The organism is Pectobacterium versatile (assembly GCF_020166435.1).
Classification (GTDB): Bacteria; Pseudomonadota; Gammaproteobacteria; order Enterobacterales; family Enterobacteriaceae; genus Pectobacterium; species Pectobacterium versatile.
On the sequence record NZ_JAINZP010000019.1, the window covers coordinates 1 to 57,671 of the forward strand.

35 protein-coding genes, 1 tRNA gene and 1 pseudogene are annotated in these 57,671 nt (G+C 50.5%); 21 read left to right on the forward strand and 16 right to left on the reverse strand.

Translation table 11 applies throughout. From position 1 onward, the window contains the following. The 5 genes and pseudogenes from K7X24_RS17270 to K7X24_RS17290 all read left to right on the forward strand — a co-directional run. Positions 1–167: pseudogene (locus K7X24_RS17270) on the forward strand (IS5/IS1182 family transposase); the annotation flags it as partial. A gap of 298 nt (positions 168–465) precedes the next feature. After that, positions 466–541, forward strand: a tRNA-Thr gene (locus tag K7X24_RS17275). Between the two features lie 516 nt (positions 542–1,057). Next, positions 1,058–2,020 carry a retron St85 family RNA-directed DNA polymerase gene (locus K7X24_RS17280; RefSeq protein WP_005975757.1) on the forward strand — a complete coding sequence of 321 codons (963 nt, stop codon included), beginning with the start codon at positions 1,058–1,060 and terminating at the stop codon, positions 2,018–2,020. Then, on the forward strand, positions 1,998–3,623 hold the full coding sequence (ptuA, locus tag K7X24_RS17285; RefSeq protein ID WP_224556152.1) for a retron Ec78 anti-phage system effector ATPase PtuA: 1,626 nt from the start codon (positions 1,998–2,000) through the stop codon (positions 3,621–3,623). Before K7X24_RS17280 ends, ptuA begins: the two co-directional genes overlap by 23 nt. After that, positions 3,604–4,386 carry a retron system putative HNH endonuclease gene (locus K7X24_RS17290; RefSeq protein ID WP_224556220.1) on the forward strand — a complete coding sequence of 261 codons (783 nt, stop codon included), beginning with the start codon at positions 3,604–3,606 and terminating at the stop codon, positions 4,384–4,386. The genes ptuA and K7X24_RS17290 overlap by 20 nt, the downstream gene beginning before the upstream one ends. Before the next feature lie 74 nt (positions 4,387–4,460). On the opposite strand, the gene K7X24_RS17295 is transcribed toward K7X24_RS17290, so the two are convergent. Continuing rightward, a complete protein-coding gene (locus K7X24_RS17295; RefSeq protein ID WP_005975763.1) occupies positions 4,461–4,742 on the reverse strand; it encodes a HigA family addiction module antitoxin in 282 nt (93 codons plus the stop codon). Between the two features lie 986 nt (positions 4,743–5,728). On the opposite strand from K7X24_RS17295, the gene K7X24_RS17300 reads away from it, so the two are divergent. The 5 genes from K7X24_RS17300 to K7X24_RS17320 all read left to right on the forward strand — a co-directional run bounded on the left by K7X24_RS17300 (position 5,729) and on the right by K7X24_RS17320 (position 9,316). Next, the gene (locus K7X24_RS17300) at positions 5,729–6,007 is read left to right on the forward strand and encodes a helix-turn-helix transcriptional regulator (RefSeq protein WP_081503828.1); all 279 of its coding nucleotides are present in this window, start codon (positions 5,729–5,731) and stop codon (positions 6,005–6,007) included. 289 nt (positions 6,008–6,296) lie between these two features. Continuing rightward, the gene (gene traJ / locus K7X24_RS17305; RefSeq protein ID WP_224556155.1) at positions 6,297–6,650 is read left to right on the forward strand and encodes a conjugal transfer transcriptional regulator TraJ; all 354 of its coding nucleotides are present in this window, start codon (positions 6,297–6,299) and stop codon (positions 6,648–6,650) included. Positions 6,651–6,708: 58 nt separating this feature from the next. Continuing rightward, positions 6,709–7,503 carry a P-type conjugative transfer protein TrbJ gene (gene trbJ / locus K7X24_RS17310; protein ID WP_224556156.1) on the forward strand — a complete coding sequence of 265 codons (795 nt, stop codon included), beginning with the start codon at positions 6,709–6,711 and terminating at the stop codon, positions 7,501–7,503. Positions 7,504–7,687: 184 nt separating this feature from the next. After that, on the forward strand, positions 7,688–9,034 hold the full coding sequence (trbL, locus tag K7X24_RS17315; protein WP_224556159.1) for a P-type conjugative transfer protein TrbL: 1,347 nt from the start codon (positions 7,688–7,690) through the stop codon (positions 9,032–9,034). Between the two features lie 69 nt (positions 9,035–9,103). Next, positions 9,104–9,316: a hypothetical protein gene (locus K7X24_RS17320; RefSeq protein ID WP_005975773.1), complete on the forward strand. Its 213-nt coding sequence runs from the start codon at positions 9,104–9,106 to the stop codon at positions 9,314–9,316. Between the two features lie 14 nt (positions 9,317–9,330). On the opposite strand, the gene K7X24_RS17325 is transcribed toward K7X24_RS17320, so the two are convergent. From K7X24_RS17325 to K7X24_RS17335, 3 genes are read right to left on the reverse strand one after another with little or no spacing between them, the layout of a single operon-like run. Further along, on the reverse strand, positions 9,331–9,564 hold the full coding sequence (locus K7X24_RS17325) for an antitoxin VbhA family protein (protein WP_224556161.1): 234 nt from the start codon (positions 9,562–9,564) through the stop codon (positions 9,331–9,333). Continuing rightward, positions 9,551–10,441: a hypothetical protein gene (locus tag K7X24_RS17330; RefSeq protein ID WP_224556164.1), complete on the reverse strand. Its 891-nt coding sequence runs from the start codon at positions 10,439–10,441 to the stop codon at positions 9,551–9,553. The genes K7X24_RS17325 and K7X24_RS17330 overlap by 14 nt, the downstream gene beginning before the upstream one ends. A gap of 9 nt (positions 10,442–10,450) precedes the next feature. Then, the gene (locus tag K7X24_RS17335; RefSeq protein WP_005975779.1) at positions 10,451–11,524 is read right to left on the reverse strand and encodes a site-specific integrase; all 1,074 of its coding nucleotides are present in this window, start codon (positions 11,522–11,524) and stop codon (positions 10,451–10,453) included. Positions 11,525–11,898: 374 nt separating this feature from the next. Here K7X24_RS17335 and K7X24_RS17340 point away from each other — a divergent pair, with 374 nt between their 5' ends. The 4 genes from K7X24_RS17340 (at position 11,899) to K7X24_RS17355 (ending at position 16,284) form a co-directional block, all read left to right on the forward strand. Further along, positions 11,899–13,521: an EAL domain-containing protein gene (locus K7X24_RS17340; protein ID WP_224556166.1), complete on the forward strand. Its 1,623-nt coding sequence runs from the start codon at positions 11,899–11,901 to the stop codon at positions 13,519–13,521. A 120-nt stretch (positions 13,522–13,641) separates the two neighbouring features. Beyond that, a complete protein-coding gene (locus K7X24_RS17345) occupies positions 13,642–13,983 on the forward strand; it encodes a zinc ribbon domain-containing protein YjdM (protein WP_010296489.1) in 342 nt (113 codons plus the stop codon). Positions 13,984–14,121: 138 nt separating this feature from the next. After that, positions 14,122–15,192 (forward strand): lytic murein transglycosylase B, encoded by a 1,071-nt coding sequence (gene mltB, locus K7X24_RS17350; RefSeq protein WP_211027149.1) that lies wholly within the window; start codon positions 14,122–14,124, stop codon positions 15,190–15,192. A gap of 366 nt (positions 15,193–15,558) precedes the next feature. Next, the gene (locus tag K7X24_RS17355) at positions 15,559–16,284 is read left to right on the forward strand and encodes a sulfite exporter TauE/SafE family protein (RefSeq protein ID WP_224556169.1); all 726 of its coding nucleotides are present in this window, start codon (positions 15,559–15,561) and stop codon (positions 16,282–16,284) included. Here K7X24_RS17355 and K7X24_RS17360 read toward each other — a convergent pair. From K7X24_RS17360 to K7X24_RS17385, 6 genes are all read right to left on the reverse strand, one after another. Then, entirely contained in the window at positions 16,281–17,174 is an 894-nt protein-coding gene (locus K7X24_RS17360; protein ID WP_224556171.1) for a LysR family transcriptional regulator, read from the reverse strand. The two genes, K7X24_RS17355 and K7X24_RS17360, sit on opposite strands and share 4 nt — an antisense overlap. A gap of 79 nt (positions 17,175–17,253) precedes the next feature. Continuing rightward, positions 17,254–17,961, reverse strand: coding sequence for a GGDEF domain-containing protein (locus tag K7X24_RS17365; protein ID WP_103861138.1), 708 nt, complete (start codon positions 17,959–17,961; stop codon positions 17,254–17,256). Next, positions 17,948–18,400 (reverse strand): DUF1987 domain-containing protein, encoded by a 453-nt coding sequence (locus K7X24_RS17370; protein WP_103861137.1) that lies wholly within the window; start codon positions 18,398–18,400, stop codon positions 17,948–17,950. Before K7X24_RS17370 ends, K7X24_RS17365 begins: the two co-directional genes overlap by 14 nt. 1 nt (position 18,401) lies before the next feature. After that, on the reverse strand, positions 18,402–18,956 hold the full coding sequence (locus K7X24_RS17375; protein WP_080726780.1) for a SiaB family protein kinase: 555 nt from the start codon (positions 18,954–18,956) through the stop codon (positions 18,402–18,404). Between the two features lie 13 nt (positions 18,957–18,969). Continuing rightward, complete coding sequence (locus K7X24_RS17380; RefSeq protein WP_224556176.1) at positions 18,970–20,214, reverse strand: SpoIIE family protein phosphatase; 1,245 nt, start codon at positions 20,212–20,214, stop codon at positions 18,970–18,972. A 195-nt stretch (positions 20,215–20,409) separates the two neighbouring features. Next, on the reverse strand, positions 20,410–21,603 hold the full coding sequence (locus tag K7X24_RS17385) for an alpha/beta hydrolase (protein WP_224556178.1): 1,194 nt from the start codon (positions 21,601–21,603) through the stop codon (positions 20,410–20,412). 210 nt (positions 21,604–21,813) lie between these two features. Here K7X24_RS17385 and K7X24_RS17390 point away from each other — a divergent pair, with 210 nt between their 5' ends. Together K7X24_RS17390 and uxuA are read left to right on the forward strand one after the other, a co-directional pair. Beyond that, a complete protein-coding gene (locus K7X24_RS17390; protein ID WP_039472311.1) occupies positions 21,814–22,548 on the forward strand; it encodes an FCD domain-containing protein in 735 nt (244 codons plus the stop codon). Between the two features lie 411 nt (positions 22,549–22,959). Then, a complete protein-coding gene (gene uxuA, locus K7X24_RS17395) occupies positions 22,960–24,156 on the forward strand; it encodes a mannonate dehydratase (protein WP_107332464.1) in 1,197 nt (398 codons plus the stop codon). 226 nt (positions 24,157–24,382) lie between these two features. Here the strand turns inward: uxuA and pelI are convergent, their stop codons facing one another. Further along, complete coding sequence (gene pelI / locus K7X24_RS17400; RefSeq protein ID WP_224556179.1) at positions 24,383–25,426, reverse strand: pectate lyase PelI; 1,044 nt, start codon at positions 25,424–25,426, stop codon at positions 24,383–24,385. Between the two features lie 582 nt (positions 25,427–26,008). Here pelI and K7X24_RS17405 point away from each other — a divergent pair. Next, complete coding sequence (locus K7X24_RS17405; protein ID WP_224556188.1) at positions 26,009–27,217, forward strand: glycoside hydrolase family 28 protein; 1,209 nt, start codon at positions 26,009–26,011, stop codon at positions 27,215–27,217. A gap of 90 nt (positions 27,218–27,307) precedes the next feature. Here K7X24_RS17405 and K7X24_RS17410 read toward each other — a convergent pair whose 3' ends face one another. The 5 genes from K7X24_RS17410 to K7X24_RS17430 form a co-directional block, all read right to left on the reverse strand. Beyond that, positions 27,308–28,477 (reverse strand): HlyD family type I secretion periplasmic adaptor subunit, encoded by a 1,170-nt coding sequence (locus tag K7X24_RS17410; RefSeq protein WP_224556190.1) that lies wholly within the window; start codon positions 28,475–28,477, stop codon positions 27,308–27,310. 10 nt (positions 28,478–28,487) lie between these two features. Then, the gene (locus K7X24_RS17415; protein WP_039490447.1) at positions 28,488–30,626 is read right to left on the reverse strand and encodes a type I secretion system permease/ATPase; all 2,139 of its coding nucleotides are present in this window, start codon (positions 30,624–30,626) and stop codon (positions 28,488–28,490) included. A gap of 39 nt (positions 30,627–30,665) precedes the next feature. Continuing rightward, the gene (locus K7X24_RS17420; protein ID WP_224556192.1) at positions 30,666–32,087 is read right to left on the reverse strand and encodes a TolC family outer membrane protein; all 1,422 of its coding nucleotides are present in this window, start codon (positions 32,085–32,087) and stop codon (positions 30,666–30,668) included. Positions 32,088–32,348: 261 nt separating this feature from the next. Next, positions 32,349–37,226 carry an Ig-like domain-containing protein gene (locus K7X24_RS17425; protein ID WP_224556195.1) on the reverse strand — a complete coding sequence of 1,626 codons (4,878 nt, stop codon included), beginning with the start codon at positions 37,224–37,226 and terminating at the stop codon, positions 32,349–32,351. Positions 37,227–37,774: 548 nt separating this feature from the next. Then, positions 37,775–52,369 (reverse strand): Ig-like domain-containing protein, encoded by a 14,595-nt coding sequence (locus K7X24_RS17430; RefSeq protein WP_224556196.1) that lies wholly within the window; start codon positions 52,367–52,369, stop codon positions 37,775–37,777. A gap of 719 nt (positions 52,370–53,088) precedes the next feature. On the opposite strand from K7X24_RS17430, the gene K7X24_RS17435 reads away from it, so the two are divergent. From K7X24_RS17435 to ppnP, 4 genes are all read left to right on the forward strand, one after another. Further along, positions 53,089–54,735 carry a multidrug ABC transporter permease/ATP-binding protein gene (locus tag K7X24_RS17435; protein WP_224556197.1) on the forward strand — a complete coding sequence of 549 codons (1,647 nt, stop codon included), beginning with the start codon at positions 53,089–53,091 and terminating at the stop codon, positions 54,733–54,735. A gap of 206 nt (positions 54,736–54,941) precedes the next feature. After that, positions 54,942–55,991, forward strand: coding sequence for a type II asparaginase (locus tag K7X24_RS17440; RefSeq protein WP_010298495.1), 1,050 nt, complete (start codon positions 54,942–54,944; stop codon positions 55,989–55,991). Positions 55,992–56,272: 281 nt separating this feature from the next. Next, positions 56,273–56,794, forward strand: a complete 522-nt coding sequence (gene aroL / locus K7X24_RS17445) for a shikimate kinase AroL (protein WP_010298497.1) — start codon at positions 56,273–56,275, stop codon at positions 56,792–56,794. A 140-nt stretch (positions 56,795–56,934) separates the two neighbouring features. Continuing rightward, positions 56,935–57,219 carry a pyrimidine/purine nucleoside phosphorylase gene (gene ppnP / locus K7X24_RS17450; RefSeq protein WP_224556199.1) on the forward strand — a complete coding sequence of 95 codons (285 nt, stop codon included), beginning with the start codon at positions 56,935–56,937 and terminating at the stop codon, positions 57,217–57,219. Positions 57,220–57,671: the final 452 nt, after the last annotated feature.

Genomic DNA, 57,671 nt, shown 5'->3' on the forward strand with positions numbered 1-57,671 from the left:
GCCGTCGCTCAGTGGCAGAAACGGCTATGTTTCGTATCAAAACCCTGCAGGGGGGTCATCTGAGCCTGCGGGACTATGACGCGCAGGTGGGTGAAGCGGTGGCGATGGTTAACGCGCTGAACCGAATGACGTTATTGGGTATGCCGCATCGCGTCCAGATCGCGTAACAAGGGTTCCAGTTGGAGCCATCCTGTCGGCTGACTCTGATTTATTCAACAAAGCCTCTTTCTGATACTTCATGCGAAGAAGATGGTGGGTTAGGATACGTGGCGTGCTGCGCGTCCGTTAAGCCGAAAAATTATAGTGTATGGTGTTATTAGTACGGAAAATTATCAGAACTGCCTTATCAATATAAGGGTGATGATAAAACCAGCATACGATCGCCAAACGCTTGACTTGGCGTACCATTATCACTAATTTGTCACCCCGTAGTTCACGTCTGGCTCTCGCCACGACGATCCCAAAGCCGATATAGCTCAGTTGGTAGAGCAGCGCATTCGTAATGCGAAGGTCGGAGGTTCGACTCCTCTTATCGGCACCATCTTTCTTCATAAAATCATTAAATTACAGTTTCATTGTTTTGCTTTGTTCAACACTAATGTGCGTTTATGAGCGTTGTAAGTGTGGCAAAATTGTGGCAACAAGAAATGTTTAACTTAGCACTACAAAGTGAAACTAGTATCAGTTTGACTTCGTGTTATTATGAAATGACAACATCAAATAATTGTTTTTTATGGATTTTCTCATCATTACCACTTAATTATATGAATTGAAATTTCGCGAAATAAAGCGTATGATGTAAACGCTCTTTAGCGTATTGTGGATTTACCATGTTTTTGGTCAAATCTAGTTGGGCGTTGCGCCGAACTCTAATTTATTGATTACATTTACAGTTGCGGAACAAACTTTTTGAGCCGCAATCCAGTAGGTTGCGGATCAAAAAGTTTGTTCCGCGGCTACAAGTAAAGAGCCTAGACCAAGGGATGGACAGGGAGGTAAGAACTCCTCGTTCATTCTTTGGTACTAGTTAATGACTGGTAAACGGAACAAGCTGGTAATGAGCATCGATATCGAAACGACACTTAAAAAAGCTTACCCTGATTTTGAAATACTTTTAAAATCAAGACCAGCTACGCATTACAAAGTATACAAAATCCCCAAGCGCACGATCGGTTATCGTATCATAGCTCAGCCTACGCCACGAGTAAAAGCAATACAAAGTGATATAATAAAAATACTGAAAGAATATGTATATATTCACGATGCAGCTACAGCCTATGTTGATGGGAGGAATATATTAGATAACGCCAAAATACATCAGAATTCAGTTTTTTTATTGAAATTAGATTTAGTTAATTTCTTCAATAGAATTACACCTGAAATTTTATTCAAGGCATTATCTAGACAGGGTTTACATATTTCAGATGACAATAAAAACATATTAAGACAATTTTGTTTTTGGAATCGGTCAAAGAGAAAAAATGGTGCCTTGGTTTTAAGTGTAGGAGCACCTAGCTCACCTTTTATTTCGAATGTTGTTATGAAAAGCTTCGATGAAGAGTTAACTTCTTTTTGTGAATCAAATAAAATTAACTACTCAAGATATGCAGATGACTTAACTTTCTCGACAAATGAGAGGGATGTGTTAGGGTTGGCTCATCAAAAGGTAAAAACAACACTGAGTCATTTTTTTGGCACCAGAATTATTATTAATAACAACAAAATTGTATATTCATCCAAAGCACATAATCGTCATGTTACAGGAGTGACTTTAACCAATGATAATAAGCTATCAATAGGAAGGGAAAGGAAAAGATATATATCTTCTTTAGTGTTTAAATTTAAAGAAGGCAAGCTTTCGGGTGATGATATCAACCATCTTAAAGGCTTGATTGGTTTTTCTTTTAATATTGAGCCATTGTTCATTGGAAGACTTGAAAAAAAATATGGAAAATCAACCATTAAGTCTATCAAAAAATATTCAGAAGGAGGGGTAAATGGAACAGATCTTACCGAGTAGGATAATCAAATTAATAAAAAAATCGGAAAGCGGCGATTTTGCTTCCTCTTACCAACTTTTTAAAATATTTGGCTCAGATGAGTACGGAGTTGATCCAGATGAAAAAATGTCTAGCCATTATAAAGAATTATCAGCCAAGCAACTCGAAGGTGGTCAACTAAGGGTTGCGGATATCCATTTGGAAAACTATAAAGGATTTGAGTCCCTGATTATGGATTTTTCCATGAAAAAAGGCTCTACAATTTTAGTAGGAAATAATGGTTGTGGAAAGTCGACGATTCTCGATGCAATCCAAAAGGGACTGACACATCTCTCCTCAAGGCTATCTACTCGCTCACATAATGGCGATGGTATCGAAAAGCATGAGCTAAAAACAGGTAAAAATTATGCATCGATAGCTATCAATTACGACTTTATGGGAGTTCGTTTTCCTATGATCATAGCTATGACTGAACCTGGTTATGAGGATAGTGCTAAAAGCAACTATAGCGGAATTAATGAGTTAGGGAATATTTTCAAAACAGCCCATTCAATCAATCCAAATGCATCTTTTCCTTTAATTGCAATGTATACAGTTGAAAGAGCGAATGACGTTTCTACTAAAGATATTGAGAATTCTGACGAAATCAAAGAAGCTCAAATCTGGGACAAATTCAAAGCATATAATAAAAGTCTTACAGGAAAAGCTGATTTTAAACTATTTTTTAGATGGTTTAAAGAATTAATAGAAATTGAAAACTCTGATAATGCTGAAATTAAAGCATTAAGAGCAGAGATTCGAGCTAAAGAAAAAGACTTAGATAATCCATTACTAAAGGCTCTCCTGGCAGAGAATAAGAATTCTGATACTACTAAAAAATTGTTAGAAGATCATGAAAATTCCCTGAAATTTTTAAGAAGTAAATTAAATAACTATTATTCAATTAATAGTAAAACATTACACACTGTTGAAGATGCAATTTATTCTTTTCTGCCCGGATTCAATAATCTTAAACTTCAAAGGGCACCTCTTGATCTCATAGTGGATAAAGATAATGTATCTTTAAGCGTTCTGCAATTATCACAGGGTGAGAAAACCATTTTAGCATTAATTGCCGATATTGCTCGTAGATTGACATTATTAAACCCTAACAATGAAAAGCCTTTGGAAGGCACCGGAATTATCTTGATTGATGAAATAGACCTGCATCTGCATCCGTCATGGCAGCAAAATATTATTCCACGGCTTGAAAAAACTTTTAAGAATATTCAGTTTATAGTTACAACTCATAGCCCACAAGTTTGTCATACTATTGATAGTCAAAATATATGGTTATTAAAGAATGGCCAAAAGTTTAAGGCTCCTAAAGGAGTTAGGGGGGCAATATCTTCTTGGGTATTAGAAAATTTGTTTGAAGTTGCTCAACGACCGCCAGAAGATAAGTATACAAAGCTTTTGCAGGAATATAAGAGTTTAGTGTTTTCAGAAAAATATTCTAGTGAAGAAGCAAAAAAGCTAGGCACTACTTTATCCCGACATTTCGGTCCGGATGATGAAACCTTAGTAGAGTTAAAGCTTGAAATTGAAAAAAGAGATTGGGAGGATGATTTTGAAAAGGATTAATAAAACAGGAGAAGACCAATTCTTTATTGATTTTAAAACGCAGAATCCAAATGGAACTTGGGACGAATTTAGAAATCATGAAAAAAGCGTTTTGTATAAGAGGCTCAAACAACACATTTGCAATGACCAGATGTACCTTTGTGCATATTGTGAGATAGATTTAGATCGTAAAAATGAACATCAAATAAAAATAGAGCATTTCAAATCTAAATCTGGCTCGTTCCCCGGTGGAAGTAACTGGCATTTAGAATGGTCTAATCTCTTAGGTGTATGTCTTGGTGGTACAAATACAGGTGATAATTATGAATTACCAGCTAACTTAAGTTGCGATTCATATAAGTCACACTATGAAGATAAAAATAAAATTACTGACAAAGACTGGACAGGTAAAATTCTCCTTCCTCTCACGCTTCCGAATGCGCACAATTTATTTAACTTTGACAAGGTCACAGGTAAGTTGCTACCTAATGAATCGTACTGTAATAGCATAAGTATAGATGGTAAACCTGCGGTAGAAACACTAGGTATTGTTACAAAAACAATAGAAGTTTTAAATTTAAATTGTAGCAGGCTAAATAACGCCAGAATGAAGTTGCTGTTTCACTTCAACAGTTGCGCACGAGAAAGAGATTTGAGGAAAATTCATAATTTATTGATGCAATGGAGTCAAGGTGAACCAAAATTTTTTCAGACGACACGAGATATAATAATTCGAGAAAGTAGAATTTGCCGAGGATTGCTGGATGGAACAATAAAGTATTAGAATGTGTTAAATATGCGCAGCAGAGCAGAAAGTATTTTTCTATCACACTAAGTAATAGGTTGATAATATTCTGCTCATGGATTTTTTTTTCGTAAATGCATAGTTTGAAAATCACTCCAATTCTTATGATGCTCTTGTAGATTCAGCCAAAAATAAGCATCGGTGTTTAATATATTCGAAAGAGCTAAACTTTCGGATTCTTTTATTATAGATTTATTTTTTAATATATCCATTGTTCTATTATAAGAAATGCCCATTCTGTTGGCTAACTCATATACCGACATTTTCAATGGTTTCAAAAACTCCTCCGACAGCATCTCTCCCACTGTAGTCGGCTCAGCACCTTCTGTCCTCATATCTAATTCCTTTGTCATCTATCCAGAAACAACTTTATCATCAGTAAAGGCTTTATTCAAATAACTGTCTGAATAGTATTTACTGGATGATTCGATTTAGAGTTTTCTTTTGGTATGGAAACTCTACGCCATCTAGAGTATTAACTCTTTAAGCCAGACCTGGCTAGCTGGACTCGAGTGCCCTTACCTAAAGCAAATCGTCAGTTGTTGCTATATCCATGCGATCTGCGTAACTAAGAGTATTCATTCTTCAATCACATTTTCAGTTGTGGTTATTATTCGCTTTTCATCTAAAAATTATCGTATTTTGCTGCTTATATAGGGTGGGGATATATCAGAAAATAATTTGTTTAGCTAAACAAATTTTTTATTTAGGGCCTAAAAGTAGTAAAATTTCGATATATCCATTGCTAATAGCGGCACATGTATTGCTATTTGAATTTAGCTGGGTTTATAAAATACTCACTCTTATTTTAGTTGCTTACATTTTGTTTCATTTTATTTATTGCTATTTTGTTTAGCTAAACAACTTCTATTTCAAGTGTATATCTTGTGGATTTATCCACAAATTCTGTTAATAAGAATGTGAGTAACTTGTGATCTATTTACTGCGTTTATGACATATGAGGTGCGCTTTCATGACATATGAGGGGCACTTTCATGACATATGAGGTACGCTGTTTTTTTTAAACTCATTATATAACAATGAATTAACTATTATTTTTTTGTTTTCTAACCAGATCTTTAACCATATATAACCATAAAAACAAAAAGAATTATTAAAATCTTATTGGCGCTCAAAAAACGACCAAAAAACAAATAAATTTCAGTGAGATTTATTTCTAAGGATTTGATGTATGTTGACAGATGTATTTCAGGTGTTAATTTTGCGGTATTCTCAATTCATAACGTTTGTTTGCAAATTTTAGCATCTAAGATTTTAGCCGCTAAAATATCATAATATCTGCTGAGAGAAGAGTTCTTCGATGAAATCAGTTATGCCCGAACTTATAACCGTTGAAGAGTTGGCTTTTGCGTTAAAGAAAACTGTAAAAAGTATCCGCAGTGATGCAACGCGAAATCCTAAATGTCTTCCACCCAGATGTCGTCTTCCTGGGAATAAACGCCTTTTATGGCGTAGAGAAGATGTTAAAGACTGGATAGATAACTCCGTTGAGTTAAGGGGAGAAAATTGCGATATAGCGAAAGACGTAAATAGTCTTCAAAAAAAACGAGGCAGGCCACCAAAGAAGAAACCTAAGTAATAATAATTTTCTCGTGGTGATATTTAAACAAGTTTCCTTTCAGAAAACACATGCTCTGCACATAAATACTCGAGTAAGCCTGTATAAATACATTAAGAAAACACATCGTGTACACAGGAATACACATTTCGTGCACAGATATACAACGGCAACTGTAGGGCAGGACATGTGAAGTAGGCCCACCGCTTACGCGATGGACCTCTTCACTTCCCTTATTCGCAGCCGGGGGCTGCTCAACGGGATTCCTGCTCTGCGAGGTTGATCGGCTGCCGCCTTCTGGAGAGTTCGGATGACTGATATCCCAAACAGAAAAAACTCAACACCAATCAAAGTGTATTGCCTTCCCGAAGAGAAGGCGCAAATCCAGGCTAATGCAGAAGCATCAGGGTTAAGTACTGCTAGTTTTATTCGAAAGATTGCAATGGGTTATCAGGTTGAATCCATAGTGGATATAAAGCAGGTTTTGGAGCTTAGTCGAGTAAATGGAGATCTTGGCCGACTTGGCGGATTGCTAAAATTGTGGCTGGCAAATGATCCGAGGACCGCAAATTTTTCACCATCATTGATAAAAACATTGTTGAGAAAAATAGAATCAACTCAGCAAGAGCTGAGGAATATTATGGAGAAAATACTGGATAGATAAATTATGAGATCAACATTACTCAGAGCGCTAACTAAAAAGTTAATTTTGAGGTGACGAAATGAAGAAATCACTGCGGGCTGTCAAACTACTAAGAACAATTTTAGCCGCTAAAAAGGCGTTGCTGGCTTCCCTCGTAGCATCAATCATGACTTTACCGGCGCTAGCCGGTATTCCCGTCATTGATGGTACTAACGTGGTCCAAACCACCATCAGCGCGGTCAACAACGTTCAGGCCGTTGCCAAACAAATTCAGCAGTACCAGACGCAGCTGCAGCAATATGAAAATATGCTGCAGAACACCGTAGCGCCTGCGGCCTATATCTGGGACCAGGCGAACTCCACAATTAATAGGCTCCTGCAGGCGCAGGACACGCTGAACTACTACAAGAATCAGGCTGGTAGTCTGGATTCTTATCTTAAGCGCTATCAGGACATCAGTTATTACCGTTCTTCTCCCTGCTTTAACAGTAATATTGAATGCACTGCTGACGAGATCAATGCAATACGCAGTGCTCAACAGGACAGCTCAGAAGCACGTAAGAAGGCGAATGATGCTGTCTTTAAAGTCATTGACCAGCAGCAAGATACTTTACAAGCTGATGCAGATAACCTCGCAGATCTCCAGACTCAGGCAAGCGGCGCAACGGGCCAAATGAAGGCTATTCAGGCAGCAAATCAACTTGCCAGTGCTCAGGCTAACCAGCTTCTGCAGATTCGTTCAATTTTGGTGGCTCAGCAAAATGCAGCGGCTACAGTAGCTCAGGTACAAGCAGACAGAGAAGCGCAGCAAACAGTAGCTGATGAAAAAACTTTATCTGGTGTAAATACGCCTAGCCCTAAAAGAATCTGGTGAAGGAAGGTTTTATGCTAAATACAATTGCGATCTATTTTATTGTGGTCAGTACATTAATTTTATGTTCTTGTGAGCAAAATGATAATAATTGTTCATCACTAGACAATAAGGGTGGTAGTTATAAATATGATAATTGTGCTTTATATAATAACAATACTCCAAGCCCAAAAAAAGAGTGGTAAATATGAAATCAATCAATAAATTATCGTTTTTATTCGTGATGCTTATTTTTTCTATGAATGCTAATGCAAATCAGTTAAATAGCAGCGGATTACTTGATAACTTGTTGGATAAATATCAGCAGGTTGCTAGTACTTGGACTACGGTATTTAGTGATTATGCCAATTGGTTATTTTGGGGACTAGTCCTAATAAGCATGGCATGGACTTTTGGCATGATCGCTATGAAAGGGGGAGGGGTTCAGGATTTACTCGCAGAAGTCGTAAGGTTCTTCGCTATCAATGGTTTCTTTTATTTTATTTTAAAAAATGGTCCGGCCATATCAAAATCCATAATTGATTCATTGAGGGAACTTGCTGGTAATGCTTTAGGTACAGGGAATGGAATCTCTCCATCAAGTATAGTAGACATGGCTTTCGTTATATTAACAAAGGTTAGTTCGGCTGCTTCTATCTGGTCTCCTATGATTTCCACTATTATGATCACTGTTGCAATAATAGTTTTAGTGGTAATGTCCCTTATAGCAGTCAATATGCTGATAATGTTAGTGTCTGCATGGGTGATGTGTTACGCAGGAATAATATTGCTGGGGTTCGGCGGTTCAAAATGGACTTCTGATATAACTATAAATTATCTGCGAACGGTACTGTCCGTTGGAATTCAATTATTTACAATGACATTAATTATTGGAATTGGGCAATCATTTATAGATCAGTACTTTTATGTTATTAAAGACGATGTGCCGGATCTTAATAGCCTTATAGTTCTGCTCTTGGCATCAATTATTCTCTTAGTGTTAACTAACAAATTGCCACAGTTACTATCAGGTATAGTCGGTGGCGCATCCTTACAAGGAATGGGCGGTTTCGGAGCTGGGATGATTGCTGGAGCTGCCACCACTGCAATCAGCAGCGCTGGAGCAATGGCAATGAGCGCTACAACTCAAGTCAGTGGTGGGGCTTCTGCATTAAAAGCAGCATTTGAATCTGCACAAGCTGCCATGGCCGATGAATCTAATTCTGGCGGTAGTTCTGGTGGTGGTGAAGATACCGGTTCTGTAGATGCCTCAGGAGGACAGCCATTAGGATCAGATGGTTCCGGCGGGGGAAGCAAGGGTTTTGCGGCCTCGTTCTCTCATGCTGGCCGTATGGCTAGTTACATGGGAAGCAGTCTGGCTAAAGGGGCTATGGATTATCAGACTATGAAGCGAAGTGCTAATTCTACCCGGGTACAACAGACCGTTGGCGGGGAGCTGGCGAACCAGATCCGTAAACAAACAGCTGCTCGTCGCGAAAGCAGCGAACATGATGAATTTGACGGTGATAGTTTAACTGGCAGTAAAAAATCTTGAATTAGGTGCGTCAGTTAGCGCGGTAACGTTAACTGACGCTTCCACTGAACACCTGTAAGGAGGTGAATAATGGTCGATTATAGTAGCTTTGTTTTAGAAGGAATAAAAATTATTTTTGCCGATAATAAAAAGGGGTTTTTTAATGACATTTATGATCCGTTGATAAATATCCTATGTATAGAAAACTATTACTATGCTACTGGTATTTATAAATCTGACGACGCCAATGAACAAATGGAATTGCTAAAAAAAGCAATAATTGACTATAGAATGGCTCACTAAAGCGGAAAGGCTAACTAAATGTTAGCCTTTTTATTTTGTTTTTCCGATTGTTCAATGTGATGCTTTAATACTTCTCTCTTTGCCTCTTCATAGGTTAGCTCTCCATTGATTACTTTATTTTTTATTTCATTATAAAATGGTGAGCCTTTGGGGTCCTTACCGGATAAAAAAAGACTGGCTTCAGCTTTCCGAAAAGCTTCTTTCCTTGCCTCTGTAGAATATGAATTAGAAGAGTTATTTTTGCTCATAAATGGAAGTCCCCTTGTTGTTTATATTCGAGCTGTTTTTATCTACAAGAGTTAGTCTTAACTCCGAGAATTTTTTGCCTGAAACTTTATAACACTGACTTTCATTTTTTTCAATATAAAGAACTTGGTTTTCTGAGTTACCACATGTCGTAGATATTCTTGTATCGAGAAATAAGAACTTTTCTTGGAATCTTTCAATATATTTCATTGCTGTTATGCTAATAATAAAAAGAGCAACTGACACAGCAAAAAGGGATAAGCCTGAGATTAATCGATTAAAATTAAATTTCTTTCTAAAAAATAACGAACTGGCTAGATTGACAATGTTATAGGGGACCATAATGATGAGTCCTATTACTATTGTTTTTTCAGCTAGATTATTCATCTGTATATAAAGTTGAGCCAAGGTTCCAATATATACTGAAAGTATAGATGATATTACTATCTTTGCTGGGGATACATCTCGCAAGAATATGTATATATAGACTACAATTGCACAAATCATTGCTCCTATTGGAAATGAGAGCATAAAAGCATAAGCTAATGTCGAGTAATTAAGGTTTTCTGGGTCTATTCCATAAGCAATGTTAAGCTTAAAATTCGCGATCCATAAGCATACTGAATATGTAAATCCAGTCACCCCCCATTTAACCACTGTATTATTGAAGACTTTATTTAATAAATCACGATATCCTATGTATACACTGGTTAATAAAGCTATTGATGATAGAAAAACAGGGGCTGCAATGTATATGTTTTCTAGCCATAATGGGTTTTCTACAATCAAGTATCCAAAAGGTATTAAGTATATTATAGCCAAAGTTTGAGGATTATTTAATTTAAGCAAGACATCGGCTAACTTATCTTTATAATTCATACAACATCCTTATTTCAATTTTAACGCCAAATTTTCAGCTTTGGGGTGATAGTATCGCATTAGCATTCTTGGATCTTTATGTCCTGTAATTTTGGTTAGCTCATGCATAGGGAAAATTTCAGCAAGTCGAGAAGTTGCTTCATGTCGAAGGTCATGAAACCTTAAATTTTTAAGGAAAGATTCATTGCATAATGAGTTTGCTTTCTCGTACCTTTCTCTGGCACGTTTTACAGCTCGGTCAAAAGCTCTGGTAATCGCGTCTGCACGCATATTGAAAACCTTATCAGCAGTTTGCTCAGAATGTTCCTTAAGACTGGACAGTATCGTAATAGCTTTGGTTGATAAAGGGACATCGCGGGCATTGCCATTCTTAGTATCTGGCAGATGTGCAACTCGCCTATCAAGATCGATAAAGCGCCATCGGAGTTCTGCAATTTCGCTACGGCGCATGGCTGTTTCTAACGCCAGAAGAACGATTGCTGGCAATACTGATGAATGTGTTGCCGCAATGATATGGTCTATCTCCGTGGTTATTTCTTTCTTTGGCGTCACAACGGTTTTATCTGGTGACACCGGCAGCGTTTCCAGGCGTCTGGTTCTTGCATTCTTCGGCTGGGGTTTACGGATGACTTCTACAGGGTTCAGCAGGCTCTCCATGCCCCATTCTTTACGCGAAACATTGAAAACATGAGACAGTAACGCCAACCGCCTTAAAACGGTTGCAGGAGCATAGATTTTCAACCATTCATCCCTCAGCTTGGCGACATCAGCACTCCTGATGCTGGCCATATAGTTTTTCGCCAACTGAGTGCCTTTTAGTATCCGCACCAAAGATCGGTCTTGCACTGCCCCTTTTTTGTCGGGAACAATCTCTTTTTCATAGCGCGTTAGGGCTTCATACAATGTTGTAGATTCCGCTTCGCTGCGGCTAAGCCAAACACCTCTCGCCATTTCTGACTCGATCATTTTGGCCCAAGCTTCTGCTTCCACTTTGGTATTAAAGGTTTTGGTTTGAGAGGGAAAACCACGTTTGCGGATTTGAGCTTCCCATTGGTAATTACCACGTTTGCGTATAGTCGCCATTTCTGTCTGATTCCTAACGAACTGTGGCAATATTGTGGCAAAAAATTCATTTAAATTCGATAAGTATTGATTTTACTATATCAATTTACGCATTCGTAATGCGAAGGTCGTAGGTTCGACTCCTATTATCACCATAAAATCAATAAGTTACAGAAATACTCCTATCTAAAATCTTCTTTTCTTGCTCTCGGGTACACAAGTTACAATATATAGATCATCGCAGTGGTGTTTCTACGAAATTCCCGTCATTTCATTTTGCGATGCTTGCTTTGTAGCATTTAACGTGTATGGGCCTGTCATTTTGTGGGGATTACCGTCGGGAAGGGTTGTATGCTATGTTGGATTTCTCGTGATGATGATACGTCGCCCCCCCTATGCGAAAAAATCTGTTAGCTTATTTTCAAATACTTTATTTTAAGAAAGGTTTTTTCTTACTATCGTCCTGTCTGTTTTTTGTTCTGGTTGCTCTTCTTACGTTGGCGCTTGCAATCTATTCGATTTCCACACTTAGGCACTTTGAAGGAGATGTGAATAATTTTTCTAACCTCACTGTTGAACATGCTGGCGAGATCATGATGCAGGCAACCTCCGCGCTGGATAGGTTAGAAGAATATAGTCTGCCTTACTGTGATAGCCCTCATCTGAATGTGCTCCGGAAGACGGCTTACGACAATGATTATATCCAAGACGTGGTATATATCGACGGGAATCGGCCTCGCTGTTCTTCGATGCTGAACGAAATTAATACGATGTTTCTTCCCGCCCCTGATTTTTTCTACAAAAATGCCTATGCAGTTTGGTACAACGTTGAAAGCCCGCTGAACCGCAATAAGCGAATGATTTATGTTGGCGCAGCACATCATCTTGTGGTGTTAAATCCGCGTTCATTTCTGGATGTTCCTTCCTACAGCCATAATATCCAGTGTGCATTGCTGGAGAGAAAAAAACAGGATGGGCAGGTTATCCTGTCGGATTCGATCCATGACGTCGTTTTCCCCCGCCTGATTACGGGAGAAAATCGAACCGATAGGTTTTATATTGATAATAAATATTATGTCCTGAAACCGTTATCAAACAGCGATCTTGCTCTGGCGGTGAGTGCTGATAAACCTGTGAGTACCGCGCGATATCTGACGATTTTCTTCTCTGTACTGCCTGTTTTTCTTATCCTTTCTCTGCTGCTTTCCACCTTAATCTCCCGGCGAATGTTGACTATTCAGAGCCCGCGTTATGTTTTTAATCAGGCGCTGAAACAAAAAGAGTTTGAATTGCATTATCAGCCAATTATTGAATTGAAGACCGCTCAGGTTGTGGGGTGCGAAGCACTGATTCGCTGGCGTCATGCGGACGGGCGCTTAATTATGCCTGATTCATTTATTCCCGTGATTCGGCAGGTGGGATTGATGAAAAAATTGACGTTATACGTTATTGATGAGGCGCTACAAACGGCCAGTGTACTGAAGAAAAGTGACCCTGACATGTTTGTCTCCATCAATCTTGAGGCGGCCGAGTTCGAGGATATGTCCGTTTTTAGTTATCTCGTGGAGCGGATTGCTACACACGATCTTGAAGGGAAAAATATTAATGTCGAATTAACTGAATCATCAATGATCGAACCACAAAAAGCCGGACTTATGGTGGAGTTGTATCAGCAAAAAGGTATTGATGTTGCCATTGATGATTTTGGCACTGGGTACGCAGGGCTGTCATATCTTGAGCGGGTAAAAGCCAATAAGCTTAAAATCGACAAGTCCTTTGTTGGGAATGTTAGTGACCATTCACCGACCGATATCGTGCTGTCTCATATTGTCAGCATGGCGCACTGTCTTAATCTGCATATTGTTGCCGAAGGGATTGAGACGCCGATTCAGGAAGCCTATCTGAAAAGCCTTGGCGTCGCTTATGCGCAGGGCTGGCTGTATTCCAAAGCGCTAACGCAAGAAGCATTGATTGCGTTTCTGGCGGCAAGAGGCGAAATGGCGTCAGATGAGCCGTAAAGTCACGATAAACGCGGCTTCACTATCAAAAATACGCATAAAAGGGTAAAATATCGAAAATAGGGGAGTTACCTAATGATATTTATTACTTTTTTATTGTGAATTTTTCAGGAGTTTATCATGCAACAGTTACCCCATTGTCCGAAATGCAGTTCTGAATATACCTGGCAAGAAGGCGAGATGCTTAACTGCCCTGAATGCGGAAATGAGTGGTCGGCAGCAGGCGATGCACCAGCGCAGGATGACGGTTTAGTCGTGAAAGATGCTAACGGCAATCTGCTGGCGGATGGCGATACGGTAACGGTCATTAAAGACCTGAAAGTCAAAGGCAGTTCGACGCCGCTGAAAATCGGCACCCGCGTGAAGGGCATCCGTTTGGTGGAAGGCGATCACAATATTGATTGTAAGATCGACGGTTTCGGCCCGATGAAGCTGAAGTCCGAGTTTGTGAAGAAAAACTGATTCGGGTGTGATGATATACGCGTCGGTCTTCTATTTGGTCGGCGCGCTGCATTTTTTCACCTCTGGCTGGTTTTTTCACATCCGACAATCCTTTACCATAGCCTGTATTGATTTCTTACCTGGCTATACGGATATCTGATGCGTCATTTGGTTCGTTTTCTCCCTCTGCTCGTTTTGCTTTCGGCCTGTAGCAGTCAGCCGGCCCCTCCTCCCGCAGAAGCGCCTTCAGGTAATCCTTTTAAAGGTGGCTTCCTGCTTGAACCTGCACACAATGTCCATCCGCTAGGCGGTGATTTTGCGACTAACCCAGCTACCGCAAGGTTTGTCGATAAAATGGTGCTGGAGCATGGCTTTAATCGCCAGCAACTGCATGATGTGCTGGTGCAGGCAAAAAGTCTGGATTGGGTGATCCGTCTGATGGATAAACAAGCCCCGACATCGCGCCCGCCTTCAGGGCCAAACGGATCTTGGAACCGCTACCGCAATCAGTTTATTACGCCAGACAACGTGCAGAACGGCGTGGCGTTCTGGAATCAATATCAGGATGCGCTACAGCGCGCTCAGAACATTTACGGCGTCCCGCCTGAGATCATCGTCGGCATTATTGGCGTTGAAACCCGTTGGGGCAGGGTCATGGGGAAAACACGCATCATTGATGCGTTGGCAACGCTGGCGTTTGATTACCCGCGACGTGCCGATTACTTTGCGGGCGAGCTGGAAACCTTCCTGCTGATGGCGCGTAAAGAAGGCAACGATCCGCTCAGCCTGCGCGGCTCGTACGCTGGCGCGATGGGCTATGGGCAGTTTATGCCGTCATCCTTCAAGAACTACGCGGTGGATTTCGACGGCAACGGACATACCAACCTGTGGGATCCGGTGGACGCGATTGGTAGCGTAGCCAATTATTTCAAAGCGCACGGATGGGTGAAAGGCGCCCCTGTGGCGGTGCAGGCAAACGGTCAGGCGCCGCTGCTCCCGAACGGTTTTAATACCCGCTACTCGCTCACTGAGCTACAGGCTGCGGGTCTGACGCCACAGCATTCTCTGGCGGGATACAATGAAGCCAGCCTGCTGCGGCTGGACATCGGTACGGGATATCAATACTGGTACGGCTTGCCGAACTTCTACACCATCACGCGCTACAACCACAGCACACACTACGCGATGGCTGTATGGCAACTGGGTGAGGCTGTAGGCCGCGCGCGCTAAGGCTAGAATTACTAATATATCTATTGTCTGGTGTTGGTAGTCCTATTCACAAAATGCGAACGGTGATAATGGGATAGAAGAGTAAAGCGTTTGCGCCATGGATGGCGCAACTCGAGCGTACAGGGACGTATTCACAGCGTCTTTACGATCTATCCACTATCACCGCTCTGTAAGCCTAACTAACATTGTTATGCGGGCTACATGAGCTCAAAGCTGTCTTATTCCTTTCCACCCACAGCGTCATTTTCCCTGCCTCCAATTTTCCCTTAATCACCCTCAATACAATCCGCATAGACACCTGCAGTTACCTTATTGGACTATTCCTGCATAGGGGTTTTCCTATGGCGCAGCAAACCGAGGCGATGAATGACAACGATGATGGTGGTGTTCCTGCTGGCTGGTGTGGTGAAAGGCGTGATTGGCCTGGGATTACCGACGATCGCGATGGGGTTGTTAACGTTGGTAATGCCCGCCGCCTGTGCTGCGGGGCTTTTGATAGTTCCTTCGCTGGTGACCAACATCTGGCAGCTCGCCTGCGGCCCCGCTTTTCTCAGCCTGATTAAACGGTTTTGGACGCTGTTTGTCGGAATCATTATCGGGACGTTCTGGAACGGTTTGCCAGCGCTCACCTCGTCATCGTCATGGACGAGCGCGGCGCTCGGCGGCATTTTGGTGATTTACGGTCTGTGGGGAATCATGGCGACGACGTTGCCGCAGCCGGGCCGTCATGAGAGCTGGCTGTCGCCGCTGGTGGGTTACATCACGGGGGCTATCACCGCAGCAACGGGCGTCTTCGTGATTCCCGCCGTGCCTTATCTGCAATGCCTGAGGCTCAATAAAAACGATCTGGTGCAGGCGCTGGGGCTGGCCTTTACCGTTTCTACGTTGGGGTTGGCGCTACAGCTGATTCAGGGCATCGGGCTACAGGGTATCGATCTCTGGCAGTCTATGCTAGCGCTGATTCCCGCGCTGCTGGGCATGATGATTGGGCAACGCCTGCGCCACGCGATTAGCGAATCGGTTTTCCGGCGCTGTTTCTTCATCGGGCTGGTGGCGCTGGGCGGGTATATGGCTGCGCGCGGGCTGCTTTAAGTTGCATTCTCTTCTGCAATAAAAGTGACGAAATCCTGAACATAGCCAGGCAGCGCGGAAAACTGGCGGGCGCAGACCACCAGATTGCGTGTAGCCCAGTCGTCTGACAGCGGGATCGTGCGAATCGCCAGCCGTTCCATCATGCGCTGTGCGGCATGCCGCGGAAGAATGCCAATGCCGATACCGCTGTGAATCACCTGCGTGACGGCATCGAAGCTGGCAAGGCGCACGCGGTAATTCAGGCGTTTTCCCAGCCTTTTGGCGTGCTCGTCGATGTGTTCCTGCAAGGCCGCGCCTTCGCTAAGCCCGATAAATTCGGCGTCGGCAATGGCGGAAAAGGTGAGCTGCTGTGCATCAGACCACATGCTGGTTCGGGGAACCACAGCGACCAGCTCATCGCGGCGGAACGGGCGCGTTTCCAGCCCGTCGAGCGGCACGGAATCGGCCACAATACCGAGATCGGCAGTTTGATTACGGACAGCGCTGACGATATCGCGGCTGAGTTTTTCATTCACCGCGACGGATATCTGCGGGCAGACCACCAGATAGCGACCCAGCAGGGCAGGCAAATATTCATTCAGCGCCGCCGAGTTGCACAGCAGCGGAATATGGCCGCGTAGCCCTTTGCTGTACTGGTGTAATTCGCTGCGCATATGTTCGACCTGACGCAGGATAATGTGGGCATGGTGCGCCAGAGAAAAGCCCGCGTCGGTGAGTGAGACACCCGCCTTTGAGCGCAGCAGCAGCGGTACGCCAAGTTCATCTTCCATTCCCCGGATTCGCTCACTGGCAGCCTGCACCGTCAGGCTGGACGCCGCTGCGCCACCGGTAATACTGCCTGCTTTCTGAATATTGAGAAACAGCCGGAGATCGGTTAAATCGAATCGCATAGGGGAGTCTGTCTCGGAGGAGCCGATATCCACTATTATGGTCGTGAGTCAGGGCGACGGCAATCGCCCAGGCTGCGACTTACTGAAACTCCACTCTATTTCTTCCTTTTTCCTTGGCCTGATAAAGCGCGGCATCTGCGGCACCGTAAAGGGTATCGAAACGGGTTTTCTGCGGTGCCCAACTGACGCCAAAGCTAGCGGTGACGCGCTGTTGCGGCAGCACGCTGAGCGGCATTCTGTTGAGATCCTGATGAAGACGGCTGGCGAGCGAGACGGCCTGCATGAGCGTATGCCCTTCCAGCAGGATGGTGAACTCTTCACCGCCGACGCGACCAATGCTGCTCGTGGTATTCAGAACCTGTTGCACGCGTGACACCAGATCGCAGATCACGGCGTCACCCGTCGGGTGACCATAGGTATCATTCACCTGCTTGAAATGATCGATATCCAGCACGATGAGCGCCGCCTGATTGCGTTCCAGCGCGTGGTTGATGCGTTCAATAATCGCCCCGCGGTTATACACACTGGTCAGCGGATCGTGGCTGGCTTTGTACTCCAGCTCGACCGCCAGTTGATTGAGCTGCGCGTTCAGACGGTTCAGCTCTTTCTCCGCCCGGTCGCTGCGTGAAATCAGACGGTGCGACTCGCGTACCAGACGCTGATAGTGGTCGGTTAACGCCAGCAGCGTATCGCGATAGACTTCTGCTGGCCTCTCCTGCTGATTAGCGATGTTGCGCGCGGCGAGCAGAATGTCGTATTCCGGTGTAAACAATTCAATTGTGCTCATGATTATCACTCAAAATCGTGCTGTGAAAGGTCAGGGCGGGGAAATCGATGTGAAGCTCTTCACCAAATTCTTCCGCAATGTCGTCGTCTTTGTCGTAATACCAATACAGCGCAATCGAGAGCGCCTGTTCAGCCGCCTGATTAAGTAGATTGAATAAACTAAACAGCATCTTGGTGCTGGAGCTGTTGAAGTAAATCAGGGAGACGTGAATGTCGATGTTCGGCGGTGCCTCATCCGGCGGCATCGTTTCTGCGTAGGCGGTCAACGCGTGCAGATACGCCTGAATCTCGGTAAGCAGCGGGCGATAAAACGCCGCGGCATTCTCAGGATAAGATTCGCCAGAAAGGTAAAGACGGTGTGTGTCAAAGTGAAAATCAACCGTCGGGGTACAGGATGTCCCCGAAATATGGAGGTTGCTTAGGGTCGTTATATTTTTCATGTTAAATGATTGCCTTCAGATAAAACGTAGATAGCCCCGTTGATGCATCGGCTCGAAACGTAAACTGGAGTGGCTCACTGGCATCACGCGCGACGGTCAACAGCCCCATATCCGCGCCTTTACTTGATGACGGGGTTTCATCACGCAGAGAGACCTTGTAGGCGAGTCGGATTTCATCAAGCGTCATACCGCGCAGCGGCTCAAGACGCCCCCGCAGCGTCTCGACATCGTCGGGGTGTATCGGATTGGCACACAACAGGAAGTATTTCCCATTTTCGTAACCCAAACACACGGAACCATGACGGACTTCGACGGGCTGATCGAGAGCCGTTAACGGTGCAGCGGAATAGCGAGTAATGTTCTGCACCATTTCGACGAACGTAGAGAACAGTCGGCGGCGAATGCCGGCAGGAAGCTGCTTTTTCTCCAGCTGTAGCCGCATGGTCTCGGCCAGTGAACTGATGATGTTTTGTGAAAAATAGCCCACGTAATACAGCGTAATGTCATGCTGATGTGAGGGTAAAAAAAACTCGGTGTATTTGATGTTTGGCATCATTCTGCCTACCTGATTAAACAAAAGTCGAACAATGTCGGAAGCCCCAAAATGTTAAATCGTCTCGTCGGGTCTGATCGCCCTGGTAGATCTTGTGTGCTGACAGGAGCTGGTTAGCCAGTTCACGCATCGGCTGGTGTTGATGGTGCTGGAGGTACTCCTGTAGGCGACGTTTACCAAACATAATCCGTCGTTCTCCGCCGATTTGATCCGTCAATCCATCCGTGGTGGTGAAAAACATATCGTTATCATGAAGCTGTAATTCATAGCTCGACCACTGGTAGTCATAAGGCGTTTCGGTATAGCCGACTCCCATACGATCGCACTGGAGTGGCGTCAGCTGTCCGGTCTCGCGTTGCAGCATGAAGGCGGGCATGCGCGCACCGGAAAACGTCAGCGTGTTTCGCGTCATATTGCAGAACACCAGCATCGCGTCACAGCCGTCGTTAGAGGTGGAAAGCTGACGCGCTTCGTCACGCTGCCCCAGCGTATCTTTGATGTGACGGTTGATTGCCTGTAATAACTGGGCTGGCAGCATCGGGCCGTGCTGTGTCAGCGCCTGTTCCAACGCGGAAGAGAAAATCAAGGTCATAAATGCGCCGGGTACGCCGTGCCCGGTACAGTCCGCGACGGCGGCAAGCCAGCCGTTCTGATAGGTTTTAAAGGCATAACAGTCGCCGCCGACACAGTCTCGCGGTTCCCAGGTTAAACACCAGTCGGCTAGCGTGCGGGACATCGCCTGTGTTGACGTCGTCAGCATCGCTGTCTGAATCACGCTGGCATATTCAATGCTCTGCATAATCTGCTGATGTTGGCGCAGGTGCATATCGGAGACGGCCTTGATCAGATCGATGCCGAGCCCGATACCGATATAACGCCCGTTCTCGGTGATCATAAAGCCGTCCGTCAGCGATTTATCACCGGTAATCACCGTTTGATCGGCAACGTCGTTCAACGACGCCAGCGCATCGACAATCAGTGGGTTTTTATCCATAAACGCGATGCAGCTCTTTTTGTCGTACAGTTCGCGATAAAAAGGCCGGGACATCTGTGAGAGAAAAATATGGCGGTTGATTAAGCCGAAAGGGCGTCCATCCTCAACAACAGGCAGGCTGACCCACTCTTTATTCTTGCTGAATAATTGCAATACGGTGGCGTTGTCGGTGTTAGGAGAAACGTCCGGCAGAGGAATGCAAAGATCTCGCGCCACCGGTGTACCCCGGAGGAGTGGTCGGGCGCAAGGAACAGGCATGGCGGTCATGGTTAATCTTTGGGCGTATTTATCTTTAAGTCAAAATACCTGCCCTTGATGACCAAATGATGACAGCCCCCGTCATACTTCAAGCCGCAGGTGCGTTGGCTTCCCTTACTCACCCCAGTCACTTACTGGTGTAAGCTCCTGGGGATTCGCGCGGTTGCCGCCTTCCTGCAACTCGAATTATTTAGGGGGCTCGTGCTATTGCGTGTGCAGGACGTTGGCCATGATCTGATTTTGCCAGTCGAAATACGGGTTAAAGGTCAGGCGCACATGGGTTTTGCCATTTTCCACGTATCCCCAGTCGGAATACCACAGCGTGCTGCGATCCTGACAGAGCTTCAGGTCGTTCAGGGGTTGGCCGTTGGCGCAAATGACGATTGCCCCCGTTTTGCCGTATTCCTTATTCTCTGGCGAAAACAGGAGCGACATGTGCGAGAACTGACTGATGCGCCAGTCGGGCAGCGAGCCTGTCCGCACCAATACGCGCGAAGAATGGATACCGGCAGGGCGATCGCCATACCAGATCAGGCGGCTGCGCGGGTTGGTAAACTGCTTATCGAATGCGTTGACAACATAAGCCGTATCGACGACGGAATCATGTTCTGCCAGCACGATTAACACCGGCTTGTCATAAGGCCTTTTGGCGAGCTGTGAGCGCACGCCGCTGCTGGAATAATAATATTGGGCGAAGCCGTTGGTCGGCACGCGCATATAGCGGGTTGCCAACTGCTGGGGATAGCCGGGGCGCGGCGGCATCAGCCAGTCGGTAAACACGGATAATACCGGTGCCATGAAGTCGTATTTTTCGTTGGATTTAATCGCGGGGGAGAACAATACCAGCCCTTTGATTTCAGGGTGTTGTAGGGCGTATTCCAGTACCAGATTTCCCCCAGTGGAAAAGCCGCCTAGGTAAACTTCATCGACCTCTTTGCTGAGTATGGCAGCCTGCTCGGCAACCACGTTGCGCCAGTCGTCGACGGTGACGTGCAACAGATCTGAGGGGCGTGTGCCATGACCCGGTAGCAACACGGTTCTGACCAGAAAGCCTTGTTCGACCAATTGTGGTGTCACGTCGGTGAATGAACCCGGCGAGTCACCCAGCCCGTGCACCAGCAAAATCGCTTTACGTGGCTGGCCGATGGGGCGGGCTTCATTCGGCGTATTCCAACGTAATTCCAGCTGTTTATCCGTGGTCTGGAAGGCGCGATGCTGTTCTACCCAGCGCGTGGTGTCTTGCTGGTAACGCTCGAATGACGTTTGCCCTAATGGCGTGATGCCGCGCGGATTGCTATTACATCCCACCATGAAAAATACGCCGATGATGGCGAAAAAACCTGCCACTCCCCGTTGCCAGCCTGTCCACGAAACGAACCGGAATACGTCTATTGTCATTTGTGCTCCTTGCCTGCTGGCAACATCAGTCTGATCGCTAACGGGGTATGGCGTTTCAACAACACTATATCTGAAATTATTTATTATGCAGATTGCTCAACGTGCTGCGTTACAAGGCTTCATGTTATACTTCAGACAAATTGGGCGTTTTTTCTGTCTTTTGGTCAGGCCAATATTATGATGGCCGATGTTGAATAAAGGGATGGCGGTATGCGTTTATATCAGCAGATTGGCGACAATCTTCGCGCGGAAATTCTGAAGGGAAACTATCAGATTGGCGACCGCTTGCCTCCCGAGCGTGATATTGCTGAAACCTACAACGTCAGCCGCAGCGTGGTGCGTGAAGCCCTGATCATGCTGGAGCTGGAAAAGCTGATTGAGGTGCGTAAAGGCTCTGGCGTTTATGTCATGCAACTGCCGAGCGCGCAGGGAAAAGACAGCGTGGTGGACAGCGGCTATGGCCCCTTCGAGCTGATGCAGGCGCGTCAGCTGCTGGAAGGCGAAGTCGCGGCGTTTGCCGCGATGCAGGCGACCAAGAGCGACATCGTGAAAATGCGGCAGGCCATTGAACAAGAACGGGCGTCGCTTGAGAACGGCAGCGTGGATGAAAGCGCCGATGAGCAATTCCACTGCCTGCTGGCGCAGTCTACCCAAAACAGCGTCTTAGCCAACATGGTGTATGAGGTGTGGCAGGCGCGTAAACGCAGCCCAATGTGGCAGGGCATTCACTCCCATACCGATGATTTCAGCTATCAGCGCCAGTGGCTGGACGATCATGAACAAATCCTGCGTGCCGTGTCTCGTCGTGATGTGAACATGGCGCGTCAGGCAATGTGGCAGCATCTGGAAAACGTAAAAATCAAACTGCTGGAAATCTCGAACGTGGACGATCCGGCCTTCGACGGCTACCTGTTCGAGTCTGTTCCCTCACGTCTGGAATCCTGATTCCCCCTGTATACCCGTCATACTTCAAGTTGCATGTGCGTTGGCTGCGTTCACCCACCCGAATCACTTACCTAAGTAAGCTCATCGGGATGTCTTCTCTTGCCGCCTTCCTGAAACTCGAATTATTTAGGGTATACGTTCCTTGCTCTGTAACTTTTCTCTCCGGCATCGCATTGGTGTACGGAGAGGAAATATATCAGACCAAATAATCCGTTTCTGACTTTTCTCCTCACTATTTCAGCCTGATTATGCATGTTGTTAGTCCAAAATTCGGATTTTTTGTGTAATTGGTCAATCAATTCGTGAGTTTCGTTTGACAGCCTGTGTCGGTGAGGTAGGCTTTTCCTTATTTATTGATGAAAGAAAGTGACGAAAACAACTCTCTCACTTGGCGAAAAAAGGTAACTCAATATGGAACAAACCTGGCGTTGGTACGGCCCGAACGATCCTGTCTCACTGGATGATGTTCGGCAAGCTGGAGCGACCGGTGTGGTGACGGCGTTGCACCACATCCCGAATGGCGAAATCTGGTCGGTTGAAGAGATTGAAAAGCGCAAAGCGGAATTGAAAGCGAAAGGGCTGGTGTGGTCGGTAGTAGAAAGCGTGCCGGTTCATGAAGAGATCAAAACGCAGACGGGGAATTATCAGCAGCATATTGCCAATTATCAGCAATCGCTGCGTAACCTGGCGCAGTGCGGCATTGATACGGTGTGCTATAACTTCATGCCCGTGCTGGACTGGACGCGAACCGATCTGGAATATGTGCTGCCGGATGGCGCAAAGGCGCTGCGTTTCGATCATATCGCCTTTGCGGCTTTTGAACTGCATATCCTGAAGCGTCACGATGCTGAAAAAGATTATACGGCGGATGAACAGGCACAGGCTGCCGACTACTTCCGTGCGATGAGCGAAGAGGATATCGCGCGCCTGACGGGCAACATTATCGCCGGACTGCCGGGCTCTGAAGAGGGCTATACGCTGGAGCAATTCCGTGGCCGTCTGGCGGAATATGATGGTATCGACCATGCGAAACTCCGTGAGCACCTTGGGCATTTCCTCCGTGAGATTGTGCCCGTTGCGGAAGCTGTTGGCCTCCGCCTTGCCATTCACCCTGACGATCCACCACGCCCGATCCTGGGGCTGCCGCGTGTGATGTCCACGATTGACGACATGCGCTGGCTGAAACAGACGGTCGATAGCCTTCATAACGGCTTTACCTTCTGCACAGGATCGTACGGCGTACGTGCCGATAACGATCTGGTGACGATGCTGGAAACGTTCGGCGATCGCGTGCATTTCACCCATCTGCGTGCAACCTGTCGGGAAGACAATCCCAACTCGTTCCATGAAGGGGCGCATTTGCAGGGGGATGTGGATATGGTGGCGATTATCAAGGCCATTCTGGCGGAAGAGCTGCGGCGTCAGAAGGCGGGCGATCGCCGTCCGATTCCCATGCGCCCGGATCACGGACATCAGATGCTGGACGATCTGAAAAAGAAAACTAATCCCGGCTACTCGGCAATCGGGCGCTTGAAAGGGCTGGCGGAACTGCGTGGTGTCGAGCTGGCGCTGAAGCGCACGCTGTTTACCGAATTGCAGCAAGGATGATGAAATGAAACAGACCGTGCTTGATAGCACGGTCTGTTGAAGATGGATGCGTCAGGACTCCAGAGGAGGTATTAATTTATACTCGTCATACTTCAAGTTGCATGTGCGTTGGCTGCGCTCAGTCACCCGAATCACTTACTTGAGTAAGCTCATCGGGATTCTTTCTCTTGCCGCCTGCCTGAAACTCGAATTATTTAGAGGATAGGTGTGAATTCTGCTGGCAGAATTACAGCGGCTTAACGTTTGAACGGCTGACTTTGCAGTTCTTGGTATCCCAGAACTCTCCGTATTTATCGGACTTTCCTTTCCCTTTTTCTACACCGTTAAACTCTTCACAAACCGCTGGTTTACCTGCTTTGTAGTTTTTAATACGCAGATCGCGAATGTCAGCGACATCGTTAAAGTTACGGTTTACGCCAGCAATGCTGTCGATGGTGCCGTCAACGGTTGCGCTGATGATGGTGAGGTTACGTGGGCCGCCGTTGTTGGTGCAGTCGCCGCAAGAGCGCCACAGTTTGCCGTGTTGCCCAGTCAGGGTGAAGTTACCTTGAACGATCGTGTGGCTGTTTTTGGCATTCTGTTGCAGCACTTTGTCCGGCTTACCGCCAGGGCCATTGGTGGTGTTATGTGCCACACCGCCGACGATGGTCATGGTTTTGCCGTTGTTGGTTGCTGCATCTTCACAGATGTCTTCCCAGATCACGTTTTCAATACGGCAGTCGCCGCTTGCGCAGTGGATGCCGTCAGAACCGCCTTTTGCCGAGATGCGCAGGTTCTTGATACTCGCGTTTTCCAGCGTGATAACAGGAGGTTGCTTATCACTGTCACCGCTACAGCTCAGACCCAGAGTAATCCCACCGCAGTCGACAGATTTGTTTTTGATTACCGCACCAGCTTTACATTCAGGGCTTGCTGCCTTAAGCGGCGCTGCACGCAATGGTGCAGGGGCCGTCTGTGCTGCGTTAGATTTCTGGACATTACTATTACCGCTAACAGTATCTACCCAATACCAATATTCCGACTGAGGATTGGCGGTTAAATCCGTAAAGGTTCTGTCGGTGGAATTGAGTTCTGCAATTTTTTCGCTGCCAGCTTGGTTATTACTGGTGCTGCGATACACATCCTGGCGAACAACATTGCCTGCATCGGTAGACCAGCTTAAATAGGTGGCATTGTCTTTTTTCAGCAGCATCAGCATGGTGTCAGCAGCTTGAGCCTGAAAAGTAAAAGCAGCAGTACATAAAAATATCGGTGTTAAATACTTAAACATGTGTTTTTCCTTGTAAATTAAACGGATATTTTTCTCTTTATTTATTCCAAATAAAGAGGGAGTCCTAACGCATCGGAGGGGATTATATAATAGACAAAATAAAATAAATAATAATTACGTGTGATTTTTTGATATTAATTCGATTATTTAATTTACCCTGTGATTATTTTATATTTAATTTTATCATTTATTGATTATTTTTTATTTAATAATTTATTATATAATTGATAAATATCATGGAGATTCTTATTACAAATAAGAAAAATGAATGAATGCTGTGAAGAGGAGAAAAGCTTACCACCCGCTGGCTTCTACGCATGACTGGATTCGTTTTGTTTCCACGTTTCGTTGATGCTTCATTTAAATTTCTGGTGATATTTTAACCATGCGTAAAGTTAGATGCTTTCCGAATAAGTATTGGAATAATTTTATGTAAATGGACTTTTTATTAATCTACATAGGCATGTGCGACAATTTTTAGTTTCTATAAAGGAATTTTATTTTTCTTATTAAGCAAAATGAAAGCGTAATAGCCTTTTTGGGGCAGAAGAATTGTGGATGTTTATAAAGGTAAGGTTTGACATGGAATATCAATCAGGCAAGCGAGTTTTATCATTATCACTGGGGCTTATCGGTTTGTTTAGCGCATCGGTATTTGCCTCTGATTCTCGAACGGTGAGTGAACCGAAAGCACCATCCTCCTGCACGGTACTGAAAGCTGACAACAGCACGGCGACCAGTGCGATTCAAAAAGCGCTGAAGAATTGTGGACAAGGAAAAGCCGTAAGGTTGAGCGCAGGGAGTTCATCCGTTTTTCTGAGTGGCCCGCTTTCTCTACCTTCTGGCGTGAGCTTATTAATCGACAAAGGGGTAACCCTACGTGCTGTGAATAATGCCAAGTCTTTTGAAAATGCCCCCTCATCCTGTGGCGTGGTCGATAAGAATGGCAAAGGCTGCGATGCGTTTATTACCGCCACAAGCACGACGAATAGCGGAATTTATGGGCCGGGCACTATTGATGGGCAGGGTGGGGTGAAGCTCCAGGATAAAAAAGTGAGCTGGTGGGATCTGGCTGCTGATGCCAAAGTGAAAAAGTTAAAACAGAACACCCCCCGGCTGATTCAGATTAATAAGAGCAAGAATTTCACGCTGTATAACGTTTCATTAATTAACTCCCCGAACTTCCATGTGGTGTTCAGCGATGGTGATGGCTTCACCGCGTGGAAAACCACGATCAAAACGCCGTCCACCGCCAGAAACACCGACGGTATCGATCCGATGTCGTCAAAGAACATCACCATTGCCCACAGTAATATTTCGACGGGCGACGATAATGTGGCGATAAAAGCCTATGAAGGTCGGTCTGATACGCGCAATATTTCCATTTTGCATAATGAATTTGGGACGGGACATGGCATGTCGATCGGTAGCGAAACGATGGGAGTTTATAACGTGACGGTCGATGATCTGGTTATGACTGGCACCACGAATGGCTTACGTATTAAAAGCGACAAATCAGCAGCCGGCGTTGTCAATGGTGTTCGGTATAGCAACGTAGTCATGAAGAATGTGGCGAAACCGATCGTGATTGACACGGTATATGAGAAAAAAGAAGGGAAGCATGTCCCAGACTGGAGCGACATTACGTTTAAGGATATTACGTCTCAAACCAAAGGTGTGGTGGTGCTGAACGGCGAGAATGCGAAAAAGCCGATAGAAGTGACGATGAAGAACGTCAAACTGACGAGCGACAGCACATGGCAAATCAAGAACGTCACCGTTAAGAAATAACGCAGTGACGAAATCGTTCTGTCATGACAGTGCCGCACGGTTACCCCGTGCGGCGCTGCTGTTTGTGCACTCGTTGTTCTACGTGCGAGTTTACCGCTCTCTGAGCGCTTCATTGACCTTATTCAGCGGTTTAATCAGATAGTCCAGCACGCTTTTTTGGCCGGTTTTTATCTCCACGCTGGCGACCATACCGGGCACGATGGGGAATTTTCCCCCAGCTTTGTTGGTCAGCTCCGCCTGCGTAGTGCGCACATAGATCCGATAATAAAACTGATCGCGCCTGACTTCGTCCTGAAGGGTATCGGGTGACACGCTTTCGACTTCGCCTGTTAAATTGCCGTAGATGGAAGAATCATAGGCGGTGATTTTTACCGTGGCGGGCAAACCCGGCCGGATATAGGCAATATCGCGTGGGTTGATGCGCGTTTCGATCAGCAACTGATCTTCCAGCGGCACGATTTCCATCAGCTTGCCGCCCGGTTGCAGCACGCCGCCCACGGTCGTGACCTGAATGTCTTTCACAATCCCTCGTACCGGTGACGTGATGGTGGCGCGCTTTAGCTGATCGGCTTTCCCGCTGACCACTTCCATCTGCGCTTCCAGATCGGCGTTGTTTTTGACCTGTTCTTCCCGCGCCCGTACGGCGTATTGGTTGTTGGCTTCGTCGATTTTGCCGCGAATTTCGCTAATCTGGCGGCGTAAGCGGATCACCTCGACGGCGCTGGCGGCACCGCGTTGCACCAGCGGCTCCGTCATCCGCAGCTCTTGCTCCACCAGCCGCATAGACTGTTGCAGGTTGGCGACGGTTTCATCGCGATTGCGTAAGCGTGATTCGTACAGCTGGCGTTCGCGTGCGGCCAGCGCGGGTTCCTTCATGGTTTCCGCGCTGAATTTTAGCGGTGCGCCGCTGAGCTCGGCGTGCAGACGTTCGGCGGACGCCCGCAGCGTCTGCACGCGGGAGAAGGCTTCGCCGTAGACGGACTGGAAGCGGTTGATGTCCAACTGCGCCAGCACCTGCCCCTTCTCAACAACGTTACCTTGTTGCACATAGATCTGGCCGATAATCCCGCCGTCCAGGCTTTCAATCACCTGTGCGCGGGTCGACGGCGTCACCTTACCGCTCCCGACGGAAACCTCATCCAGCACGGCGAAGGTGGCCCAGATAAAAAATACGATTAGCCCCAGCAGGCTGAGCCAGATAATAACGGATACGCGTCGACCCTGGCGCTTCAGGTCATCATGGATCGTGATGCTACTCATTGTGTTCCCCTTACGCCACGCTCTGTGCGGTATCTGCCGGTTTACTGACCGCCTTCAAAATCTGGTCACGCGGGCCATCTGCCACGATGCGTCCCCCATCCATGACGACAACGCGGTCAACCAGCTTGAGCAGCGCCGGACGGTGCGTTACCAGCACCAGCGTGCGGCCCGTGAGCCAACTGCTTAATTGGTGGATCACGTGGCTTTCCAACTGTTCATCCATCGAGGCGGTGGGTTCATCCAGCAGCACAATCTGGGGATTACGTAGCAGCATCCTGCTGAGCAGAATCATCTGCCGCTGCCCGCCGGATAAACCGCGCCCACCTTCATGAATGATGCGATCCAGACTGGAGGCATCCTGTTGGATTAGGCTGAGTGCGCCGCTAATGCGCAGCGCTTGCAACAATTCTTGTTCGGTGGCGTGCGGATTGCCGAGCATCAGGTTTTGCCGCAGGCTACCGAAGAACAGGCGTGATTCCTGTGACAGGAAGCCCAGTTGGCGGCGGACATCTGCCGGATCGATCTGGCTGATATCGACGCCATCAATGATGACCTTGCCGCGCGTTGCGGTCGCCTGATTGGCAAGCAGCTTGAGCAGGGTGGATTTACCCGCGCCGACTTTACCCAGCAGCGCCACTTTTTCGCCCGGTTTGATCTCCAGTTTGCCGATTTGCAAGGCGGTATCGCCTTTTTCGGGATCGTAGCTGTATTGCACGTTGTGCAGTTGGAAGTGCCCTTGAAGGATCGGACAGTGCGCCATTTTGCCGTCTTCCGGCCGATCCAGCGGTTTTTGCAGGAGGTCATCCAACCCGGTCATCGCGGTTTTCGCATGCTGCCAGCGGGAAAACACCATCGTGAGCTGCATGAGCGGGGCGATGGTGCGGGAGGAAAGCAGGCTACAGGCCACGAGCGTACCGGTGGTGATATCGCCCGCCATCACCAGATAGCAGCCGAAGACCAGCATGCCAGCATAGGTGAGCTGTTGGACGGTCGATGCCCAGCCGCTGAGCCGTGCTCCCCACACGCGCTGCTTCATCCCAATGGCGGCGCTGACTTCGTGAGTTTGCTCCCACTGGCGTTGGAAGTAGGGTTCGGCCTGCAACGCCTTGATATCTTCGATCCCTTCGATGGATTCGACCAGCACCGCATTGCGCAATGCGCTTTCACGCATCCCTTCTTTGGCGAGCTTCGCCATCGGCCATTGCAGCATCAGGCCGGGGATCACAATCAGCGGGATCGCCAGCATGGGAATAAACACCAGCGGACCGCCGATCATCGCCATGATGCCGAGAAACAGCAAGACGAACGGCATGTCAGCGGCTGCCCCGACGGTCGTTGAGGTCAGCAGTTCACGCACCTGATCGATTTCCCGCAGCTGAGAAATAAACGAGCCGGTAGATTTTGGCCGAGCCTCGTTTTTTATCGCCAGCGCGCGGGCGAACAGCATACCTGATACGTTCAGGTCGATGCTTTTGCCCATCAAATCGGAGACGACGGTGCGTGATAAACGGATGGCGTACTCTAATGCGGCGGCCAGCAGCACGCCGAAAAACAGCACCCACAGGGTGGGGATAGACTGCGCCGGAATCACGCGGTCATATACCTGCATGGAGAACAGAATTCCCCCCAGCGCCAGAACGTTACCCACGATAGACGCCAGAGAGATTTCCCCGATCTGTCGTTTTGCACCGCGAAAGTGTTGCCAGAACCAGTGCTTACGGTATGGTTTGACGAAATCATCGATGCGGGTATCGCGGCCGCGTTCCGCGATGCCGACCAGCACGATAATCCCCTGACTGTGTTTGATGAGCTCAGCCAGTTCGGCTTCGCGTTGAAGGTCGCCGCCGTCATTCAGCCAGTAGGTTGCAATACCTTCGTCATTCAATGATTCGATGACGATGACGCCGCCGTCATCAGTTTCCGCCAATACCGGTAAGATCTGGTTGCGCCAGCGGAGTTTCTCCGTGTGTCGCAGGCTGATGCTCAACCCCATCAGGTGACTGATTTGTTCTAACTGGCGGGCAATCGGCTGCTGTTCGTACCAGCGCATTTGCTGGCGTACCGACTGGGTATCCACCACCTGTCCATAGTGGGCGGCGGCGCGAGCCATCGCGGCAATCCAGACTTCAGTTTGGGTGACTTGTGTCATTGATATTCCTGCATGTTCTTATCCGGCAGGCAAGCCGGCTTACAGCGACGGTAGCGTCTCGCCACTAGCTTGATGACGTTCAATACCCAGCATATCCAGCAGATTATCGACGGCAGCGGCATAGTTAACCGTCGCCTCCCAGCCGTCGTATAACGCGCCGATGCGTGAGGTTTCGGCCTGCAACACGTCTTGCTCAACGCTGAGCAGATCGTTCAGGCTGCGCTTGCTGAGTTTGTATTCATCCTGATAGACGTTGCGGGTGTAGGTCGCGCTGGTGATTTGCTGTTGGCTGGCTTTTTCTCGCTGTTGTGCCCCGATGAGATCGGCATAGGCCGTTGAGGCTTTCTGGTTCATATCCAGTTTCGCCGCTTCGACTTCGGCCTGCGCCGCTTCGCGCGTGCCTGACGCCGCATCAACGCGTGCGCTGACGGCCCCGCCCTGATAAAGCGGGGCTTCTACCACCAGCTGTAGCTGATCGTCCCAGTAATTACGCCTGTCGGTTTCATAGCGGGTACGGCCCGCCTGTACGGCAATGGTGGGAAAGTGCTGGGCTTCCGCCTGACGAATCCGGTGGCGCGATGCCTCTTGTTTGGACTGCGCGCTCAGCACCGCATTACTCTGCTGGTACGGGAGCGCCTTGAGCGTAATTTTTTGTTGCAGCAGCGCGCGGGGCAGATCGGGCAGGGCGGTGGGGAGAACGCCGGTTAACACGCTGAGCTGTGCCAGTGAGGAACGCTCCAGCGCACGGTACTGCTCCAGTGTTGCTCGCATACCCGCGATACGGGTTTCCGCTTGCAGGATGTCGGATTGCGTACTGAGGCCAGCTTCGGAACGTATCGTCGCGGTGTCTTTTACCTGATTGAGTGACACGATGTTGCGCTCTGCCGCCTGGCTCAGTTCCTGATAGCGTTTGACTTTCAGGTAGGTGATCAAGGTTTGCTGGCCGACCGTGGTCATGGTGCCATAGAGCTGATAGCGGTAGGCGTCTGACAGGCTGTGCTGTTCATCAATACTGCCGCCCGTCTTACCAAAATCGTACAGCAGCTGTTTTAGCGTAATGCCTGCCGTCGCGTTGTTGCTCATGGTGCCGCTGGAGTCACTTTGGTCTGACTGGCCGACGTTGCCGCTCAGGCCAATCTGTGGGAACCAGGCGCTTTGCGCCACGCGCAGATCGGCTTCGCCAACGCGAATTTGCGCCGAGGCTTGAGCAATTTGCGGGTTGCGGGCGAACGCCCGGAGAATGGCCTGCTTGAGATCCAGGCTATTGACCTGTTGCTCTGTCGGTGCGGCAGACCAGTCAAACGCCACGGCCTGAGCGAACGTTGGCGGGCTGTGGAGGAGGGCAAGGCCACCGCAGGCCAACCCAAGTGCCAGCGCATACTGTGAATAGCGCGGTGCGTTATTACGCAATGTGCGATTACGCAAAAAAAGCGGATCCTTGATAAAAAATGGTTTGTGCATCAATTACCCCTGTTTTTATTACTCTTTGTGTTAGTTCCTTTGCACGTATTTATGCCGCTGCTGAGGCAGTTTCGTGCGCGATAATGGCGCTATTTTTATGCTACCTCGTAGCATGCGTCCGACTTGGGGCGGCTCAAACGCCGCTCGTCCAGAGACCCTAAAATTTTGGCGGAAATTACGCCAGATAGCCGTAATTTCCGCACTGATCCCTTCATTTGTGTATAAGATTCAGCCCTTCGTAGGCTGGCACTTAAAACACGGTTACACCATATTAACGAGCAGACCTTGCTGTACCAGTACATCTCCCAGACTGTTGGCGCTGTCCAGCGATGAATGGTGGTAGACGTCGAAACGCTGACCATCAATGTCGCGCTGTCCTACCGTGCTCCAGGTGCCTTCCCCCGGGATCAGGTTGACCTGACTCCCTTCGCCGCCGACGATCAGCAGATCATCTTCAGGTCGGTCGGTGACATTCAGAGTGCGGTCGAGATCCAGCGTGATGCTGTTAGTGCCGTTCTGCCCTAAATCGAAAATTTCCACGTTGTCGATTTTCAGCCCCAACACGCTGAGATCCAGATTGATCTCGTTGCCACTCAGCACCAGCGTATCGATGCCGTCACCGCCGTCGATCTGGGTAAAATCAAGCGTCGAGAGTGTAATGAGATCGTCGCCTTCACCGCCTTCGATATCTGTACCCATTTGCACACTGCCGTCGGCCAGATGGATGACCACGCCGCCGATGGCATAAACGCTGTCTTCCACGCCAGTACTGGCGCTCTTGTCGATGGCCTGTGTTTCACTGAGTACGGCAGCCGCCATTTTCGAGCTGAAAGCAAGGGATTGTGTCTCGGTGCTGCCCCCGTTTTCGCTCTGCTCACTGGACAGTGAGGCCACCTGCACGAGACTGTGCTCATCGGCAACCGTTGCGTCAGCGCCGATATTCACATTGCTGACGATGCCGCTCACATCAATATCGACCCGTTGATTCTTCACGTTGCCGTGTGAATCGACGATGTCGACGTTAACCGCCAGCACGCCATTGCTCAGACCGGTGAACACGTTCGAGGGCAGGACAACGCTCCAGGCTCCGTTGGCTCCGACGGTGCCTTCCACTGTGGTGCCCAACACGGTGACCTGTACTTTCGCACCCAGATAGTCCCCCGTTGCGTTACCGCTGATGACCTGCGTCACCCGTGACTCTGCCAAGTTGAGGATGCCATCGTTACCGAAGATATCGGTAATACCCGCACCGAGCGTTTTGTTCAACGCAACGTCCATCGTGGCATCAAGGTGTGCGCTGTTGCCTGCCGTATCGGTCAGCGTCACGCCGATGACCTGCGGCCCGTCGATCAGGTTTTGTAAATTAGCGGACAGGACCGGAATCGTCCAGTTGCCGTCGGAACCGACGGTTGTCGTGCCTGTCAGCGGTCCGGCGGTTAACGTAACCGTGGCACCCACTTCGCCTGTACCGGTAATCGCCGCGCCCGCGACCGCTTCAGCCAGCGTCAGGATATTGTCATCGAACAATGTCACGCTGAGCAGTGGAATCCCCGTATCGACGGTAACGACCTGTATATCCGTGGCGGTATTTCCTGCTGTGTCCGTGAGCGTTGCCGTAATGGTGTGGGAGCCATCGGTCAACTTTGCCAGATCGGCGGCAGGGACACTCACACTCCAGGTGCCGGTGACGGAAACCTGAGCGCTGTAGGTTTTTCCGTTCAGGATGATGCTGACAATTTGTCCAGCCTCTGAGACGGAGGCAGTACCGGTAATCGTCTGCGCAGTGCTGGCTTCAGTGCCGCCCAGCACGTTATCACCGGCAAAAGCAACGATATCCAGCGTGGGCGCTACCGTATCGACCAGCACCGTTCTCGTGAGGATCGCATCTAACGACGTCGCGGTGACATTGACGTTGCCTTGCGTGGTGAAATAGAGGCTGGCGAGAATGGTGGTGCTCCAGAAGCCATTGGCGTCGGTGATGACAACAAGTGGTGTACTCCCAATGTTAAGCGATACCGCAGTCATCGCCGATGACGGGCCGATAGAACGCCCAGAAATGGTGACATTACCGTTTATCTCGCTGGCGTTAATGATGTTGTCGCCCGCTATCGGGTCGATCACCATCACCATGGGAGGTTGTGTCAGGTTGACGTTAAATCCCACGCTGGCTTGTGTCGCCGGATTACCTGCTTTATCCGTTGCATCGGCGGTGATCGTGTACGCCGTATTTGCCAGAGCCTGCAAATCGGCTGATGGGATGGTTACGCTCCATGTTCCGCCTGCGAGAATTTTTCCCGTGTACTCGATGTTATTCAGCGTGACGATCACGTTTTGACCCACCGCTAAATCGGTGGAGGTACCGCTGATGGTCTGCGTGGTGCGGCTTTCCGCGTAGTTAAGGCCATCAAGCCCGGCGAATGCGGTAATCGTAAGCGTCGGTGCGACCTGCACGGCAAGGATCGCCTGAGAATTCAATGTCGCGCTGTTGCCCAGACTATCCGTTGCCGTGATGACGATGTTATGTGTTCCGTCAGCAAGCTGGCTGAGTTGCGTTGGGGTCAGCGTGGCTGTCCATACGCCTCCGCTCAGCTGTGTGACAAGCGCCTGTCCGCCAAATGTGACCGTTACGTTCACGGCATCCCCTGCGTTACCACTCAGCGTTCTGCCCAGCAGAGTGCCCGCTTCCACGATACTCAGGTAGCCGTCGTCAAACGGGGTATTTAAGGTGAGCGCTGGTGGCGTGAAATCGCTGTTAAAGGTGATGGGCGTCGTGCCGACGTTGCCCGCTGCATCGACGGCGGTCACCGTGATGGTATGTTCACCATCGGCCAGCGAATTCAGCGTATTCGGAGGCAGCGTCACGGACCAGTTGCCGTTGTTGTCCACCGTTGCGGTATAGCGGAAGCGGATGCCGTTAAGGTCGATCTCCAGTTTAACGTTTTGCCCGTTGTCGCTAATCTGCGTGCGGCCAGAGAAGGTGAGGGCGGATGCGGCTTCGGCACCGCTCAGGATATTATCGAGACCAAACGGCACTACATCAATCGTCGGTTGTGGTGGCGTTAACGCCACGCTTACATCGCGCGGTGTGCTGTCATCACTGTTGCCTACTCGGTCGGTGACCTTGATGCTAAGGCTGTAGTTGCCTTCGGTGAAGATCGTCAGATCGGTTGTGCTCAACTCTCTGGACCAGCCGCCAAACCCGTCGGCGGTGGCGGTAAACTCGGTTTCTGCCAGCGTGGTTTTATTGGTCACCGTGACGATGACTACCTGACCTGCGCCAGTAATGCCGGTTTTACCGGTCAATGTCTGGATGGCCTGAATTTCAGTAGCGTTCAGGATACCGTCGCCAAACGGCAGATCCAGCGTCGCCACCGGCAGGGTGGTGGTCAGCACATCCGCCGTAGCTGTGGCGGTGCTGGTGTTGCCCACGCTGTCGGTCACCGTAACGGTAAAATTCACGGTGCCATCCGGCAGATCGATCAGCGCCTGGCGCACCAGCGAGAGTGACCAACTGCCGTCGGCATTCACCGTGGCAGGGAAGCTGGTGCCGTTAATGCTGACCGACACGGTTTGCCCTGCATTGCTGGTTAGCCCCGTTTGCCCGGATAGCGTACCGCCCGGCTGCGCATCAGCCAGACTCAGTGTGCCATCGCCGAAGGGGGTATCCAGCGAGGCAACCGGCACACCAACAATGACGCTGGTAAAGGTTCCGTTTCCTGCTCCCGTGTTGCCAGCATGGTCCGTGACGGTCACGTTGATGGTGTGTGTGCCATCGCCGAGTGAAACCAAATCGGCTGTGGGCAGCGTCACATTCCACTGCCCATTGGCGGCAACGGTGGCGCTGTAGGTGTGGGTTAGCGTGCCGTTGGTGATCGAGACAGACACGCTCTGGCCTGGATCGAGTAGCCCCGTGGTGCCCGTCAGCAGTTGATCTACCGCGCTTTCCGCCTGGTTTAGCACGCCGCCAACAAACGGGGTGGCGATACTGATGGTGAAATTGGTGTGGATGACGACATCCAGCGTACCGCCCACGCTGCCGGTATTGCCCGCGCTATCGGTTACCGTCGCGCTGACCTGTACGTTGCCATCCGCCAGAATGCTAAGCGCATTGGCTGGAATGGTGGCGCGCCACAGGCCGCCCGCGAGCGTCACGCCCGTTGTGGTGTAAGTCCCTATCGTAACCTGGATCGTTGTCCCGACAGGCAGATTGGTGTAGCTGCCGCCAATCGTCGTTGCCGTCGCCAGTGCCGAAATGCTGAGGACATTGTTGTCATAGAGTGCATCCAGCGTCAGCGTCGGGAGCGTCTGCGTTTTTAACGTGACATCGATACTGGCGGTGCTGGTATTGCCTGTGGCATCGGTCAGGCGTGTGACGATGCTGTAATCACCATCGGGCAACTCGCTCAGATCGTCCGACGGAATGGTGATACTCCAGGTGCCATTACTGCCAACGGTGCCGCTGTAGGTTTTACCGTTCAGCGTGGCGATAACAGTTTGCCCTACGCTGGTGGATAGCGAGGCAGTGCCTGTTAGCAACTGATTGCTCTGCACCTCGGTGCTATTCAGAATGTTATCGGTAGCAAAATTGGCGATGGTCAACGTTGCAGGTGGCGTGGTGGGTTTGTCCTCGTTGCTCGGTGCCGAGACGGCAACGACAGCACCTGCAACGACAGCACTGCCGATGGCAACCGTACCGAGAACGCTGCTGAGCGCGGTGGTAGAAAGTGTGCTGGTGGCCGTACTACTTACCATTAATGACGTCATATCGCTCAAGGCGGTATATTCTGGAGCAAGGGTAACGGCTTCCCCTGCGAACGTCGCGCTTTCAGCTGCTGTGCTGGGAAACTGCGCACGGGTGAGTTGTGTGCCATCCTCAAAAACCAGCTCGCTGTGATAGCCCGCGGCATCAGGGGTGAAGAAACTTTGGTAGCGGACGGTGGTACCGTCCTTCATATGTAGAACAAGATCGCTGCCAATACGTTCATAGCTGGATACCATGTCTGGTGTGCCGTAGATCTTTACTGTGCTGATTTCCAGTAAATTGACATTTGTTGCACCCTGTGAAATAGAATTGATGAGTTGACCGCTTTGGCGTGACAGGATACTGGTATTTCCCGCAATAACGTTCATATCTGACATGAAATAGCCTCTTACTGCTGTGTGCTAATTTTTAAATACTTTTCCCCGTGCATCGGTGCTGCGGTAGGAATGTATTGGTATAGGTGAAACCAAAAAAAGCGGGACGCTAAAGCTGGCCTGATTCAGAAATGAAAATAGTAAAGCATGGCTAAATGCATGAACGCATCATCCCTCTTTCATGGGGATTGACTACCAGAGGGATATTCACCCCGTTTCTGATATTTATAAGTGTGGCTTAGCTAAAGAACCCAACTCTTTTGGTCTGTTTTAAACATAAAATAATGACAATCTTTGGATGTACTAAATAGCTCGATGATATTCTTATTTTTTTTGATTTTTATCAAGTGAATTATATTCTTAGCGATTGTTACAGGTTGATGGCAATAGTTTTTTATGCTAAATGTTGAGTCAATATCCCCTAAATAATATCCCCTAAATAATATCCCCTAAATAATATCCCCTAAATAATTCGAACTCGAATTATTTAGGGGATAAAACCGATCGTGCCCTCCTCTTTTACAAGGGAGGGCGTCAACACCACAATATCGCTATACCATATTGACGAGCAGGCCTTGCTGCACCAGTACATCTCCCAGGTTGTTGGCGCTATCTAACGATGAATGGTGGTAGACGTCGAAACGCTGACCATCAATATCTCGCTGTCCTACCGTGCTCCACGCCCCTTCGCCTGGGATGAGGCTCACCTGATTGCCTTCGCCCCCGACGATCAGCAGGTCATCTTCTGGTCGGTCGGTGATATTCAGGGCGCGGTCAAGATCCAGCGTGATGCTGTTGGTGCCGCTTTGGCCTAAATCGAAGATCTCCACATTGTCGATTTTCAGCCCCAGCGCGGTGAGATCCAGATTGAGCTCGGTACCATCCAGAACCAGCGTATCAATCCCGTTGCCGCCATCGATCTGAGTGAAATCGAGCGTTGAGAGCGTAATGAGATCGTCGCCTTCACCGCCTTCGACATCTGTACCTGTTTGCACACTGCCGTCGGCCAGATTGACGACAACCCCGCCGATGGCATAAATGCTCTCTTCCACGTCGGTACTGGCGCTGTTGTCGATGGTGTGTGTCTCGCTGAGTGCGACCGCCGCCATTTTCGAGCTGACATGAAGGGGTTGCGCATCGGTGCTTTCCCCTGTGTCGCTCTGTTCGCTGGACAACGAAGACACTTGAGCGACGCTGCTATCGTCAACATCCAGCGCCATCATGCTCATCAGCGGTAACCCGAGGGAGATACCGGAGGTTAATCCGGCAGACACGCCAGTGAAATTGCCTGCTTGATCGGTGACGGAAGCTTCAACCGCCGTTCCCAATAGCGCTGCCAAAATCGCACCTACGTTGAGGATGTTGATGCCCAGTAGCGAACTGCTGAATTGCGTACTCCATTTACCGTCGGCACCAACGGTGCCCTGTAGCGTTTGGCCGAGTAGCGTGACGTTAACCTTGGCACCCTGCTGTACGTAACGTGATGTGCCGCTGACGGTGACGCCGTTCGCTAGCAGGCCAACGGTGTTGCCAATCAGCGACCCCACCGCATCAATACCCAACTGCGGCAACTGGTGCGTTTTCACGACCACATTGCTGCTGGTGTTGTTAGTGTTGCCATAGAGGTCAGTGACTTTGACACCGACGGACAAATTGCCATCGGCGATGTTGAGCAGGTTGGCGCTTGATACGCTAATGCTCCAGGTACCGTTGCTGGCAACAGCGGCGCTGAGCACGAGTCCGCCCACGGTCAGCGTGACGTTACCGCCTGCCGCGTTGGTTGTGGTTCCGCTGATGATCTGGTTTATGCCCGCTTCGGCCAGATTCAGGTAGCCGTCTCCGCCAAACAGGGAACCGAGGTTGACCGTTGGCAGTGCATGAACGCCCACACCGATTGAGGCGCCCGCGCTGGTCGTTTTCCCTGCTGCGTTGGTCAAAGAGGCGTTGAGGGAAAGCGTGCCGTCGGTCAGACTGTTGAGATCGAGCGAAGGCAAGCTGACTGACCAGCTACCGTTGCTTTGCACCACGGCAGAGTAGGTCTTAGTACCCAGCGAAATCTGGATCGTGGAGCCTATCGCATTGGTACTGGTTCCGCTGATGACCTGACCCGCCGCTGCTTCGACGGCATTGAGCAGGCCGTCACCGCCAAAGAGCGGACTGATGGTCAGCGTTGGCTGGCCGTTGATCGCTACGCTGACGGTACTGGTCTGTGTGCCCACGTTACCTGCTGCATCGACCAGACGAACACCGACGTTAGTGACGCCATCCGCAAGGGCTTTCAGGTCGAGGCTAGGGACCGGCAGGCTCCAACCGCCGTTTGCACCGACCGTTGTGGTGTAGGTTTTACTGCCCAGCGTGACGTTGATCGCCGTGCCCGCGGGTACATTGGCCGTGGTCCCGCCGATGAGTTGCGTACTCAACAGGCTGGGGAGATCCAGGACACCGTTGTTGAACAATGGGTTAAGGGTGATAGTCGGCGGCAATATGGCGATGTTGATGCCCGTGCTGATGCCCGTGCTGTTGCCTGCCGGGTCGGTTACCGTTGCACTGACGGTGAGGTTACCATTCGTCAGGCCGGACAGTTGCAGCGGTGTGAGGCTGGTGCTCCAGGCGCCGTCATTGCCGACGGTCGCATTTAGCGTCAGGGTGCCGATGCGTACCACGACAGACGATCCCGCGACGGCGTTAGTGGTGGTACCGCTAATCGTCTGCGTCAACGCGGCTTCTGCGGCATTGAGGAAACCGTCACCGCCAAACAGTGAGCCAAGGCTAATTGTCGGCAGGTTTTTGGCAATAATATTGATAGCGTTATTGACCGTGCCAGTATTGCCGGAAGCATTCGTGACCGACACATTCAGCGTGGTGCTGCCATCGAGCAGCGTGCTGAGATCGGACGGTTGCAGCGTCAGGCTGAACGCGCCACCTGTCCCGACCGTAGACAGGAAGGTTTTACCGCCGAGGGTAACGGCAACCTGCGATCCGGCGCTGGCATTGGTGACCACGCCACCGATCGTTTGCGCCACCAGCGCTTCTGCCGCGTTGATGAAGCCATCGTTGCCAAATACCGGGTTCAGCGTAATCACCGGTTGGGCGAAATCGAACTTGATGCCAGCGCTGCCGCTGCTGCTATTGCCTACGCTGTCTGTTGCGGTGGCGCTCACAGTGAAATCACCGCTGCCGAGTCCTTGCAAAATACCCAAGACGCTCGGCGTAACGGCTGCACTCCACTTGCCATCCGAGCCGACGGTGGCTGTGGCGATTTGTGAACCTGAAATGCTGAGCGTAATGGTTCTGCCTGCCAGACCGGTGGCCGTGCCGCTAAGCGTTTGATTGACCAGCAGGTCGCCCAGATTCAGCAGGCTATCGCCAAAGACCGGGTTGAGCGTAATGCTCGGCAGATTTTTGATGACGGTTGGAACGTTCACGATCTGGCTGGCGTTATTACCTGCATGATCGGTGACCGCTATGCCCAGTGCTAGCGTGCCGTCCTGCAAGGCCTGCAGATCGAGAGCAGGAACGGACAGGCTCCAGGCTCCGCCTGCACCGACGGTAATCCCGGCGTAAAGCTTGGTGCCTAGCGTCACACTGACAGTCGCCCCTAATGCCACACTGCCGCCGCTAACGATACCGCTGATAATCTGACTGGTCGCGACATCCGCCGCATTCAGTGCGCCATCCGTGAAGGCCACAACAGAATCAATGACTGGCAGGGTTTTCAACACGTCAATGTTGACCAACTGATTCTTCACGTTGCCGTGTGAATCGACGATGTCGACGTTAACCGCCAGCAGGCCATTGCTTAAGCCAGTGAACACGTTCGAAGGCAGGGCAACGCTCCAGGCCCCGTTGGCTCCGACGGTGCCTTCCACTGTGGTGCCCAACACGGTGACCTGTACTTTCGCACCCAGATAGTTGCCCGTCGCGTTACCGCTGATGACCTGCGTCAACAGTGATTCGGCCAGATTCAGGATGCCATCGTTACCGAAGATATCGGTAATGCCTGCGCCGAGCGTTTTGTTCAACGCAACGTCAAGCGTGACATCAAGGTGTGTGCTATTACCTGAGGTATCGGTCAGCGTCACGCCGATGACCTGCGGCCCGTCGATCAGGTTTTGTAAATTGGCGGACAGTACCGGAATCGTCCAGTTGCCGTCGGAACCGACGGTTGTCGTGCCTGTCAGCGGTCCGGCGGTTAACGTAACCGTGGCACCCACTTCGCCTGTACCGGTAATCGCCGCGCCCGCTAACGCTTCAGCCAGCGTCAGGATATTGTCATCGAACAATGTCACGCTGAGCAGTGGAATACCCGTATCGACGGTAATGACCTGTATATCCGTGGTGGTATTTCCTGCTGTGTCCGCGAGCGTTGCCGTAATAGTGTGGCTGCCATCGCCCAACTGTGCCAGATCGGCGGCAGGAACACTCACACTCCAGGTGCCGGTGACGGAAACCTGAGCGCTATAGGTTTTTCCATTCATCACCACGCTGACGATCTGTCCTGCCTCCGCGGTGGATGCCGTCCCCGTGATCGTCTGTGCGGTACTGACTTCTGTGCCGCCCAGCACGTTATCACCAGCAAAAGCAACGATATCCAGCGTGGGCGCTACCGTATCGACCAGCACCGTTCTCGTGAGGATCGCATCTAACGACGTCGCGGTGACATTGACGTTGCCTTGCGTGGTGAAATAGAGGCTGGCGGGAATGGTGGTGCTCCAGAAGCCATTGGCGTCGGTGATGACAACAAGTGGCGTACTCCCAATGTTAAGCGATACTGCAGTCATCGCCGATGACGGGCCGATAGAACGCCCGGAAATGGTGACATTACCGTTTATCTCGCTGGCGTTAATGATGTTGTCGCCCGCTATCGGGTCGATCACCATCACCATGGGAGGTTGTGTCAGGTTGACGTTGAATCCCACGCTGGCTTGTGTCGCCGGATTACCCGCTTTATCCGTTGCATCAGCGGTGATCGTGTACGCCGTATTTGCCAGATCCTGCAAATCGGCTGATGGGATGGTTACGCTCCAGGTGCCGCCTGCGAGAATTTTTCCCGTGTACTCGATGTTATTCAGCGTGACGGTCACGGTTTGCCCCACCGCCAAATCGGTGGAGGTACCGCTGATGGTCTGCGTAGTGCGGCTTTCCGCGTAGTTAAGGCCATCAAGCCCGGCGAACGCGGTAATTGCCAGCGTTGGTGTGGCTTGTACGGCAAGGATCGCCTGAGAATTCAATGTCGCGCTGTTGCCCAGGCTATCCGTTGCCGTGATGACAATGTTATGTGTTCCGTCAGCAAGCTGGCTGAGTTGTGTTGGAGTCAGCGTGGCTGTCCATACGCCTCCGCTCAGCTGTGTGACAAGCGCCTGTCCGCCAAATGTGACCGTTACGTTCACGGCATCGCCCGCGTTACCACTCAGCGTTCTGCCCAGCAGGGTGCCCGCTTCCACGATACTCAGGTAGCCGTCGTCAAACGGGGTATTTAAAGTGATAGTCGGTGGCGTGAGATCGCTGGTAAAGATGATGGGCGTCGTGCCGGTGTTGCCGGCGGCATCGACGGCGGTCACTGTGATGGTATGTTGACCGTCTACCAGTGAATTCAACGCATTCGGAGGAAGCGTAACGGACCAGTTGCCGTTGCTATCTACCGTTGCGGTGTAGCGAATACCGTTGAGGTCGATCTCTAGTTTAACGCTTTGCCCGTTGCCGCCAATCTGTGTGCGGCCAGAGAAGGTCAGCGCGGATGCGGCTTCGGCGCTGCTTAGGATGCCATCGATGCCAAACGGTTGTACATCGACAATCGGGGCGGGCAGCGTTTGCGCCGAACTGACATCGAGCGCCGTGCTGGTATTGCTATTGCCCACCCAGTCGGTGACCTTGACGCTAATGCTGTAATTGCCTTCTGTAAAGAGCGCCAAATCGGCAGGACTCAGATTTCTGGACCAGCCGCCTAAGCCGTCTGCGGTGGCGGTAAAGGTGGTGACTGCCAGCGTGGCTTTGTTGGTCACGGTAATCGTGACTTCCTGGCCTGCGCTGGTAATACCGGTTTTACCCGTTAAGGTCTGGATGGCCTGAATTTCAGTGGTGTTAAGGATGCCATCGCCAAACGGCAGGTCTAGCGTTGCCACTGGCATGGTGGTAGTCAGCACATTTGCCGTGGCCGCTGCGGTACTGGTGTTGCCCGCAGAATCGGTCACGGTGACAGTGAAATTCACTGAGCCATCCGGCAGGTCGATCAGCGTCTGGCGATCCAGCGATAGCGACCAACTACCGTTGGCATTCACGGTGGCTGGGAGGCTTGTGCCGTTAATGCTGACCGACACGGTTTGCCCCACGTTGCTGGTTAGCCCCGTTTGCCCGGATAGTGTCGCGCCCGGCTGTGCATCAGCCAGGCTCAGTTTGCCATCGCCGAACGGCGTATCCAGCGAGGCGACGGGAACCCCCACAATCACGCTGGTGAAGGATCCGCTGCCTGAGCCGGTATTCCCTGCATGGTCCGTGACGGTCACATTGATGGTGTGTGTACCGTCACCGAGTGAAGTCAAATCGGCAGATGGCAGTGTCACATTCCACTGACCATTAGCGGCAACGGTGGCGCTGTAGGTGTGGGTCAGCGTACCGTTGGTGATCGAGACAGACACGCTCTGGCCCGGATCGATGAGCCCCGTTGTCCCCGTCAGCAGCTGATCCGCCGTGCTTTCTACCTGATTGAGTACGCCGTCAACAAACGGTGTGGCGATACTGATGGTGAAATTGGTGTGGATGACGACATCCAACGTACCGCCCGCGCTGCCGGTATTACCCGCGCTGTCTGTGACCGTCGCACTGACCTGTACGTTGCCATCCGCCAGAATGCTCAGCGCATTGGCTGGAATGGTGGCGCTCCACAGGCCGCCTGCAAGCGTCACGCCTGTCGTGGTGTAAGCCCCGATCGTAACCTGAATCACTGTCCCGACAGGCAGGTTGGTGTAAGTGCCGCCAATCGTCGTTGCCGACGCCAGCTCCGCGATAGTCAGGACATTGTTGTCATAGAGTGAATCCAACGTCAGTGTCGGGAGCGACTGCGTTTTTAACGTGATATCAATGCTGGCGGCGCTGGCATTGCCTGCGCCGTCGGTCACGCTGGCTTGCAGCGTTTTCACGCCGTCGCCCAACGCCAGCAGGTCGTTTGCCGCAACGGTGATTTGCCAGACGCCGTTGCTATCGGCGACAGCGCTATAGACTGCCGTACCGACTTTTATCGTGACCAGAAGACCCGCTTCGCCTTTGCCGCTCAGTGGTAGTCCGGCTAGCGCGTCCGCCAAACCGATGTCGCTGGTGTCAACCAACATGTCGATGGACAGCAACGGTGGAACGGTATCGACCGTGAACGGATGGGTGGCCGTAGCCGGGTTTTGTGCGATGTCGTTGACCGTTGCGGTCACATCCTGATTGCCCTGCGGTAGATTTTGCACATCGCTGGCGGGAACGGTCGTACTCCAGTTACCGTCAGCGCCAACGGTCGCCAGATACGTTTTGCTATTCAGCGTCACCGTGACGCGCTGTCCCACTTGAACATTCGTCGTTGAACCAGAAATGAGTAGGTCAGACTGCGTATCCTGTGCGCTGACGACATCGTTACCAGATAGGGTGGCGATGGTGATGGCTGGCAGATTAGTCGCATCGGTGATGACGGTAATGCTATGCGTCGCTGAACCTGGGTTGCCGCTCACGTCTGTTACGCTGGCACTGACGGTTTGCTTACCGTCAGGGATGTTGCCAACATCCGTTGCAGGAACCTGCACGCTCCAACTGCCATCCGACCCCACGGTGGCGAAGTAAATTCCACCGTTGAGCGTGATGGTAACTTGCTGGCCCTGTTCCACATTCTGACTGCCGCCGCTGATGGTCAACGCTTGGCCTGATTCGGCCAGATTGAGATAATCATCGGTCGACAGCGTGGCGATGGTCAGCGTCGGCGCTTTGGCCGGATCGGTATCCAGCGTAATGGAATGGCTTACCGTACCCGTGTTCCCGGCGGCATCGGTCAACGTGGCGGTGATAGCCGTGATGCCGTTCGGCATATTTTGCAGGTCGCCGGCAGGCACGGTAACGTGCCAGGTGCCATCAGCCTGCGCTAGCCCTTGATAGATCTGCCCATTGATAGTGACGTTAACAATGATGGGACGGCCGCTGTCGTTGAGGGGCGATGTGCCGGTGATTTCCAGCGGCAGCAGGCTTTCCGCGATGTTGATGATATCGTCAATGCCAATCGGGTTGATGGTCAGCACCGGTGGGGTCAAGTCAACGAAGGCGCTGCCCTGAACGGTGGAGGTATTGCCTGCCGCATCGCTGACGGTAACGGAAATGTTGAGTAGTCCGTCTGCCAGCGGAGTCAGAACGCTCGGTGACAGTTGAAGGCTCCAATTACCGTTGCTGTCAACCGTGCCGGAATAGACCGTGGTGCCAATGGTGACGCTGACGGTTTGCCCGGCTCCGCGCAGGCCCGTCGTGCCGTAGAGTGTTTGTCCGGCCTGTGCGTCGCTGAGATTCAGGTAACCGTTGCTGAATGGCATATGCAGTGATGCCACCGGTGGATTATTGATGCTGACGCCCAGTTGTTGCGTACCCGACAGGGCATTACCCGCCTGATCGACCGCCGTGACGTTAACCGTGATGATGCCGTCCCCCAGCACTCGCAGATCGCCAGGCTGAATGGCGGCGCTCCAGGTCCCGTCTGGCTGCACCTGCACGGTGTAGGTTTTCCCGTTGAGTATGACGTTGACATCCGTGCCCGCCGCGACGTTGACGGCGCCGCCGTTAATCGTAATGCCGCTTGTCGCTTCCTGCGCGTTTAGCAGGTTATCCCCGGTGATTGGCGCAATAGACAGCCCGCTCGCGTTAGTATTCACCGTGACGGTGCTGCTGGATGTCGCGGTATTGCCAGAGACATCACTCACGCTGACGGTAATCGTCTGGCTGCCGTTAACCAGCAGTGCCATGTCGGTATCCGAAATCGTGGTGCTCCAGCCTCCATTCGACAGAACCTGTGCGGTGTACGCTTTGCCATTGAAGCTAATCGTTACCGTCTGGCCTTGTTCAACATTTTTACTGGTGCCGCTGATCACCTGACTGACGCGCGCTTCTGCTCCGTCGATAATGTTGTTGCCAGCGAAAGTACCAATTGTAACGACCGGTGCATTGAGCGGGCTGGCATCGACGCTAATAGTCTGCGTGGTGGTGGCGGTATTACCTGCGGCGTCGGTCAGACGTGTCACGATACTGTAATTGCCATCGGACAGGTTACTCAGATCGGCTGACGGAATGGTGATGTTCCAGGTGCCGTCACTGCCGACGGTGCCGCTGTAGGTTTTCCCATTCAGCGTGGCCGTCACGGTTTGACCCGCGCTGGACGGTGAGGCGGTACCGGTTAGCAACTGATTGCTCAGAACCTCGGTGCTATTCAGGATGTTATCAGCCGTAACGCTGGTGGTTGTCAACGTAGGCGGCGTACGTGCCACGGTTATGTTGCTGGTTAGGGTGCTGCTGTTTCCGGCCGCGTCACTGACGCTCACCTGCAATGCGGTGGTGCCATTCGGCAGATTTTGCAGGCCATTTGCAGGCAGAGAAATCGTCCAGTTACCTGCCGTATCCACGATCCCGGTGTACGTCACGCCGCCGAGTGTGGCGGTGACGGTTTGCCCTGGTGAGGCGATACCGGTTGTGCCGCTGAGCGTCTGAGTCACGCCCGCTTCTGCGGCATTAAGTATGCCGTCGCTGAACGGCGTGTTCAGCGTCAGCGTTGGGCTACTGTGGGTGAAGACCTCAATTGTACGGCTGCCGCTTAACACATTCCCTGTACTGTCTACCGTCGTGACGGTCAGGGTTGAGGTGCCGTCGGCCAGCGTGCTGACATCCGCTGCTGATACGGTGATGCTCCAGGTGCCGTTCGGTTGTACGACGCCAGCGTAGCTTTTCCCGTTCAGCGTAATCGTGACGGCGGTGCCTGCTGCCACGTTCTGGCTGCTGCCGTTGACGGTGAGATCTTGCGCCGCTTCGGCTTGATTCAGTTTGTCATCGCCCGCGACGGTATCAATCGCGATACCGCTCAGGGAGGTGTTCACCGTAATGGTCTGGCTGAGCGTTGCCGGGTTACCGCTGATGTCGTTGACGCCAATCGTGACGGTATGCGTGCCTTGTGCCAGATGAAGGAGATCGATAGACGGTACGCTGACGCGCCATTGGCCGTTGCTGTCAACCGTTGCGGTGTAGGTGTTGTCGCCGAGTGTCACAGTAACGCGCTGCCCCGCCTCGACATTCAGACTACCGCCGCTGATGATTTGTGCGACGTTAATTTCACCGCCGTCGATGATGTTATTGAGCGCGATGGCGTTGACGGTGAGCAGCGGCAGATTGGCCGGATTGGCATCCAGCGTTAATGACTCGGTGCTGGTAGCGCTGTTGCCTGATGCACCGGTCAATGTTGCCGTCACGGTGTAATTACCGTCAGCCAAAGCCTGGAGGTCGGTAGCGGGAACCGTGGCACTCCAGCTACCGTCAGCCTGAATCTGGGCTTGATAATTTTTATTGTTGATCGTGACAATGACGGTGCGGCCAGCATCGGATTGTAGCGCATTACCGGAAATCACCTGATCGTTCAGGCTCTCGGCGGCGTTGATGATGCCGTCGCTGGTCAGCGGTTTCAGCGTCAGAAGAGGACGAGCCGTGTCGACAGTAATATCGCGAATGCCCTGTATGCTGTTACCCGCGGTATCCGTTGCTTGTACGCGGATGGTTTGTACGCCAGTCGGCAGAAATTGCAGGTCGGCGGCGGGCAGCGCGGCACTCCAGTTACCCTGATTATCCACGGTTGCCGTATAGGTTTTGCCGTTCAGCGTAACGATGACGCTCTGGCCCCCTCCGGCAATCCCGGTTTTCCCTGTCAGGTTCTGCCCGCTGGCTGATTCGATGATGTTCAGTATGCCGTCGCCGAAAGGCTGGTCAATCGTTGGCTGTGGCAGGTTGTTAATATGGATATCAATATTGCGGCTGGCGGTGACAGGGATATCACCGGGGTTGGCGACGCTGGCGACAATGGTTGCTGTGCCATCCGGCAAGGCAAGTATGTCACTGCTGCCGATCGTAACGCTCCAGCTCCCGTTTGCAGCGATCGTGCCGATATAGGTCTTGCCATTGAGCGTGACGGTAACGCTTTCTCCCGGGGTGACGTTGACCGTCGAACCTGAAATGGTCAGCGGCTGTGAGGCTTCCAGACGGTTGATCTGGTTATCAATCGTGACAATGCTGATGGAGATGCTGTCATTATCCATATCAACATTGGACCAGTTCTCATGACTGCCCTCATTTCCTGCCTGATCCACAACCTGTGCAGTGATGGACACGGTGCCTTCAGAGAGCTGTGCCATGTCTGCAGCGGGGATTTCCACGCTCCAGTTCCCGCCGCTCTTGATCGCGGCGAAGTAGAATTTTTTGTTGAGAAGAATGGTTGCGATCTGGCCGGTTTCCACGTTCGCGCTGGTGCCTGTTAGCCACTGGCTGACTTTGAGATCGGCCGCGGTGATGACGTTATTCTCATTAACGAAAGGGTTAACGAATATCGTTGGCTGGAATGCTGGATCCGCACTGAGCTCAATGGATTTCTCGACGCTGACGGTATTGCCGACTGCATCGGTTAGCGAGGCAGACAGTTTGTAGCTGCCATCGGCCATGCCGCGCAGGGCGGCTGTAGGTAAGTTGATGCTCCAGTTGCCATCGCTACCGACAACCCCGGTATAGAATTGCCCATCGAAAGTGATAACGACAGTACGACCCGCTTCGCTGATTGAGGCGGTGCCGTTGACGGTCTGGTTGCTTTGCGATTCGACCATGTTGATAGTGTCATCGCCTGCAATAGTGCCGATGGTCAGGGTAGGGGCCGTAAAATCGGTTGGGCTAACAAACGTTTTACCCGCCTGATTGCCCGCGGCATCCTGCGCGGTCACCAACAGCGTGTTGTTGCCTTCCGGTAACTGCTGGAGATCGGCCGCAGGGACGGTGACTTTCCAGTTACCTGCGGTATCAACCGTTCCCGTATAAGATTTCCCGCCGAGGGACAAGATGACGGTCTGCCCCGCACCGCTGATGCCGGTATGGCCGGTAATCGTCTGGCTGACCAGCGCCTCCGCACCGTTCAGTGAACCGTTGCCGAATGGCGTATCAATCGTCGGTTGCGGCAGGGTGTGAATGTGAACGCCGAGTGTGTGATTGTCCGTTACGGCAGCGCTTCCTGTCACATTTACGCTGGCGGTGATGGTGGCATTGCCGTCTGACAGAAGTTGGAGATCGGCACTGGGGACTTGCAGCGTCCAACTGCCGTCGGCGGCAACGGTCGTGGTGTAGTTCTTTCCGTTCAGCGTCACGGTCACCGTCTGCCCCGCAGGAACATTGGCGGTATTCCCGCTGATCGCCAGCGGTTGCAGGGATTCTGCCCGGCTCAATAGGTTATCGCTGGCGATAATGTTGATGGCGATGCTGTCGCCAGACTTATCGACGTTGATATTCTGGCTTCCGCTTGCGATGTTGCCCGCTTTGTTACTCACGTTGACGCTAATACTGTGCGCACCGTCCGCCAGCAGCGCGATATCTGCGGTTGAAACGTTGATGCTCCAGACACCGCCGGATTGCACGGTGGCAAGATAGGTTTTCCCATTCAGGCTAATGATAACAACCTGTCCCGCCTCAACGTTGGTCGTCGTCCCGCTCAACTGCTGGCTGACTTTTGCCTCCGCGCCATCAACGATGTTATCGCCTGCGAAATTATTGATGGTAATGGTCGGTACGGTGATTGCGCCGCTGTCAATGGTCAGCGGGCGGGTAACTGTTGTGGTGTTGCCTGCGGCATCGGTCAGTGTAACGGTCAGGTTATGGTTTCCGTCCGCGATAGCCACGAGATCGGCCGTTGGTAGCGTGATGCTCCAGTTACCGTCGCTGCCGACGGTGGTGGTGTAGGGTTTGGCATTCAGCGTAACGGTGACCGTACGACCAGCTTCGCTAAGCGATGCTGTCCCGCTGACCACCTGATTGACGGCCAGTTCTGCGCCATTGAGGACGTCATCCTGAGCAATCGCGGAGACGGTGAGCGTCGGTGGTGTCGTATCCACAGTGATATTTTGCGTTATGGTCGCTTCGTTGCCTGCAATATCGCGGACGACGATCTCCAGCGCGCTGATGCTGTTTGATGGCAGATTTTGCAGCACGCTTTTAGGTACAGTGATTGTCCAGTGCCCGTTGGCATCCACTGTTCCTGTCACATAGTACCCGCCGATCGTCAGGCTGACGGTTTGGCCCCTGCCGATAATCCCCGTTTCCCCGCGGATGACCTGATCCTGCGCGGCTTCAGCGGCGTTTAATACGCTGTCAGTGAACGGTGGTGTCAGCGTAATGGAAGGGAGCGTATTGATGTGAACATCCAGTGTGTGGTTAGCTGTGACGGTATTTCCACTGATCCCCTGTACGCTGGCAGTGATGGTGTTACTGCCGTCTGACAGCAGAAGCAGGTCGGCGCTGGGGATGTTCAAAGACCATTTGCCGTCTGCGCCTGTTGTAGTGGTATAGGGTTTTCCATTCAATGTGACTGTGACGGTTTGGCCAGCGGCAACGTTGGCCGTTGTGCCATCAATCGTTAGCGGCTGCCCAGCTTCCACGGCATTCAGACGGTCATCTGTCGAGACGATGCTGATGTTGACTGCTTCGGCGCTGGTATCCACCGTGATGGTTTGTGGCGGCAGCGTGGTGGTGTTGCCTGCTTTATCTGTTAATGACGCCACCAGAGTGTAGGTGCCGTTAGTCAGCGCCTGGATATCACCGGAAGGAATAAGTACGCTCCAGGCGCCGTCGCTTCCTACTGTCGTCGTGTAGGTTGTGCCGTTAAACGTTATCGTCACGGTCTGGCCGACATCCGATAAGGAAGCCGTACCGGAGACAACTTGTGAGGACTGGAACTCGTCGGCGGTGAGCAGGTTGTCTCCGGTAAACGGTAACAGGGACAGCTCCGGTGGCGTGGTGTCGACAATAATGGTGCGGTTGACCACGGTGATATTGCCAGCATTATCGCTGATCGTGAACGACAAGGCGTGTTCACCTTCGCTCAGTGCACGAAGGTCTGCGGCGGGCACGGTCAGGGTCCAGTTACCGTCTGCATTAATGGTCGTGGTATAGGTTTTCCCATTGAGCGTGATGGTTACGCGCTGGCCTACTTCACCGGTTCCGTTGAGGATCTGGCCGTTTGCCAGTTCTCCGACGGTGAGATAATTGTCGCCCGTAAATTTATCAACGGTTAGATTTGGGGGTAGGGTATCAATGGTGAGATCGATCGTTTTCTCATGGATAACACCATTAGCACCCGGCACGCTCACTTTTAATGTGTAAATGCCGTCCTGCAGCCCGGTAAACGCATCTGCTGGCAGCGTAAAGCGCCAACTACCGTCGGCTGCAATGGTGGTGGTGTAGACCACGCCGTTTAACGTGATGGTGACCGTCTGCCCCTCGCTGACGCCGACAGTCTTCCCACTGAGAATGTGGGATTGACCGATCTCCACACGATTCAGGATATTATCCCCAGCGAAAGTATCAATGGTTAAGGATTCTGGCGCTGTAGGTGTTGTGGGCTTATTGTCGTCGCTTGATGAACCCACGGCGATGGCTGCTCCGCCGATGGCGATTGCACCCAGAATCCCCCCCAACGTGGTTGCTGATAACGTGCTGGTGGTGGTGCTGCCTATCAGTAGCGACGCCATATCACCCAACGTGGCGTATTCTGGCGTAAGGACAATCGCTTCTCCCGCTAACACGGCTCCTTCTGCCGCTGCCGCGCCGGAGAACTGTGCATGGATGAGCCGGGTGCCATCGTCAAAAACCAGTTCGCTGTGATAACCGGCGGCATCCAAAGTAAAGAAGCTTTCATAGCGGACGGTGGTACCGTCTTTCATGTGCAAGATAAGATCGTTGCCAACACGCTCATAGCGAGACACCACGTCGGGTGTGCCAAAGATTCTGACGGTGCTGCTTTCCAGCAATTCGACATTCGTCGCCCCCTGAGGAACGGCGTTGATGAATTGACCACTATGACGCGACAGGATATTTGCATTTCCCGCAATAACATTCATATCTGACATGAAATAGCCTCTTGCTTATCTGCAACCATTGTCTTAATACCTCTCCCGGCGGATCGTGGCCGTAACGGAAGACGTATGGGGATAGGCACCACCAACAAAAAGAGGGGGGCTAAAGCCGACCTGGTTCAGAAACAAAAAGCAGTAGTCGTCAAATATGATTAACAATATTGCTGTGTATCCCTCTGCTATGGGGATTAGGTTATTGGGATCATATTCACCCAATTCTTGATATTTATAGGTGTGGCTTAACTAAAAATCCAACTTTTTTGAAATGTTTTGAAAATAAAAAATATGACAATATTCTTACGTATTAAATAGCTTAGCGGCATTATCCTCCTTATTTAATTATTACCACACTAATTATGGTGTTAAATTACCATCTATTAGCGCATCTGGTGGCTTTGTAATACGTCTTTTGTCCACATTTGAGCTGGGGTCGATGGGGGATACTCACCGTGAAGATCGTATCTTTATCTCTATTTGTTGTATCAATTTGTGTTTTTTGTCATGCGTGGCCTTAAGCGAAGTGTGTTGCCAGAAAAGTGATAATGAAGTGTGATAATTCATCATATTTTCTTATGCTTCGTGTTGGCGATACCGAGCGTGGGTTTTGAAAAGATGGCATCTGGCGTAGTGCTGGATATGAGAATTATTCTTGATATCACGGTCATCCCGATTACACTGCGGGCGATTGTTTTCATCAGAGAGACCAGGTTGTTATGGAGTTGCTCCGCATTGTTTACCAGCAGTACCGTTGGCCCTTTCTTGCCGTTATCCTGCTAAGTTTGTTGAGTGCCGCATTGGGCATTGGGCTTATTGCCTTTATCAACCTGCAATTGATTGAAACGGTCAATCAGTCGTTGAGCGTATTGCCGCAATTTCTGGGCTTGCTACTGCTCCTGATGGGGGTGACGCTGGTGTCGCAACTGGCGCTGACTACGCTGGGGCACCATTTCGTTTATCGCCTGCGTGGGCAATTTATCAAACGTATTCTGGACACTAACATTGCCCGTATCGAACAGCTCGGCAGTGCGCAGCTGCTTGCTAGCCTGTCCAGCGATATCCGCAATATCACTATTGCGTTTGTGCGTCTGCCGGAGCTGATTCAGGGCATTGTGCTTACCATCGGTTCGGCCGCTTATCTGGCCTGGCTTTCCCCTAAGATGCTGGTCGTGACGTCCGTGTGGATTGCGATAACGCTCTGGGGTGGTTTTATGCTGGTTTCCCGTGTATATCGCCACCTGACTCAGGTGCGGGAAGCGGAAGATCGTCTCCAGAAAGATTACGAAACCGTGATTAACGGGCGTAAAGAGCTGACGCTCAATCGTGAGCGGGCGCAGAAGCTGTATGAAGAGGTTTATCAGGCCAATGCGCAGGATTACCGACAGAACGTAATTCGTGCCGACACCTTTCACCTCAGCGCGGTGAACTGGTCGAATATTATGATGCTGGGCGTGATTGGGGCGGTCTTCTTCATGGCAAACAACCTCGGCTGGGCGGATACCAACGTGGCGGCGACGTACTCACTGACGCTGCTGTTTTTACGCACGCCGATGCTTCAGGCCGTTGGCGCACTGCCGACGCTGCTGAGTGCGCAAGTCGCGTTTAATAAGTTGAAACGTTTCGATTTGGCGGATTATCAGGAACCGTTCTCCGTTGCGGTTGCCCCTGCCGACTGGCACACGCTGGAACTGCGTGACGTGGTGTTTCGCTATGACGATTCCGGCTTTGAAGTCGGACCGATCAATCTGGTGATAAAACGTGGCGAACTGGTGTTTCTGATTGGCGGGAACGGGAGTGGAAAATCTACGCTGGCGATGCTGCTGACAGGGCTTTATACCCCGGTTTCCGGCGCGCTGCTGCTGGATAACCGCCCTGTTACGGCGGAAACGGGTAAGGATTACCAAAAGCTATTTTCTGCCATCTTTACTGATTTTCACCTGTTCGGACAGATGATGGGGCCGCACGGAACGGAGCCGGATACGGCGCTGGTCGATAGCTGGCTGGATCGTCTGAACATGCGGCATAAGTTGACGCTGGAGAATCATCAGGTGATGAACTTACAGCTTTCTCAGGGGCAGCGTAAGCGTGTGGCGCTGCTGTTGGCCGTCGCCGAACAGCGGGACATCCTGCTGCTGGATGAATGGGCGGCCGATCAGGATCCGCAATTCCGCCGCGTGTTTTATCTTGAGCTGTTACCGCAACTGCGTGCATTGGGGAAAACGATTGTGGCGATCAGCCATGACGATCACTACTTTGAACATGCCGATCGCCTGCTTGAAATGCATCAGGGAACGCTGTCAGAACTGACGGGCGACGCGCGTGAACAGGCCTCGCAGGATGCCGTGGCGCAGATTAGCCGATAACGTAAATCGTCGCGGCGGAATGCCGCGCTGTGAGGCATCACACACCGTTAGCGTGAAGTCTGACAGGCATATATTAATTCGTTGAATTCTGGGGCATTATAAGCGCCAATGTTGGCAGGCTGCTAACAGAGTGGGTATTTTTTACTTACAGATCAGGCACCTGACGTATCTGGTCTGCCACTTAACTCAATAAGTTGGTATAGGTTATGAAAAGGATATTTAACGCATTATTCGTTGTTGTTTTTGTTTGTTTTTCGTCTCTGGCAAATGCGGCAGAAAATCTGCCTAACATTGTCATTCTGGCAACGGGCGGTACGATTGCAGGCTCCGCTGCGGCCAACACGCAAACCACAGGTTATAAAGCCGGTGCGCTGGGCGTAGAGACGCTGATTCAAGCGGTGCCAGAGCTGAAAACGCTTGCCAATATTTCAGGCGAGCAGGTTGCCAGCATCGGCAGTGAAAATATGACCAGCGACGTGCTGCTGAAGCTGAGCAAGCGCGTGAACGAGCTGCTGGCACGCAGCGATGTTGATGGCGTGGTCATTACGCACGGTACGGATACGCTCGACGAATCGCCTTACTTCCTGAACCTGACGGTGAAGAGTGACAAACCGGTGGTCTTTGCCGCAGCGATGCGTCCGGCAACGGCCATCAGCGCCGACGGCCCGATGAACCTGTACGGTGCGGTAAAAGTGGCAGCGGATAAAAACTCTCGCGGTCGCGGTGTTCTCGTTGTGCTGAACGACCGTATTGGCTCTGCCCGTTTCATCAGCAAAACCAACGCCTCTACGCTGGACACCTTTAAAGCGCCAGAAGAAGGTTATCTGGGCGTGATTATCGGTGACAAAGTTTATTACCAGACGCGTCTGGATAAAGTTCACACCACGCGTTCCGTATTTGACGTGACCAACGTAGATAAACTGCCAGCTGTCGACATTATTTATGGCTATCAGGACGATCCAGAATATATGTATGACGCCTCTATCAAACACGGTGTAAAAGGCATCGTGTATGCGGGGATGGGCGCAGGTAGCGTATCCAAGCGCGGCGACGCCGGTATCCGTAAAGCGGAAAGCAAAGGTATCGTTGTTGTGCGTTCCAGCCGTACCGGCAGCGGCATCGTGCCACCGGATGCGGGCCAACCGGGTCTGGTTGCCGATTCTCTGAGCCCGGCTAAATCACGCATTCTGCTGATGCTGGCGCTGACGAAAACGACGAACCCAGCGGTGATTCAGGATTATTTCCACGCGTATTAATCGCCTGATCGGTTTTTAGTGTGGTAGCCCCGCCTTTAAACGCGGGGCTTTTTATTTCCTGTCATCCCATTTTTACTTTTGGTTATTCAACTTTTCGTTTCCACTGAGAAGTCACTTCCCTCTCTGTTGATTTTATCGGTATGATTCAGCCCACGACAAAGCAGGTAATCACCCCTATTTATCTTTGATACCCGAAATAATTCGAGTGGCGGGACAGCCTACGTGCGTCCAGCTTGAAGTATGGCGGAGTGGGTGAATAAAGAAGAAGGATACGTCATTACATGACACACCCCATTTTTATGGTTGGTGCCAGAGGCTGTGGAAAGACCACCGTTGGGCATCAGCTGGCGCAGGCGTTAGGATATGACTTTGTCGATACCGACCTGTTTATGCAGCAGACCACCAATATGACGGTGGCTGATGTGGTTGCGCAGGAAGGATGGCATGGGTTCCGCCAGCGTGAAAGTCTGGCGCTTCAACAGGTGACGTCTAACCGCTGCATCGTCGCGACGGGCGGTGGTATGGTGCTGGCGGAAGCCAATCGGCGCTTTATGCATGACAAAGGCACCGTCATTTACCTCCATGCGGATGCCGAACTGCTGGCTCAGCGGCTGGAAGAAAATCCGCAGGATAACCAGCGTCCGACGCTGACGGGTCGCCCCATCGCAGAGGAAATGGCTGATGTATTGGCCGCGCGCGAGGCGCTTTATCGCGGCGTCGCGCACCACGTCATCGATGCATCACAAACGCCAGAAGCGATTGTGGCAAGCGTGTTGAAGGCGCTGCGCCTGTCGGCAGCATAGGAAGGTGAACCGGACACTGGCAAAATAATCACCAGTCAGTGTTACCGAACACCAACTTTCAATGAATAGATCGTGACAGTGGCTCGACTCTCCTTTTAAGATGAATTTCCTGAATTTTTTCGATGATAGGGTGCCGCGCTATGCTGAATGTAAATGAGTATTTTGCAGGGAAGGTCAAATCAATCGGTTTTGAAGGCGACAGCATTGGCCGCGCCAGTGTCGGCGTCATGGATGCGGGTGAATACACCTTTGGAACCGGGCAGCCGGAAGAAATGACGGTGATCACCGGAGCATTGAAAGTCCTGCTGCCAGGCTCACCGGATTGGCAGGTTTTCACACCGGGAGAAACCTTTTTCGTTCCGGGAAAAAGTGAATTCAATTTGCAGGTAGTCGAGTCGACCTCTTATTTGTGTAAGTACCTGTAATTTCCCTCTTCTTGTCAATAAAATAAAAGTGGTTTTTCATTATTAATGGAAAGCCACTTTTTTATTGCCTCGCTATTTTTTGATTCACCATACGTTTTTGTTTTCTTCTCATAACAGTAATCATTAATCCCATATATGAGTTATATTGTTTAATTGCACTTATTAATTAATAATATGAAGAAATGGCGATTTTATTCGGAATTATCCCTATCTTGTTAAAATTTAATAAATAATGAGTCTTATCAATAATGTTATGTTGTGGGTATTAATAAGTTTTTTATTCTTGTTTTTTTTGTTATTGTGGTTTTTTATTCCATATAATTGCTTTGTTTATCTGTTTGGAGACTTATTTAATGTTGTTTTTTGGTTGAACATATTAATTATTAAATCGGCTTTTAAGATAAATAGCAGTTGTATAATGTGATCATATTCAAGTTTTATTTTTCTCTGCC

What these genes read in the sequence shown, in the direction of transcription:
- K7X24_RS17405 (WP_224556188.1), top strand. Translation starts at nt 26,009, where the DNA reads ATGGAATATCAATCAGGCAAGCGAGTTTTATCATTATCACTGGGGCTT.
- K7X24_RS17425 (WP_224556195.1), bottom strand. Translation starts at nt 37,226, where the DNA reads ATGTCAGATATGAACGTTATTGCGGGAAATACCAGTATCCTGTCACGC.
- K7X24_RS17370 (WP_103861137.1), bottom strand. Translation starts at nt 18,400, where the DNA reads ATGAAAAATATAACGACCCTAAGCAACCTCCATATTTCGGGGACATCC.
- K7X24_RS17300 (WP_081503828.1), top strand. Translation starts at nt 5,729, where the DNA reads ATGAAATCAGTTATGCCCGAACTTATAACCGTTGAAGAGTTGGCTTTT.
- mltB (WP_211027149.1), top strand. Translation starts at nt 14,122, where the DNA reads ATGCGTCATTTGGTTCGTTTTCTCCCTCTGCTCGTTTTGCTTTCGGCC.
- K7X24_RS17360 (WP_224556171.1), bottom strand. Translation starts at nt 17,174, where the DNA reads ATGCGATTCGATTTAACCGATCTCCGGCTGTTTCTCAATATTCAGAAA.
- trbL (WP_224556159.1), top strand. Translation starts at nt 7,688, where the DNA reads ATGAAATCAATCAATAAATTATCGTTTTTATTCGTGATGCTTATTTTT.
- K7X24_RS17325 (WP_224556161.1), bottom strand. Translation starts at nt 9,564, where the DNA reads ATGAGCAAAAATAACTCTTCTAATTCATATTCTACAGAGGCAAGGAAA.
- K7X24_RS17320 (WP_005975773.1), top strand. Translation starts at nt 9,104, where the DNA reads ATGGTCGATTATAGTAGCTTTGTTTTAGAAGGAATAAAAATTATTTTT.
- ppnP (WP_224556199.1), top strand. Translation starts at nt 56,935, where the DNA reads ATGCTGAATGTAAATGAGTATTTTGCAGGGAAGGTCAAATCAATCGGT.
- uxuA (WP_107332464.1), top strand. Translation starts at nt 22,960, where the DNA reads ATGGAACAAACCTGGCGTTGGTACGGCCCGAACGATCCTGTCTCACTG.
- K7X24_RS17430 (WP_224556196.1), bottom strand. Translation starts at nt 52,369, where the DNA reads ATGTCAGATATGAATGTTATTGCGGGAAATGCAAATATCCTGTCGCGT.
- K7X24_RS17415 (WP_039490447.1), bottom strand. Translation starts at nt 30,626, where the DNA reads ATGACACAAGTCACCCAAACTGAAGTCTGGATTGCCGCGATGGCTCGC.
- K7X24_RS17385 (WP_224556178.1), bottom strand. Translation starts at nt 21,603, where the DNA reads ATGACAATAGACGTATTCCGGTTCGTTTCGTGGACAGGCTGGCAACGG.
- K7X24_RS17295 (WP_005975763.1), bottom strand. Translation starts at nt 4,742, where the DNA reads ATGAGGACAGAAGGTGCTGAGCCGACTACAGTGGGAGAGATGCTGTCG.
- K7X24_RS17435 (WP_224556197.1), top strand. Translation starts at nt 53,089, where the DNA reads ATGGAGTTGCTCCGCATTGTTTACCAGCAGTACCGTTGGCCCTTTCTT.
- K7X24_RS17290 (WP_224556220.1), top strand. Translation starts at nt 3,604, where the DNA reads ATGATTTTGAAAAGGATTAATAAAACAGGAGAAGACCAATTCTTTATT.
- K7X24_RS17375 (WP_080726780.1), bottom strand. Translation starts at nt 18,956, where the DNA reads ATGATGCCAAACATCAAATACACCGAGTTTTTTTTACCCTCACATCAG.
- pelI (WP_224556179.1), bottom strand. Translation starts at nt 25,426, where the DNA reads ATGTTTAAGTATTTAACACCGATATTTTTATGTACTGCTGCTTTTACT.
- K7X24_RS17330 (WP_224556164.1), bottom strand. Translation starts at nt 10,441, where the DNA reads ATGAATTATAAAGATAAGTTAGCCGATGTCTTGCTTAAATTAAATAAT.
- ptuA (WP_224556152.1), top strand. Translation starts at nt 1,998, where the DNA reads ATGGAACAGATCTTACCGAGTAGGATAATCAAATTAATAAAAAAATCG.
- K7X24_RS17355 (WP_224556169.1), top strand. Translation starts at nt 15,559, where the DNA reads ATGACAACGATGATGGTGGTGTTCCTGCTGGCTGGTGTGGTGAAAGGC.
- K7X24_RS17280 (WP_005975757.1), top strand. Translation starts at nt 1,058, where the DNA reads ATGAGCATCGATATCGAAACGACACTTAAAAAAGCTTACCCTGATTTT.
- K7X24_RS17340 (WP_224556166.1), top strand. Translation starts at nt 11,899, where the DNA reads ATGCGAAAAAATCTGTTAGCTTATTTTCAAATACTTTATTTTAAGAAA.
- traJ (WP_224556155.1), top strand. Translation starts at nt 6,297, where the DNA reads ATGACTGATATCCCAAACAGAAAAAACTCAACACCAATCAAAGTGTAT.
- K7X24_RS17440 (WP_010298495.1), top strand. Translation starts at nt 54,942, where the DNA reads ATGAAAAGGATATTTAACGCATTATTCGTTGTTGTTTTTGTTTGTTTT.
- K7X24_RS17390 (WP_039472311.1), top strand. Translation starts at nt 21,814, where the DNA reads ATGCGTTTATATCAGCAGATTGGCGACAATCTTCGCGCGGAAATTCTG.
- K7X24_RS17365 (WP_103861138.1), bottom strand. Translation starts at nt 17,961, where the DNA reads ATGAGCACAATTGAATTGTTTACACCGGAATACGACATTCTGCTCGCC.
- K7X24_RS17420 (WP_224556192.1), bottom strand. Translation starts at nt 32,087, where the DNA reads ATGCACAAACCATTTTTTATCAAGGATCCGCTTTTTTTGCGTAATCGC.
- K7X24_RS17380 (WP_224556176.1), bottom strand. Translation starts at nt 20,214, where the DNA reads ATGACCGCCATGCCTGTTCCTTGCGCCCGACCACTCCTCCGGGGTACA.
- trbJ (WP_224556156.1), top strand. Translation starts at nt 6,709, where the DNA reads ATGAAGAAATCACTGCGGGCTGTCAAACTACTAAGAACAATTTTAGCC.
- K7X24_RS17410 (WP_224556190.1), bottom strand. Translation starts at nt 28,477, where the DNA reads ATGAGTAGCATCACGATCCATGATGACCTGAAGCGCCAGGGTCGACGC.
- K7X24_RS17335 (WP_005975779.1), bottom strand. Translation starts at nt 11,524, where the DNA reads ATGGCGACTATACGCAAACGTGGTAATTACCAATGGGAAGCTCAAATC.
- K7X24_RS17345 (WP_010296489.1), top strand. Translation starts at nt 13,642, where the DNA reads ATGCAACAGTTACCCCATTGTCCGAAATGCAGTTCTGAATATACCTGG.
- aroL (WP_010298497.1), top strand. Translation starts at nt 56,273, where the DNA reads ATGACACACCCCATTTTTATGGTTGGTGCCAGAGGCTGTGGAAAGACC.